At 64.9% G+C, this 56,132-nt stretch carries 57 protein-coding genes and 2 pseudogenes (1 of these 59 running past the window's edge); 16 read left to right on the forward strand and 43 right to left on the reverse strand.

Annotated elements, in window-relative coordinates; translation table 11 throughout:
• Positions 1-79: 79 nt before the first annotated feature.
• The 16 genes from BV95_RS11850 to BV95_RS11925 all read right to left on the reverse strand — a co-directional run bounded on the left by BV95_RS11850 (position 80) and on the right by BV95_RS11925 (position 14,777).
• Positions 80-430 (reverse strand): AbiEi antitoxin N-terminal domain-containing protein, encoded by a 351-nt coding sequence (locus tag BV95_RS11850; protein WP_234703169.1) that lies wholly within the window; start codon positions 428-430, stop codon positions 80-82.
• 471 nt (positions 431-901) lie between these two features.
• Positions 902-1,138: a helix-turn-helix domain-containing protein gene (locus tag BV95_RS24870; RefSeq protein ID WP_051749738.1), complete on the reverse strand. Its 237-nt coding sequence runs from the start codon at positions 1,136-1,138 to the stop codon at positions 902-904.
• 25 nt (positions 1,139-1,163) lie between these two features.
• Positions 1,164-1,811 carry a hypothetical protein gene (locus tag BV95_RS11860; protein ID WP_051749739.1) on the reverse strand — a complete coding sequence of 216 codons (648 nt, stop codon included), beginning with the start codon at positions 1,809-1,811 and terminating at the stop codon, positions 1,164-1,166.
• The gene (locus BV95_RS11865) at positions 1,808-2,029 is read right to left on the reverse strand and encodes a DUF2274 domain-containing protein (protein WP_037451877.1); all 222 of its coding nucleotides are present in this window, start codon (positions 2,027-2,029) and stop codon (positions 1,808-1,810) included. Before BV95_RS11865 ends, BV95_RS11860 begins: the two co-directional genes overlap by 4 nt.
• A gap of 9 nt (positions 2,030-2,038) precedes the next feature.
• A complete protein-coding gene (locus tag BV95_RS11870; protein ID WP_037451879.1) occupies positions 2,039-3,253 on the reverse strand; it encodes a TraB/TrbI/VirB10 family type IV secretion system protein in 1,215 nt (404 codons plus the stop codon).
• Positions 3,250-4,107 carry a P-type conjugative transfer protein TrbG gene (gene trbG, locus BV95_RS11875; RefSeq protein WP_037451881.1) on the reverse strand — a complete coding sequence of 286 codons (858 nt, stop codon included), beginning with the start codon at positions 4,105-4,107 and terminating at the stop codon, positions 3,250-3,252. The genes BV95_RS11870 and trbG overlap by 4 nt, the downstream gene beginning before the upstream one ends.
• Positions 4,104-4,904, reverse strand: coding sequence for a conjugal transfer protein TrbF (trbF, locus tag BV95_RS11880; protein ID WP_037451882.1), 801 nt, complete (start codon positions 4,902-4,904; stop codon positions 4,104-4,106). Before trbF ends, trbG begins: the two co-directional genes overlap by 4 nt.
• Positions 4,904-6,193 (reverse strand): P-type conjugative transfer protein TrbL, encoded by a 1,290-nt coding sequence (gene trbL, locus BV95_RS11885; protein ID WP_037451885.1) that lies wholly within the window; start codon positions 6,191-6,193, stop codon positions 4,904-4,906. The genes trbF and trbL overlap by 1 nt, the downstream gene beginning before the upstream one ends.
• Before the next feature lie 107 nt (positions 6,194-6,300).
• A complete protein-coding gene (gene trbJ / locus BV95_RS11890; protein WP_037451887.1) occupies positions 6,301-7,047 on the reverse strand; it encodes a P-type conjugative transfer protein TrbJ in 747 nt (248 codons plus the stop codon).
• A 6-nt stretch (positions 7,048-7,053) separates the two neighbouring features.
• On the reverse strand, positions 7,054-9,492 hold the full coding sequence (gene trbE / locus BV95_RS11895) for a conjugal transfer protein TrbE (RefSeq protein ID WP_037451888.1): 2,439 nt from the start codon (positions 9,490-9,492) through the stop codon (positions 7,054-7,056).
• Positions 9,486-9,746 carry a VirB3 family type IV secretion system protein gene (locus BV95_RS11900; RefSeq protein WP_037451891.1) on the reverse strand — a complete coding sequence of 87 codons (261 nt, stop codon included), beginning with the start codon at positions 9,744-9,746 and terminating at the stop codon, positions 9,486-9,488. The genes trbE and BV95_RS11900 overlap by 7 nt, the downstream gene beginning before the upstream one ends.
• Positions 9,743-10,078 (reverse strand): TrbC/VirB2 family type IV secretion system protein, encoded by a 336-nt coding sequence (locus BV95_RS11905; RefSeq protein ID WP_037451894.1) that lies wholly within the window; start codon positions 10,076-10,078, stop codon positions 9,743-9,745. The genes BV95_RS11900 and BV95_RS11905 overlap by 4 nt, the downstream gene beginning before the upstream one ends.
• Before the next feature lies 1 nt (position 10,079).
• A complete protein-coding gene (trbB, locus tag BV95_RS11910; protein ID WP_051749740.1) occupies positions 10,080-11,081 on the reverse strand; it encodes a P-type conjugative transfer ATPase TrbB in 1,002 nt (333 codons plus the stop codon).
• Positions 11,078-11,482, reverse strand: a complete 405-nt coding sequence (locus tag BV95_RS11915; RefSeq protein ID WP_037451897.1) for a ribbon-helix-helix domain-containing protein — start codon at positions 11,480-11,482, stop codon at positions 11,078-11,080. Before BV95_RS11915 ends, trbB begins: the two co-directional genes overlap by 4 nt.
• A 7-nt stretch (positions 11,483-11,489) precedes the next feature.
• A complete protein-coding gene (locus BV95_RS11920; RefSeq protein WP_037451900.1) occupies positions 11,490-13,514 on the reverse strand; it encodes a conjugal transfer protein TraG in 2,025 nt (674 codons plus the stop codon).
• Positions 13,515-13,856: 342 nt separating this feature from the next.
• Positions 13,857-14,777 (reverse strand): HEPN domain-containing protein, encoded by a 921-nt coding sequence (locus BV95_RS11925; protein ID WP_037451903.1) that lies wholly within the window; start codon positions 14,775-14,777, stop codon positions 13,857-13,859.
• A gap of 222 nt (positions 14,778-14,999) precedes the next feature.
• Between BV95_RS11925 and BV95_RS11930 the strand changes: the two genes are divergently transcribed.
• A complete protein-coding gene (locus BV95_RS11930; protein WP_037451906.1) occupies positions 15,000-16,187 on the forward strand; it encodes a Fic family protein in 1,188 nt (395 codons plus the stop codon).
• Positions 16,188-16,289: 102 nt separating this feature from the next.
• Here BV95_RS11930 and BV95_RS11935 read toward each other — a convergent pair whose 3' ends face one another.
• The 17 genes from BV95_RS11935 to BV95_RS12010 all read right to left on the reverse strand — a co-directional run bounded on the left by BV95_RS11935 (position 16,290) and on the right by BV95_RS12010 (position 37,172).
• Positions 16,290-17,933 carry a hypothetical protein gene (locus tag BV95_RS11935; RefSeq protein WP_037451908.1) on the reverse strand — a complete coding sequence of 548 codons (1,644 nt, stop codon included), beginning with the start codon at positions 17,931-17,933 and terminating at the stop codon, positions 16,290-16,292.
• Positions 17,933-19,681, reverse strand: a complete 1,749-nt coding sequence (locus BV95_RS11940; RefSeq protein ID WP_162179745.1) for a class I SAM-dependent methyltransferase — start codon at positions 19,679-19,681, stop codon at positions 17,933-17,935. The genes BV95_RS11935 and BV95_RS11940 overlap by 1 nt, the downstream gene beginning before the upstream one ends.
• Before the next feature lie 99 nt (positions 19,682-19,780).
• Positions 19,781-20,362: a hypothetical protein gene (locus BV95_RS11945; RefSeq protein WP_202901560.1), complete on the reverse strand. Its 582-nt coding sequence runs from the start codon at positions 20,360-20,362 to the stop codon at positions 19,781-19,783.
• Positions 20,362-20,817 (reverse strand): very short patch repair endonuclease, encoded by a 456-nt coding sequence (locus BV95_RS23050; RefSeq protein ID WP_081873362.1) that lies wholly within the window; start codon positions 20,815-20,817, stop codon positions 20,362-20,364. Before BV95_RS23050 ends, BV95_RS11945 begins: the two co-directional genes overlap by 1 nt.
• A gap of 40 nt (positions 20,818-20,857) precedes the next feature.
• Positions 20,858-21,394, reverse strand: coding sequence for a hypothetical protein (locus tag BV95_RS11950; RefSeq protein ID WP_202901561.1), 537 nt, complete (start codon positions 21,392-21,394; stop codon positions 20,858-20,860).
• Complete coding sequence (locus tag BV95_RS11955) at positions 21,391-22,881, reverse strand: DNA cytosine methyltransferase (RefSeq protein WP_037451911.1); 1,491 nt, start codon at positions 22,879-22,881, stop codon at positions 21,391-21,393. Before BV95_RS11955 ends, BV95_RS11950 begins: the two co-directional genes overlap by 4 nt.
• Positions 22,882-22,885: 4 nt before the next feature.
• Positions 22,886-23,074, reverse strand: coding sequence for a ribbon-helix-helix domain-containing protein (locus BV95_RS11960; RefSeq protein WP_037451912.1), 189 nt, complete (start codon positions 23,072-23,074; stop codon positions 22,886-22,888).
• Positions 23,075-23,164: 90 nt separating this feature from the next.
• Positions 23,165-24,907 (reverse strand): nuclease-related domain-containing DEAD/DEAH box helicase, encoded by a 1,743-nt coding sequence (locus BV95_RS11965; protein ID WP_037451915.1) that lies wholly within the window; start codon positions 24,905-24,907, stop codon positions 23,165-23,167.
• Positions 24,895-26,787 (reverse strand): DUF1998 domain-containing protein, encoded by a 1,893-nt coding sequence (gene drmB / locus BV95_RS11970; RefSeq protein ID WP_037451918.1) that lies wholly within the window; start codon positions 26,785-26,787, stop codon positions 24,895-24,897. Before drmB ends, BV95_RS11965 begins: the two co-directional genes overlap by 13 nt.
• Before the next feature lie 2 nt (positions 26,788-26,789).
• Positions 26,790-30,002: a helicase gene (locus tag BV95_RS11975; RefSeq protein WP_037451921.1), complete on the reverse strand. Its 3,213-nt coding sequence runs from the start codon at positions 30,000-30,002 to the stop codon at positions 26,790-26,792.
• Positions 29,999-31,951: a UvrD-helicase domain-containing protein gene (locus tag BV95_RS11980; RefSeq protein WP_037451924.1), complete on the reverse strand. Its 1,953-nt coding sequence runs from the start codon at positions 31,949-31,951 to the stop codon at positions 29,999-30,001. The genes BV95_RS11975 and BV95_RS11980 overlap by 4 nt, the downstream gene beginning before the upstream one ends.
• Positions 31,952-32,228: 277 nt before the next feature.
• A complete protein-coding gene (gene rlxS, locus BV95_RS11985; protein WP_037451926.1) occupies positions 32,229-34,217 on the reverse strand; it encodes a relaxase/mobilization nuclease RlxS in 1,989 nt (662 codons plus the stop codon).
• Between the two features lie 342 nt (positions 34,218-34,559).
• The gene (locus tag BV95_RS11990; protein WP_037451929.1) at positions 34,560-34,919 is read right to left on the reverse strand and encodes a hypothetical protein; all 360 of its coding nucleotides are present in this window, start codon (positions 34,917-34,919) and stop codon (positions 34,560-34,562) included.
• 318 nt (positions 34,920-35,237) lie between these two features.
• A complete protein-coding gene (locus BV95_RS11995; RefSeq protein WP_037451932.1) occupies positions 35,238-35,882 on the reverse strand; it encodes a lytic transglycosylase domain-containing protein in 645 nt (214 codons plus the stop codon).
• Entirely contained in the window at positions 35,870-36,454 is a 585-nt protein-coding gene (locus BV95_RS12000) for a S26 family signal peptidase (protein WP_037451935.1), read from the reverse strand. Before BV95_RS12000 ends, BV95_RS11995 begins: the two co-directional genes overlap by 13 nt.
• Positions 36,447-36,671 (reverse strand): helix-turn-helix transcriptional regulator, encoded by a 225-nt coding sequence (locus tag BV95_RS12005; protein ID WP_037452028.1) that lies wholly within the window; start codon positions 36,669-36,671, stop codon positions 36,447-36,449. The genes BV95_RS12000 and BV95_RS12005 overlap by 8 nt, the downstream gene beginning before the upstream one ends.
• A gap of 180 nt (positions 36,672-36,851) precedes the next feature.
• Entirely contained in the window at positions 36,852-37,172 is a 321-nt protein-coding gene (locus tag BV95_RS12010) for a DUF736 domain-containing protein (protein ID WP_037451937.1), read from the reverse strand.
• 240 nt (positions 37,173-37,412) lie between these two features.
• On the opposite strand from BV95_RS12010, the gene BV95_RS12020 reads away from it, so the two are divergent.
• Positions 37,413-38,030: a thermonuclease family protein gene (locus tag BV95_RS12020; protein WP_234703170.1), complete on the forward strand. Its 618-nt coding sequence runs from the start codon at positions 37,413-37,415 to the stop codon at positions 38,028-38,030.
• 55 nt (positions 38,031-38,085) lie between these two features.
• On the opposite strand, the gene BV95_RS12025 is transcribed toward BV95_RS12020, so the two are convergent.
• The 4 genes from BV95_RS12025 to BV95_RS12040 form a co-directional block, all read right to left on the reverse strand.
• Entirely contained in the window at positions 38,086-38,529 is a 444-nt protein-coding gene (locus BV95_RS12025; RefSeq protein ID WP_037451945.1) for a hypothetical protein, read from the reverse strand.
• A 114-nt stretch (positions 38,530-38,643) separates the two neighbouring features.
• A complete protein-coding gene (locus BV95_RS12030) occupies positions 38,644-40,497 on the reverse strand; it encodes a ParB/RepB/Spo0J family partition protein (protein ID WP_037451948.1) in 1,854 nt (617 codons plus the stop codon).
• An 83-nt stretch (positions 40,498-40,580) separates the two neighbouring features.
• Entirely contained in the window at positions 40,581-40,988 is a 408-nt protein-coding gene (locus BV95_RS12035) for a DUF2958 domain-containing protein (RefSeq protein WP_037451951.1), read from the reverse strand.
• Complete coding sequence (locus BV95_RS12040; protein WP_037451953.1) at positions 40,985-42,022, reverse strand: ArdC family protein; 1,038 nt, start codon at positions 42,020-42,022, stop codon at positions 40,985-40,987. Before BV95_RS12040 ends, BV95_RS12035 begins: the two co-directional genes overlap by 4 nt.
• Before the next feature lie 356 nt (positions 42,023-42,378).
• Between BV95_RS12040 and BV95_RS12045 the strand changes: the two genes are divergently transcribed.
• Positions 42,379-42,978: a hypothetical protein gene (locus tag BV95_RS12045; protein ID WP_051749743.1), complete on the forward strand. Its 600-nt coding sequence runs from the start codon at positions 42,379-42,381 to the stop codon at positions 42,976-42,978.
• Positions 42,979-43,007: 29 nt separating this feature from the next.
• Positions 43,008-44,147 (forward strand): phospholipase D family protein, encoded by a 1,140-nt coding sequence (locus BV95_RS12050; protein WP_162179746.1) that lies wholly within the window; start codon positions 43,008-43,010, stop codon positions 44,145-44,147.
• A 162-nt stretch (positions 44,148-44,309) separates the two neighbouring features.
• Here BV95_RS12050 and BV95_RS22740 read toward each other — a convergent pair whose 3' ends face one another.
• On the reverse strand, positions 44,310-44,816 hold the full coding sequence (locus BV95_RS22740) for a DNA -binding domain-containing protein (protein WP_051749744.1): 507 nt from the start codon (positions 44,814-44,816) through the stop codon (positions 44,310-44,312).
• Between the two features lie 94 nt (positions 44,817-44,910).
• Positions 44,911-45,108: pseudogene (locus tag BV95_RS24935) on the reverse strand (transcriptional regulator domain-containing protein); the annotation flags it as partial.
• 239 nt (positions 45,109-45,347) lie between these two features.
• Here BV95_RS24935 and BV95_RS12060 point away from each other — a divergent pair.
• From BV95_RS12060 to BV95_RS24940, 4 genes and pseudogenes are all read left to right on the forward strand, one after another.
• Positions 45,348-46,115: a LuxR family transcriptional regulator gene (locus tag BV95_RS12060; RefSeq protein WP_234703171.1), complete on the forward strand. Its 768-nt coding sequence runs from the start codon at positions 45,348-45,350 to the stop codon at positions 46,113-46,115.
• Positions 46,116-46,171: 56 nt separating this feature from the next.
• Positions 46,172-46,786: an acyl-homoserine-lactone synthase gene (locus BV95_RS12065; protein ID WP_037451959.1), complete on the forward strand. Its 615-nt coding sequence runs from the start codon at positions 46,172-46,174 to the stop codon at positions 46,784-46,786.
• An 18-nt stretch (positions 46,787-46,804) separates the two neighbouring features.
• Positions 46,805-47,698, forward strand: a complete 894-nt coding sequence (locus tag BV95_RS12070) for a phytanoyl-CoA dioxygenase family protein (protein ID WP_037451962.1) — start codon at positions 46,805-46,807, stop codon at positions 47,696-47,698.
• A pseudogene (locus tag BV95_RS24940) lies at positions 47,695-47,886 on the forward strand (GntR family transcriptional regulator); the annotation flags it as partial. The gene BV95_RS12070 and the pseudogene BV95_RS24940, both read left to right, overlap by 4 nt.
• A gap of 72 nt (positions 47,887-47,958) precedes the next feature.
• On the opposite strand, the gene BV95_RS12075 reads toward BV95_RS24940, so the two are convergent.
• Genes BV95_RS12075 through BV95_RS12085 form a run of 3 tightly spaced genes read right to left on the reverse strand, consistent with a single transcriptional unit; the run spans position 47,959 to position 50,713 of the window.
• Entirely contained in the window at positions 47,959-49,830 is a 1,872-nt protein-coding gene (locus BV95_RS12075; protein WP_051749745.1) for an exonuclease domain-containing protein, read from the reverse strand.
• Positions 49,831-49,847: 17 nt separating this feature from the next.
• Entirely contained in the window at positions 49,848-50,369 is a 522-nt protein-coding gene (locus BV95_RS12080) for an ImmA/IrrE family metallo-endopeptidase (protein ID WP_037451965.1), read from the reverse strand.
• On the reverse strand, positions 50,366-50,713 hold the full coding sequence (locus BV95_RS12085) for a helix-turn-helix transcriptional regulator (protein WP_202901562.1): 348 nt from the start codon (positions 50,711-50,713) through the stop codon (positions 50,366-50,368). The genes BV95_RS12080 and BV95_RS12085 overlap by 4 nt, the downstream gene beginning before the upstream one ends.
• A gap of 168 nt (positions 50,714-50,881) precedes the next feature.
• Here BV95_RS12085 and BV95_RS12090 point away from each other — a divergent pair, with 168 nt between their 5' ends.
• From BV95_RS12090 to BV95_RS12120, 8 genes are all read left to right on the forward strand, one after another.
• On the forward strand, positions 50,882-51,142 hold the full coding sequence (locus tag BV95_RS12090; protein WP_037452044.1) for a hypothetical protein: 261 nt from the start codon (positions 50,882-50,884) through the stop codon (positions 51,140-51,142).
• A gap of 16 nt (positions 51,143-51,158) precedes the next feature.
• A complete protein-coding gene (locus BV95_RS12095; protein WP_037451967.1) occupies positions 51,159-51,347 on the forward strand; it encodes a hypothetical protein in 189 nt (62 codons plus the stop codon).
• Between the two features lie 32 nt (positions 51,348-51,379).
• Positions 51,380-51,652 carry a DUF3892 domain-containing protein gene (locus tag BV95_RS12100; RefSeq protein WP_037451969.1) on the forward strand — a complete coding sequence of 91 codons (273 nt, stop codon included), beginning with the start codon at positions 51,380-51,382 and terminating at the stop codon, positions 51,650-51,652.
• Positions 51,653-51,673: 21 nt separating this feature from the next.
• Positions 51,674-51,979, forward strand: a complete 306-nt coding sequence (locus tag BV95_RS12105) for a 4-fold beta flower protein (RefSeq protein WP_037451971.1) — start codon at positions 51,674-51,676, stop codon at positions 51,977-51,979.
• A 40-nt stretch (positions 51,980-52,019) separates the two neighbouring features.
• A complete protein-coding gene (locus tag BV95_RS12110; protein WP_037451974.1) occupies positions 52,020-52,511 on the forward strand; it encodes a protein-tyrosine phosphatase family protein in 492 nt (163 codons plus the stop codon).
• Between the two features lie 247 nt (positions 52,512-52,758).
• On the forward strand, positions 52,759-52,890 hold the full coding sequence (locus tag BV95_RS23570; protein WP_156028649.1) for a benenodin family lasso peptide: 132 nt from the start codon (positions 52,759-52,761) through the stop codon (positions 52,888-52,890).
• Positions 52,891-52,939: 49 nt separating this feature from the next.
• The gene (locus BV95_RS12115) at positions 52,940-53,629 is read left to right on the forward strand and encodes a lasso peptide biosynthesis B2 protein (RefSeq protein WP_037451977.1); all 690 of its coding nucleotides are present in this window, start codon (positions 52,940-52,942) and stop codon (positions 53,627-53,629) included.
• Complete coding sequence (locus BV95_RS12120; RefSeq protein ID WP_156028650.1) at positions 53,626-55,380, forward strand: asparagine synthase-related protein; 1,755 nt, start codon at positions 53,626-53,628, stop codon at positions 55,378-55,380. The genes BV95_RS12115 and BV95_RS12120 overlap by 4 nt, the downstream gene beginning before the upstream one ends.
• On the opposite strand, the gene BV95_RS12125 is transcribed toward BV95_RS12120, so the two are convergent.
• Positions 55,296-56,132, reverse strand: the 3' portion of a protein-coding gene (locus BV95_RS12125) for an Atxe2 family lasso peptide isopeptidase (RefSeq protein WP_051749747.1). It continues 1,272 nt past the right edge of the window; the window shows 837 of its 2,109 coding nt (coding positions 1,273-2,109); its start codon lies off the right edge, out of view — the gene reads right to left on this strand; the stop codon is at positions 55,296-55,298. The two genes, BV95_RS12120 and BV95_RS12125, sit on opposite strands and share 85 nt — an antisense overlap.

The following is a 56,132-nucleotide window of genomic DNA, read 5'->3' on the forward strand; positions in this document are numbered from 1 at the left end:
GTCCTCTCACCCCTTTCAGTTTCGAAACTGGTTTCGACATTGTCACTCATCGTCACCTCGCAAATGCAAGGATCACCATCTACCAGATCGCCAAATCATGAAAATGTGGGGGATTTTTACCGCTTACGTTGAGCGGCGAAAGCAGACAGGCCCGCGTGGCAGTGAACCGCACATAATGGTTGTTGCCCCACATCTCGAGCGCGGTCAGCGCCCCCACACGGACAGGCAACCGCAACTGGGATTGCAGGCCGTGCAGCGCGCCCTGCCAGGTCACCGTCTCCTTCGGGCGCTTGAAGGCGCCTCGGCCGAGCGACATTAGCCAGCGTGATGACGTGTAATTCTGAAGATCCTGCGGCGTTATGCCGAGGGTCTTGAGATAGGCAGTGGTCGCGACGCTGCGGGGCTCCCAAGCATCGAGCAGAGACCTCAATTTCTCTGACCGTAATGAGCTCACAGTATATTTATGGAATAATTTTCAATGCCATCAAGCGAAAATTCGCCCCCGCCTTTTGCCGGTCGGGTTCCGCATCATCCGGCTTTGACGAGAAGGCGTTTCACGCGTTCTCCCGAATGAGTGTGCCGAACGCGTGACTGCTCATATTCCCGAACGGGAAGATTGGCTTGGAAATGGGCTGATGAGGGCAGAAAAATTCCCGATCGGGAAGATATGAAAGGTCGCTCGTTTGACGACTGCCTTGTGACGAACCCTTGGGATGTTCTGGTTCTCTCGGAAGATCTGTCACGTGATCGCCAGCCCCGCTGCCCTGGCGCCTGCCATCACGTATCGTGCTGTGTCGCAATGAATGCGCCGGAATCTACTCCATTTCCGATCTCGATCACCGGATGCACCGCGAGTGTCGCATCCAGACAAAAACAAGCAGCCGTTCGTCGGCGTGCTTCATCAATCTCCGATAAGTCGCTTCAGGCAGCGATATGGGATGAACGTCGACCGCCCGATCTTGACCGTTTCGATCTCACCGGACTTGATCAATTCGTAAAGCGTCGATCGGCCGATGCCGGTGAGTTTCACTGCCATGGAGACCCGCACGCTGATCGGCTCGGTCGGCAATGCCTGCTGGGCAGCGAGCGCCTCCCGCGTCGCCTGCCGCCGCTCATCTATGGTTGAGCCCCTCGTCATGATCTCGGCCGTGAGCAGATGGCAATCATCGCAGGATCCTTCGCGCCAGCCAGCCCTCGACGTCACCCTGCCGCCGGGCAAGGTCGAGTGGCGGCAGAGCGGATGCGAAGCGCGAGACGCCCGACCCATCGAAACTGTCGATGTCGGCCGCCGCGCACAGGCTGATGCGGCGCGCACTGTTGACCCGTCCGACATGGCAGATCGCACCGTGCGCGTGCGCAACGCGCGCCCACTGGGTCATGGTCGCCAGCTTCCAGCGCGTGTCGCCGCCGACGAAAACCCCTTCTTGCGGGCCTAGCAGACTGCGAACATGCCCGGGCTTCATGCCGTTCTGGACTGCGATCAGGAAGGTCGCGCCAGACAGTGTGCGACGACGCCGAAGCCGGTCGAGCCAACCACGCGAGAATTGCAGAGAGGCGAGACCGCCCATGACGATGTCGGGCACCACGATCCAGTCGGCATCCGCTCCAAGCCGCGCAACGGCCCTCTCGAACGCGGCGACATGAAAGGGCTCGCCACGCTGGAACGAGGTCCACGCGCCGTTGTCGAGCGCATAGCGGAATCCTTCAGTGCGAAGGACACCGCGTGCCGATACCATCAGCCGCCATCCGGCGGCACGCAAGGCGTCCAGATTGCGGCGTGTCCCGGTGCGGGAAGCGTAGGCGATCATCATCGCACCGGGACACGCCGCGAGCGCAGGAAGGCCCGGTCGCTTTCGAGGAATGCGGCCAGCATTGCTGGAATGAGTTCTGCAATCGGCTCTTCGCGCCCATAGGATTCTGCATAGAGCGCGGCATAGTCCTGCAGCATCTGATGCAGGTCTGGCGTGACGGTGATGGACAGCTTGATCGACGTCCTGTCCGGCAGCTTGGGAAGCTTGAGTTCCGGCATGTGTTCCTCCTAACCGCGCCACGGTGCGAGTATGAGATCGCGGTGCACAATCAGCCGTACCGGCGCGCCAGGCCGGATCGTGATGGTCGGCTGTATCTGCAGATTGCGGGACGTGATTTGATCGCCGGCGCGCGACACATTCTGCTGGGTGGATTCCCGGATCGCCTGGACGAGGTCGCTTTCGCCGGAGAAGGTCAGGTTCGCGCCCACGCCAAGCAATGTCGAAATCGCGACGCCCTTGAGCAGCGTCCAGGTGTGGAAATCCACTTTATCCGCGAGACCCGCATAGCCCGCCGGGTCGGTCGCCGGTACATTGTCGAGCCGGACCGAGCTGCCGTCCGGTAGGATGATTCGCTGCCAGACAATCAGCGCGCGCCGCTGGCCGAAGGCCACCACGCTGTCGTAGCTGCCGATCAGCCGCGCACCTTGCGGGATGAGCAGGATCCTGCCCGTCGCGCTGTCGAACACACGCTCGGTCACCTGGGCGATGATAAGACCGGGCAGGTCGGACCTGAGGCCCGTGATCAGGCTCGCGGCTATGAGGCTGCCGGCCGACAGCATGTTGGGCGATGCCGGCGGGGTGAGCCGGCCGGCATTGACGTCGCCGCCATTGTCGCGCGCAGCGACGAAGTCGGCTTTGCGCTGCTGTGCATTGGGGTCGCGATCGGGATCGATGGCAAGCCTCGCAGTGTCGGCTGCCGCTGGGGGCGAGGTTTGGGGCGCTTCCGCGTTGACAGCGGGACCGGCACGGTTGCCGGACTGCACCAGTAGACCTGATTCCCGAGCCACCCTCAGCTCCGCGGCTCGGCGATCACGTTCGGTAGCCGCGGCCTGATCGGCGCGAGCAGCGTCCCCTCCGGTAGTTTCCGTCGCCATTGCCCGCTGGTGGTCGAGGATTGGCCGGCCCAGATCGCCCGGCAGGGCGGGACCGAGTTTCGGCACGTCAGCATAGCTGCCGGGAAGCGCACCCAGCGTATCGGCGGGCGGCTTGGCGGCAATCGTCTGGTCGTCGGCCTGGCCCGCCAAATGCAGCGCTGCGGGCCGCAACGCGATCCAGGCGGTCGCGACCAGACCGGCAGACCCGAGCGCCGCGATTCCAACGATCGCACCTCGCTTGAACCTGATCGCCCGGACCGGCTGGGCGCGCAGCGCGAGCGTTTCCGGGTCCACCTTGGCCTGTGCGGCGCGGACGTCGGTCTCCGGCCGATCTTCCTCGCCACTCATGATCCCCTCCGCGCGCGTGCACCGTCCGCCACCCGGCTGATGCGGACGATCTGCTGGTGCTTCGTGCCGAGGCGAAGTTCGGCGATGTCGAAGATGCGGTCGACCACATAGAACCGGCCCTTCACCCGATAGTTGACGAGTTGGGCCTCGCCTTTGCGGTCCAGCAGGAAGATCGGCGGCGCCTCGCCGACAGCAAGCGTGGCGGGAAATTCGATGAAGGTCTGCCGCCCGTCGTCGAATGCGCGCAGCGGTCGCCAGACGGGCCTGTCGCCCGACACGGCGTAGTTGAAATGAAGCTGCTCGACCGCGATCCCGGCGGCGACCGGTGCCGCCGCTTCGGCCGCAGCAGCGGCGCGCTTCAAGGCGATCAGTGCATCCTGCGGATAGGTCCATGACAGCGCGGCCATCGCCGTTCGGGGGATGCTGGTCAGCGCGATGTGATAGCTGCGCCGGTCGGTGGTGATCACGAGGTTGGTGGCGAGGCCGGCGCTGAACGGCTTGACCAGCACATGCGTCCGCTTTTCGGTGCCCGATCCGCTGGTGGTATCGCCGATCACCCAGCGCACCGTGTCGCCGCTCGCCACGGCCACGAGCGTCTCGCCTGGCTGGAGCGCAATGTCCGTCACCCGCTCGGGCGCGGTGATGACATGGTAGATCGCGCCATCCGCGAAGGGATAGACCTGCACGGCATTCAGGAACCCCTGCGCGGCCGGCTCCATCGTCGCCAGTCGGTTGGCGGTCGCGACGGTCGCCTGGTGCGCGGTGCCATTGGACTGGGACGACGCCCAAACAGGTTGCGCGGCGAGGGAAAGGCAGGGTGCAAGCAGCATTGGCGCTGCAAGGGAGCGGATCATGGCTGTGTCTCCGGTTTGACGGTGGGTTGGGCAGCGAGGTTCGGATCGAGCGGCGAACCAAGCGGGAGATTGCTCGGACGTGATGGCATCCGCGGCGCGGCGGTTGTCGCCGGGGCCTCGAGTTCGCGGCTCCAGTCGATGGCATCGACGTAGATCCCAAGAGGGTTTCTGCGGAGCGTGTCGGCCGAAACCGGGGGTTTCGTGACGATGGTCAGGATGCCGGTCCAGTGGGCCGATCCCGCCTCGCTGCCGCGCTCGTGGGCGGTTTCGGTCCATTTAACCTGGAATGATCGGTCGGAGGCGCGAACGACGCTGGTCACCTGGACCGAGACCGTCCGTTCGCCGATCCGGGTGAAGGGATCGGCAGCGCGGGCATAGTCGTCGAGGAAGCGAGCGCCGCGATCCGTCACGAAGCCATAGGCCGACAGCCAGTCGCGGCGCATCAGCACCGGATCGAGCGAGATGCCGCGAACATTTTCGATGAACTTCGCCAGATGCCAAGCAACCTGCGGATCGGTGGGTTTGTATCCCGCTTCCGCTTCGGTCACTGCCCGGGCTTCACCGAGGCGATCGACCTCGACGACATAGGGTGTGACCCGGCTCTGGAGCGACTGCCAGATGAGCGCTCCCGACATGGCGCAGGTGAGCGTCAGCGTGCCGAACGCCATTAGCCGCCAGTTGCGGGCCTGGACGCGGGCCGATCCGATGCGCTCGTCCCAGAGCTGGCCGGCGCGTTGATACGGGGTTTCGGGCTGTGGTGTCCGTCCATAGCGCTGAACGGCGCGCTTGAAGATCATCAGTCGTCCCTTTCCTTGATGTCGGGAGTGGCGGAGGCGCCGCCGCGGTCGCCCTGCTGGAGCGTGTGCAATGCGATTTGGCGGTGGTGGCGAGCGTTCTGCTGGGCGCGCATCGACCGAGCCCAGGTGGGCGCTCCGTCGGCAGCTTCGCCGGCGCTATTGGCGGACAAGCCCGACGTTCGATTGAGTGCGGACCAGGCCGCGTTACGGCCTCGATCGGCGGCAGCGCCCAGGCCGAGGGTACTTTCCATCTTCTGTGCCGCAGCGCCCTTGGCTGCGGCAGCCATGCCGCCGATGCTCGAGCCGCCAGTCTCGCGGCCGAGCTGCGCTGCGGTCGACGCAGCCGATCCCATCGACGTGCCGGCACGGATTGCGCCCAATGCACTGCCGCCGATCGCGCGCGCAGCGCCCATCGTGGCGCCGCCCGCGAGCATGGTGACGCCTGCCGCGCCAACGGCCGTACCGAGCGCGGCGCCAGCGCCGAGCTGGGGCGCACCTGCAACTAGACCCGATGCGATGCCCGGACCGAAAATCCCGAGGCCGAACAGCGAGAGCGCCCCGAGCGCCAGGCTCATCGCGGCGCCGAGATCGGGCTCCTGCCCCTGCATCGAGGTCGTGAACTCGGCGAAGAAATTGGAGCCGATGCCGACGATGACGGCGAGCACCATCACCTTGATCCCCGACGAGACGACATTACCGAGCACGCGTTCGGCCAGGAAGCTCGTCCGGTTCCACAGCGCGAACGGCACGAGGATGAAGCCGGCCAGCGAGGTCAATTTGAACTCGATGATCGTGACGAACATCTGCACGGCAAGGATGAAGAAGGCGAGGATGACGATCGCCCATGCGAACAGCAGCACCACGATCGTCAGGAAATTCTCGAAGAAGCTGACGAACCCCATCATGCTCGACGCCTGTTCGAGCAGCGGCCAGGCGGCGGAGAAGCCGGTCGAGGCGACCCGGCCGGGCCTCAGCAGATCATCTGCCGACAGGGTTCCGCCGCCGGCGGTGAGTCCGGCCTGCGTGAACGACTTGAAGATGATGTCGGCGAGCGTCGAGAAGCTGTTCAGGATGAACGCGAACGCCCCGATATAGAGGATCTTCCTGAGGAAGCGGCCGATGACATTGTCATCACCGCCCATCGCCCAGAACAGGCCGGCGAGCGTGATGTCGATGCCGATCAGCGTTGTCGTCAGGAAGTGGACGTCGCCGCCCAGCAGCCCGAACCCGCTGTCGATGTAGCGGATGAAGGCCTGCATGAACCGGTCGATGACGCTGAGGTCGTTCACATGATTCTTCCGACAGGAGGGGTGCCGCGGGGCGCGCTGGGGAGCTACGCGTGCCCCGCGGCGACGGCGGCGGGAGGCGATGCCGCCGCCGCCTGGCCGGCGTCCGACTACTGGGGCGTGTAGGCGGTGCCGGTACCGAGAAACTTCTTCGTGGCGGCGCGTCCTTCGGCCTCGGCCTGCGCGCGGCGGGCCGCTTCCGTGGCCTCGGCGCGATATTGGGCAGCCATCAGGTTCTGGATCTGGAGTTGCTGCTTGGCCGTTAGCGCCAGGAGCTGATTGGTTGCCTGCTGCGCCTGGAGCGCCCCTTCCGCACCCTGGCTCTTCGCAACGATTTCGCCCAGCGTGCCGGCGTCGGCCTGGACGTTGGCGACGACCTGGGACTGGACGCCCATGGTCTGCCGGAAGGCCGCCTTTGCGGCATCGAGCCGGGTCGCCGCATCGATCACGCGCTGGTTGGTGGTCAGCGCCTGGTTGAAGTCATTGGGGAACAGGCGGCCGAATTGTTGGTCAAGGCCGTCGATCCGGAAATCGATTCCCTGGGCCTGTGCCATCAGCCGGTCGATCGCCTGCAGGTTCTGCGTAAGCTGCTGGAGCTGTGGGAAGTCGATACGCGTGAGGTTCTTCGCCTGGTTGATCAGCATCTGGGCTTCGTTCTGGAGCGACTGGATCTGGTTGTTTATCTGGGTCAACGTCCGCGCGGCGGTGAGCAAGTTCTGGCTATAGTTGCTCGGATCGAACACGGTGAACTGCGCGTGGGCGGGCGTGCTCGGCACGACCAACGCACCGGCGAGCGGGCTGAGGGCGCCCAAGCCCAGCACGGTCGCGACCAGATGTTTACGGGTGGGGACAGGCATCACACTTTACTCCTTGGCTTGGGGGACGGGAAAATCGGCGAGGAGGTTGGCGGCCCAGTCGAGGCCGGCTCCATCGAGGAAGCGGGATGCGAAATCCTCGGCGCCGTGCTCGGCCAGCAGCGCGTCGATGCGCGCCTGCGTCGCCGGATAGGAGGCACCGCATAGCGCCAGCGCAATCGGACCCAGGCCCAGTTCGAACAGGCGGTTGCCGCGTGCGGATTGCAGATAATAATGCCGCTTGGGGGTGGCGCGACTGACCAGCTCGATCTGGCGGTCGTTGAGGCCGAACCGCTCGTAGGCAGCACGGGACTGGGGTTCGATGGCCCGGTCGTTGGGGAGCAGGATGCGTTGCGGGCAGCTTTCGATGATGGCCGGTGCAATGCTGCTGTCGGCGATATCGGCGAGACTTTGCGTCGCGAACAGCACCGCGACGTTCTTCTTGCGGAGCGTCTTCAGCCATTCGCGGATGCGCGCGGCAAAGAGCGGATGGTCGAGGAATATCCAGGCCTCGTCGAGCACCAGCAGGGTCGGCCGGCCGTCGAAGCGTTCCTCAAGCCGATGGAAGAGGTAGGTCAGCACCGGGGCGACCACTCCGGATTGCCCCATCAGCGCCTCGGTCTCGAAGCACTGGACGTCGGCCAGCGCGAGATTCTGCTCGGCTGCGTCGAGGAGGCGGCCATAGGCTCCGTCGAGCGTATAGGCCGTCAGCGCGGTACGGAGCGCGTTCGACTGGAGCAGCATGGCGAGTCCAGTCAGCGTGCGCTCCTGGGGTGGTGCCGAGGCGAGGCTGCCGAGCGCCGACCACACGGCGTCCTTGACCTCGGGCGTGACCGTGACCTTCTCGTGCGCCAGCAGCGCCGCGATCCATTCCGCCGCCCAGCTACGTTCGCTTGGCAAATCGATCTGGCGCAGTGGCTGGAACGCGAGGGTTTCGCCGCTGTCTACGCCGAGCCCGAGGGCATGGTGTGCGCCGCCCATCGCCAGAACTGCCGCGCGCGCCGAGAAGCCCTTGTCGAAGACATAGACCTGGCCTCTCGCGTAGCGCCGGAACTGCAGCGCGATCAGGGCGAGCAGTACCGACTTGCCGGCGCCGGTCGGACCGACGACGAGCATGTGCCCGACATCGCCGACATGGGTCGAGAAGCGGAATGGCGTCGACCCGCTGGTCTGGGCATGGAATAGCGGCGGCCCGGCCAGATGGCGGTTGCCCGCCGGCCCTGCCCAGACTGAGGACAGCGGCATGAGATGGGCAAGGTTGAGGGTATGGACCAGCGGCTGGCGGACATTGGCGTAGGCCTGGCCCGGCAGCGAGGACAGCCAGGCCTCGACCGCGTTCAGGCTTTCGCGCACGCAGGTGAAGCCGAGGCCGTTGACGATCCGCTCGACCGCGCGGACCTTGTCTTCCACCCGCGCTCGATCGGCATCGGCGACGGTGATTGTGGTGGTCAGATAGCCGAAGGCAACATGATCGCCGCCGAGCGCCTGCAGCGCCAGGTCGGCATCGACCACCTTGTTGTCCGCGTCGGTATCGAGGAGCTGGACCGGCTGGTTGTACATCACCTCGCGCAGCAGCGCGGTGATCGACTTGCGTTTGTTGAACCATTGCCGCCTGATCTTTGTCAGCGCCTTGGTCGCATCGGTCTTGTCGAGCGCGATGAAGCGGGTGACCCAGCGATAGCCGAAATCCTGATGGTTGAGCGTATCGAGGACTCCGGGCCGGCTCAGGTTGGGGAATCCCAGCACCGTCAGCGTGCGAAGGTGGACATGCCCGAGCCGGGGTTCGAGGCCGCCGACCAGAGCTGTGTCGGCGAGCAACGCATCCAGATAGATCGGCGTCTCGGGCACGGCGACCAGGTGGCGGCGGTCGGAAACCGTCGCATGGAGATAGGTTAGCGTTTCCGCGTCGCCCAGCGCATGCACTTCCGGCATGAAGCCGGAGAGAAGATCGAGCACGCGATCGGTTTCGGCGATGAAGCCGGCTAGGCTCGCATGCCAGTCGCGGCCTTGCGCGTCGTCAGGCCGTTCGACCAGTGTTCGTCCGGCAGCGTCGCTGGAGTCGGCGGGCGGCAGCCATGCCAGCGTGCCATGATAGATGCTCTCGAAATGCTGGCCCTCGGCTTCGAACGCGGCACGCCTTTCCTGGTCGACCAGCCAGGATGCGGCGTCGGGAAAGACGCTCTCCGGATAGCCCAGCGCCTCGCGCCGCTCGGCCTCGAAGAACAGCGCCCAGCCCGTACCGAGCCGCTTGAGCACGTTATTGGCGCGCGCGCAGGCCGAGACGAGTTCGGCTTCGGTCGCGCTCTCCAGGTCGGGACCGCGGAAGGCGAAGCTGCGTTGGAAGCTGCCGTCCTTGTTGAGGACGACGCCCGGCGCGACCAGCGCCGCCCAGGGCAGGTGATCGGCGAGCCGGTCGGCGCGCGGCCGATATTCGGCGAGGCTCAGCACGCCAGATATCCCTTCTGGCGCAGGTGGCGGAGCAGCACGGGCGCGAAATCGGGATCGCGGCGCGCGGCGAACACCGCGACGCTGTGACCCACCGCCCATAGCGCGATCCCGACCAGCCACTGCTGGAGGCCCAGGCCGACCGCCGCCGCAATCGTGCCGTTGACGATCGCAATGCCGCGCGGCGCGCCGCCGAGCAGGATCGGCGATCCCAGGCTGGCGTGGATCGGCGCCTCGAAGCCCTCGATGTGGCTCATGCGACGAGCGCTCCGCCGCCAAAGCTGAAGAAGGACAGGAAGAAGCTCGAGGCGGCGAAGGCGATCGAGAGGCCGAAGATGATCTGGATCAGCCGCCGAAACCCGCCGGCCGTCTCGCCGAAGGCCAGCGTCAGCCCGGTCACGATGATGATGATCACCGCGACGATCTTGGCGACCGGTCCCTGCACCGATTCCAGCACCTGCTGGAGCGGCTGTTCCCACGGCATGCCGGAACCGCTGGCCTGGGCGGTGCCGGTCAGGGTGAGCGAAAGGCCGAGCATCAGCCCGGTCAGGAAAAAGCGGTCGCGGTTGGGAATGCGAAATGTGCGCATGTCAGTCTCCTTCGAAGTCGGTGGTCAGGGTTGGGGAGAGATCGACGACGGCGTAGGCGCCATCGGGGTCGAGGCCCGCGACGCGGGCAATCGTCTCGATGCGCCGTGCTGTGCCGCGGCCGGCGATGAAGACGATCATGTCGATCGCCTCGGCGACCAGGCGGCGCGGCACGGTGATCACGGCTTCCTGGATGAGCTGCTCGATCCGGTAGAGCGCGGAAGACGCGCTGTTGGCGTGGACGGTCGCGATCCCGCCGGGATGGCCGGTGTTCCAGGCCTTCAGCATGTCGAGCGCCTCGCCGCCGCGAACCTCTCCGACGATGATGCGGTCGGGCCGAAGACGAAGGGTCGAGCGCACCAGGTCGCCCATCGTGACGGCGCCCGCCCTCGTCCTGAGTGCGACCGTGTCGCGGGCGGGCGACTGCAGCTCGCGGGTATCCTCGATCAGAATGACCCGCTCATCGAGATGCGCCATCTCGGCGAGCAGCGCATTGGCAAGCGTCGTCTTGCCCGAACTGGTCCCGCCGGCGATCAGTATGTTCCGCCGATCGACCACCGCGAGGGAGAGCAGGCGCGCGGTTTCCGCCGGCATGATGCCGTCGGCTACATAGTCCATGAGCGTGTAGACGCGTGCCGCCGGCTTGCGGATCGAGAAACACGGCGCGGTCGAGACCGGCGGAAGAATGCCTTCGAAGCGTTCGCCCGCACCTTGCCCATGCGGCGGCAGCTCGGCCGAGACGATCGGGCGCTCGCCATGAACCTCGGCACGGGCGTGCGACGCCACCAGCCGGATGATCCGCTCGACCTGGGGTGCATCGAGTTTCACGTCGGTATCGACCCGGCCTTCGCCGAGGATATCGACGCGGAGCGCCCCGTCGGGATTGACAATGATCTCAATGACGCGCGGATCGGAGAGCGCGGCAGCGATCGCCGGCCCCATCGCGGTACGCAGCATGGCGCGGCGGCGATCCGCGGAAACGGTATCGGGTCCGGTCGGCATCATGGCCTGCCTCCCTTCGTTTCGGGCGTCGCCAGCGTGCGCGTGCCTCCGGCGATCTGGCGGCCGACCTGGGCGACGAAGGATTCGAACCGGTCGCGCCCGATGGCACGGCCTGCGGCATCGGCCTCGGGCAGCGGCGCCGTCACCATCAGCTGGTAGCGGACGAACAGCGACAGGCTTTCCAGCAGGACGTCGATGTCGCGCCGTGCGCCGTCGAGTTCGCGCGACAGCCTGTCGAGGCGAACCTTGAGGAGATCGTCGACTTCCCTGGTCCCGCGTCGCGCCAGCCAGTCCTTCAGCGCGTCGTTGACCAGCCGGCTCTTGTTGCTGCGGTTGCCGGCTGCGAGCGCCTCGAGTGCATCGCCGAGCTCGCGGTCGATATAGAGGTTCTGGCGAATCTTCATCGCCGCCTCACAGCCCGGGCAGGAGGTCGCGGTGGGCGCCCTCGTTGATTGCATAGCCACGGGCAACGGCGCTCAGGCCCTGCGCCTGGTCCATGGCGCGCTTGTCAGCGGCGACATCGTCGTCGTCCGGCACAAGCTGCGGATCGCGCGTTTCGGCGGCGTCGGTTGCCCTTGAAACCTGCTCGGGAAGGCCGGGATGGCGCTGCTGCTGCATGCCGCCATCGTCCTCGCCACCCGCGGCATCCTCGGCCTGATGCAGCCGGGCATCGATGCCGCGCACCCGGTCAGACCAGTCGTCGCTTCGCAGCTTCGGGCAATCGGCATAGGGGCCGTGCGCCAGCATCGGCGGCGGCGCCACGCGCGCGACGAAGTTGCGGTCGCGGAAATAGCGCAGTTTGCGCGCGCGGATCGGCGCGAGCCCGGATACGAGCACGAGTTCCTCGTCGGGCGAAAGCTGCATGACCTCGCCCGGCGTCAGGAGCTGGCGGGCGGTTTCCTGGCGGCTGACCATGACGTGCGCGAGCCAAGGCGCGAGCCGGTGGCCGGCATAGTTGCGCATGGCGCGCTGCTCGGTTGCGGTGCCGAGCGCGTCGGAAATGCGCTTGGCAGTGCGCTCATCGTTGGTCGCAAAGGCGACGCGGACATGACAGTTGTCGAGAATGGCGTTGTGCTCGCCATAGGCCTTCTCGATCTGGTTGAGGCTTTGGGCGATCAGGAAGGCGCGGATGCCGTAGCCGGCCATGAAGGCGAGGCTCGTCTCGAAGAAATCGAGGCGGCCCAGTGCCGGGAACTCGTCGAGCATCATCAGGAGCTGATGCCGGCGCGCGGAAGTGCCGGGCTGGTCCAGCCGCTCGGTCAGGCGACGGCCGATCTGGTTGAGCACGAGGCGGATCAGCGGCTTGGTGCGGCTGATGTCCGAGGGCGGGATGACGAGATAGAGCGACAGCGGCCGGTCGGCCTCGATCAGGTCGGCGATGCGCCAGTCGCACCGCGATGTGACCTCGGCGACGGTCGGATCGCGATAAAGGCCGAGGAAGGACATGGCGGTGGACAACACGCCCGAGCGCTCGTTCTCGCTCTTGTTGAGCAGTTCGCGTGCGGCGGAGGCGACGACCGGGTGGACCTTGGGATTCTTGTCATCGCCGAGATGATTGGTTGTCATCATCCGGCGGAGCGTGGCGACGAAGCTGCGCTGCGGATCGGAGAGGAAGGTGGCGACCCGCGCGAGCGTCTTTTCTTCCTCGGCATAAAGGATGTGGAGGATCGCGCCGACCAGCAGCGAATGGCTGGTCTTTTCCCAATGGTTGCGGCGTTCGAGCGCGCCCTCGGGATCGACCAGGATATCCGCAATGTTCTGGACATCGCGCACCTCGTCGATGCCGCGTCGAACCTCGAGCAGCGGATTGTAATGCGCCGACGCGGCGTCGGTCGGGTTGAAAAGCAGGCAGTGCGAGAACCGCGCGCGCCATCCGGCGGTCAGCGTCCAGTTCTCGCCCTTGATGTCGTGAATGACCGCCGAGCCCGTCCAGGAGAGCAAGGTCGGGACGACGAGGCCCACGCCCTTGCCCGAACGGGTCGGCGCGAACGCCATAACATGCTCGGGGCCATCATGGCGCAGATAGCGGCCGCCAAGTGTGCCCAGCATGACGCCGGCGTCGCGATGCAGTCCGGCGCGCTCAATCTCGCGGCGGCTTGCCCAGCGAGCGGAACCGTAAGTGGTGACGTTGCTGGACTGGCGGGCGCGCCACAGCGAGCCGAAGATTGCCGCGGCGCAGCCGACGAAGCCGCTGGCGCCTGCGAACATGCCCGCCCTATCGAAGACATGCGGGGCATAGGCGTCGTAATGATACCACCATGGGAACAGCGCCCAGGGATGGTAGATCGGCACGCCGTCGAGCCGGAACCATGGCGACCCCAGTTCGGGCTGATAGGCCAGCATTGCCGCCGCCCATTGCGTCGCGGCCCAGACGCCCGCGATCACGATCGCGAAGACGACAAGGATCTGGCCAATGAGCAATTTGGTGGGTGTCACGTCGAGGCTCCCGCCCGCCGGACAGGACCGGCTCGGGCGGATTCAGACTCGGTGACAGGCTCGAAAAACGGAACGGCGCTGATGGGCGCTGAAAGGTTCAGGCCGGCTCGTTTCGGCTAACGCGTCACGCCGATAGCCATCTGGCAGGCCTGTTTTCCCGTCCGAAAGCGTGACGATGCGAGGTTGATCGGCCGCACTTTGGTCAAGGGTGAGATCGATTTTCGGTGACCGACGTGCGTGAGACCCGCAACGCTCTATACATATCAATCTGGTCGCTGGTGCCGCTTCAAGCTTCCGCATTGATGCGTTGCCGGCTTCGGTATCCAACGCGGGCTTCTCTGCTTACAAGCCGGCGTCGCTCCGAAGCATTTCAAGGCGTTCGCGCGAGACGGTCTCGACGATGTCGCGAAGAGCCCGAACTGATCGAGACAAGGCGTCCAGATCGTCATTGCTGATCTCGTAACTCGCCGAATAGCGGGCTTCGACGTAGGCGCGTTTGAGTAGTTCGAAGCGGCGGCGGTCTATCCGTGTGGTGCGCGGCCAGGCTTCGATCAGCTGCGGTTTGCTGTCCTCGGCGAGCGAACGGAGAAACTTGATGTTGTGCGAACGCGGGAAATACAGAGTGCGGACGAGTAGGTAGCAGATGTAGGCCCGTTCTGTCGCTTGATGGAGCGAGAACGCCGCCTCCTTGCGCCAGCCAAGGTCGTCGACGCCTTTCAGTGCCTGCTCTTGCGCTGTCGTTAATGCCCTATCGGTGCTGGGCAACCATTCGGCTAGATACTTGCCTGCCATCTCATAGGCGTCGGCGGCTGTTAACGGCTTGGGCGTTGCGAGCGCGCTGCCCGGCAACTCATAGAGCACGATCCCGTCGCGGGCGATGTCGGTCCAGAAATACTCGCCTCGGCTCAGCGCCTGATTCACCTCGTCCAGGGTGTGGACGATGATATTCACCGGCCGCGTGATCGCAGTGTCGTGCAGGATCTTGTCCTCGGCGACATACCAGTAATCGGCCACGTCAGTGAGATCCGGATGGCTGACGATGACGAGCAGATCGAAATCCGACTGATAACCGCTTGCCGGCTCGTCCACCCAGTCGGTCCGCGCATAACTACCGAACAGGATGATTTTGAGGATGCGCCCGTTCTTCTTCCACGGCTGGTTCGCGCGCGAGATAGCATCGGCAAACTCGCCCATGAGCGTTTGCTTCACCCGATGCAGTTCGCCTTGCTGAACCGAGGGTAGATGATCGACGTCACTTCGCACGGGAGCGATTCTCGCTAGAGACCATGCACTTGGCAAGGCTTGACCACCTCAACGGGTACGCCGATGATCGCATGTCACGCACGAACGGCATCCCGTGCATGTCTCGCATGATCGCACATCCCTGGCCCGCCTCCCTTATTTAAGCCCGCTTATCTTAGCTCATCTACTAATTAAGTGAAGTGCTGATTGCTTAAATAAGGCGTGCTGTGCATATTGGCCTGCATGGTCGATCCAGAATCGAATCCGCGGCTCGGTCGCTTCGTGGAGACTCCCGTCGCCGGCGAGGTGGTAAGGGCATTCGTACCGCCCCCGCTACCGCCGGCACCGCCTATCGACGTGCTGGCGTTGCTCGACCGGCTCAGCCTCGCGGAGCGCGCCTTGGGTCGCCTCGACGGCATCACTATGCTGCTGCCACGCCAGGAACTCTTCCTTTACATGTACGTGAGGAAAGAAGCGGTGCTTTCGTCCCAGATCGAGGGCACGCAATCGACGCTCACGGACCTGCTTCGCTTCGAAACCGAGGCGCAGGCCGGCCAGCTGATCGACGACATCCGCGAGGTATCGAACTACGTCGATGCCATGATGTATGGTCTTGAGCGGCTGGAGGAGATGCCGCTCTCGCTTCGCCTCATCCGCGAGATGCACGAGCGCCTGCTGCAAAGCGGTCGAGGCGGCACCAAAAGCCCCGGCGAATTTCGCCGATCGCAGAACTGGATCGGCGGCACCCGTCCCGGCAACGCGTTGTTCATCCCGCCTCCGATCACGGAACTCGATGGCTGTCTCGATGCTCTCGAGCGGTTCATGCACGAGGAGGAATCCCGGCTGCCGGCGCTCATCAAGGCGGGTCTACTCCACGTCCAGTTCGAGACGATCCATCCTTTCCTCGACGGAAACGGGCGCATCGGCAGGTTGCTGGTGACGTTGTACCTGTGCGTCAACGGCGTGCTGCGCAAGCCGTTGCTTTATCTCAGCCTATATTTGAAAACGCACCGGAATGACTATTATCGGCTACTGCAGGAGGTCCGCGAGCGCGGCGCGTGGGAAGCCTGGCTCGACTTTTTCCTCGCCGGCGTAGCCGACACCGCCAACCAAGCCTTCGACGCTGCCACCCGCATCGTCGATCTGTTCAAGGAGGACCGCGAACGCATCACGGCCAAAAGCGATCGGCCCGGTTCTGCATTGCGGGTCCATGACCTTTTCCAGCAGAACCCGTTTCTCACTGCAAACCATCTGGTAGAACGAACGGGACTGTCGGCGCCGACGGTAAACGCGGCGCTCGCAGACCTCGAACGCCTTGGCATAGTCGATGAGATCACGGGCAAACGACGTGGACGGGTATTTGGATATCGCCGATATCTTGCAATCCTCAGCGAAGGTACGGAACCGTTGCAATCGCGAGCCGTGGAGTGACGTCTAGTCAGACCACCCGAGCGGATTCGGATAGCAGATGTCGGAGTCCGGAGATGCTTGACCCGCTTCCAAGCTTATGAGGAATGGCGAAACTCACGGAGTTCACCTTTGCCGGGCAGTACGAACCTCGACGGTCATGCCGGGAATCTCGATGATCGATGTGTCGTCAGGATTATCCCGACTTAGTTTGCGCCCTCGGCCCGGGGCAATCGCAGCAACGAACCCATCGCAGGCGGGGTCGTTCATTTCTTCGGTCAATGCATGCCAACTTGTCCACGACGCGCGAGTGTCATATCGTGTCTCCCCAGCGAACTGGCTGGAATGCCGCGCCATGACCAAGAGTTGGGGCGCAGAGTCGGCGGCTTCGCCCCAACCGTAGGTTCTCGAAATCTCCGCGCAGGTGCGACCATCGATCCAGTTGTGGACCTTGTCGACCCACTCGTTGCCCTTCGTCAGCAGGTTCTCCCTACGACTGTCGCGCTCTGCTAGGTTGAAGCCGTAAACATCGTACCATTTCATCTGCACGAACACGACAACGCCGGTCTGGCGATCCAGGACTACTGCGTCGGCGTCGGTCAGGGTCGATTTGTCTTTTCGACGCAGCTTAAGTCCCTTTTCGAGCACTTTGTACCGGGGCTCAGGCAGAAGCCGTCGCAGATCCTCACGAAAGACATTTTCGCGACCATCGACAATTCTGTCCCAGTCGCCGCGATAAGTGCGGCGAAGAAAATCGAGCAACCCGGCATGCGGATTCATCAGGCCGCCGAACATTGGTAGGAGAACGAAATGCTCCCCAGCGTCGATATAATACGGAAGCGGAATTTCGTGCCGCTCTTCGCTGGAGGCCGCGCCTTCCGCATCCAGCGTCAGCCCTGCCATCAACTGCTGCGCGCGTAGGTGATCATTGCCACGTTCGACCAGCACTTCGACGATATCGTCGCGTCGAGCGTAGATCGTCAGCAGATCGCGCATGTTCAGGTTGGGTTTGCGCTGGCGTAGTCGGCCAGCCGCGTCGATGTGGTGCAGTACCGTGCCATAGGCAGCGGTCGAAGCCTCGCTCCAATCGCTGAATGCACGTCCTCCAATCATGCCGCTCGCCGGTAGGGCTTCGGCTTCAACCACGCCGGCGGCCTGAATCCGCGCCTGCGCCCGGTAATGATCAACGAGGAACTGGTCGTTGTCATAGGCTATGAACCAACCCATGTGCGTCCGGCCGTAGCGGGTAAGCTTGCGCCGCACTTCCGGAAGCTCGGCCGCCAAAGTTGGCCATTGAGTTCGCATTGCCGCAGAGGCCCGGCCAACGGCAGCATGTTGCGCCTCAAGCTCTGCACACTCCTCGGTATCGGAGATCACTTCAATCAGGATTCGATCTTCGCTGACAATCCTCGCGGTCGCCATCCCGTAGCGCTCCATGGCGGCTAAGCGGATCGCAATTGAGAAACGGCCGCAGTCAAGAAGATGCTTATCGAAGGCCGGGGCCAATTGTGGATTGCTCCGAAACCAGGGGATTGGACCGGGTAGGTTGCGGACGGCCTCGAGAAGTGGGCGCAGTGCGGTCGCGGCACCGCGAAGCCGTATGCCGGGCTCCCCGTCGATGGGACTCCCAGCGAAGTGATGAATGTAAGCGGCGATATCAAGCGCCCGCACAAGCGAGATCAACATCTCGCGCTCGTAGCCCCGCCAGCTCTCCCGCACGCCAGTGACATAGCGATCACGCTGGACGATCAACCGCTTTTCGGCGGTCATCACGGTGTATGGATCGAAACGGCTGATGGTGAACCTGCACCAAGCCACTCCGGAACCCGCTGATCCTGGCGAAGACGCAGGCGCCGCCATTCCAGCGCGGCGAACACTTGTCCGGGATCGCCGGGATCAGCAACAGGTAGCGCCGCCGCCGTTTCGCGCGAGAAACGCCCGCTAAGCGCAGGATCTGACAGCCACGCTTTGTCCCACCAATCAAGAATCCGGTCGCGGGCGTCGAGCAACAGGCCTGCCGACGGCAGCCGGTCACGTTTCTGATGCTGGTTTATCCGCCGATCGCTCGGCATGAGATTCCACAGATCGCCGCAAGGCCAGGCGGTCCAGGGCAGGCAATGATCAATGTCCAGTCGCGCAAGTCCAAGCCTGCTACCTGACCAGACGCATCGGACTTCGACCGCGCCCGCGAACAACCTCTCCGCTGCCATACGGCCGAGGGTCGTGTCGCGGATCGGCTCCTCCCACGCGAGCGCCGCCTCTGCTTGGCCTATTGGCGACGGACAACCCATTCGCTCGCCATAATTCCGAATGAGACGCGTCCATTCGGCGATCAGGACGGGCTCAATCCAGGCACCGAGACGTGCCATCGCTCGCCAGACATGACCGGGAACACGAAGATGTCCCCAGGTGGACAAGATAGCGATGTCGAGCTGCAGCAGGTCGGCAGCGCGGCCTGCGCGGGCCTTCACCGCGCCGAACACGCGATGGTCAGAATTCGGAAAGCGGATGAAATTAGCCGGCATCGTCGCTATCGTCGCCGCCGCTTCGCCGATCGCGGCGTGTACGCTTCGAGCTCGGTCGCCGGAGAACGTCGCGCCGACCCGTAGCTCCTGGGGCACGAACGTCTGTTCGAGCAGCGCCCGGAAGCCGGTCTTGGCGAAACCCAATCCGTCGGGACCGCTATTTCGCGGCGCCTGTGGTAGCCCCGCGCGCACTAGCGGCAGATACATTCGCACCCAGAACAGAGCGACCAGACCCAGCGGAATGTCGATCGCATCGGTATCGTCGGCGGCCGGCACCGCGGTCGCCGGTGCGTGCTCGGCGATCCGCGCGACCGCGCGCAGCAGGGCAAGCTTGTAAGTCGACGACTTGTCATCAGCGAGGATGATGCCGCGGATCAGCGGCAAAGCGCCGGCCCCATCGTCCGGCATGCGAAGTGCGACCATTGTCCAACGAACATCGCTCCGCGCCATTACGTCGTCCTTATCGACCACGCGCAGCACTTCGACGCCATTGACCCGGGCCAGCCCTTCGACCTCGTTGAGAGAGACTGGATGCATCGGCCGATCAGCCGGTGCAGGACCGTGCCGCAGGGTCATCAGCATTAGACCGCCGGGCTTGAGCAACGTGATGAGCTTTCGAAAGGCACGAGCGCGATCGGCCGGCGCGACATGCTGCCAGACTGCGGACACCAGGATCAGGTCGAAGCCCAGGGCCATCCCGTGCACGGAAACGAGTCCCGGCATCCGGTCGTCAAGCCAGCGGATGCCGGGGGCCGGATGGCGCCGCTGCCCTTCCACGCGCATGCCGGCGGCCGGCTCGACCGCAACCACTTCATAGCCCTGGGTCACCAGCCATGCTGCGTCCCGGCCCGAGCCTGCGCCGACATCGAGCGCCAGCGGGCTGTTGCCCCTCGGCGCGATCAGCTCGCTCATTCCCGCATAGGATTCGAGCAGTCCGATCCGGTCATAGCGGTCCGCAAGCTCGGCTGCCTGCGCATCATAGACCGCGATCACATCGTCGCTCCTCACGCTCGGCCGCCGCATAAGCGCCTCACATCCTGATGGAAGAAAACACCACTCCGCCCGAGCGGGGTGGAGCACGTGTGTATGCAGTCAGGCGCCATTCGGGCGGTAGGCAGTCGCGCGGGCCAGGGTCTTTGCCGCGAGGCCCAGATACCAAGCATTCATGCGGCTGTCCCAGCTGCGGCACTCGCAGAAGGTCTTCCAGTCGAACTCGTAAATGGCTTCGAGAGACCATTCGCGATCGACCTTCACGACAAGGAGAAATTCAAAAAGCTGCTTCTCACGGTCTACAGAATCCGGATAGATCGTTCCGGTCTTCTTGGCATTCAGCACGCCCTTGATGGAATATCGCTCACCTCTGCGCGACAGCGCATCGACATTGGTCGTCCCGGTTGGCGCCAGCTGGAGATTGGGGCGCCCGGCCGTCCCGTTGAAAAAGCCGATTGCAAGCTGCTCTGCAATCTGGCCCACCGTAACGGCCAGATTGCGCCGCTTCATCTCGACGTCGAGCGCGGCGCGCAGGCGGATCAGATCGGCATCGGCCATCGCGGACAGATCGGGCGTGACAGCCAGAGTATTGCCGGCGTCGAGTGCCGCCAGCCTGTTTAACTGCTCATCGGATTGCTTTGCCGGACGGCGGGATCGCCTGCCCTTACCCTCATCATCCCCCATCACCTTTCTCCTCTGATCTCAATCAGCAGCTCCGACCCCGCAATGAAATCCACAAGCCGATCAAGTAGGATCTCAGTAGAAAGCCGCCGGGCGCCCCGCAGAGCGCATTCCCATACAACACCAACCCTCCATCCGAGACCGCCAAGTGCCGTGACTGCAGTCGCGTCGCGCAGTCTGTTTGCTGTGATCTTCTGGCGCCAGAAATCTGGACGGGTCGCCGGCATTCTGAACAGCGGGCAGTCATGACCGTGCCAGAAGCAGCCATGAATGAAGAGCACAGTCTTCCTCGATGGCAGGACAATATCCGGACGGCCGGGCAGATCTCGACGGTGCAGCCGGAAACGCAGCCCCCGCGCATGGAGGCCGCGGCGGATTATCATCTCGGGTTTTGTATCCCGACCTCTCACACGGCTCATGTTCAGCCGGCGGAGTTCCGGAGTGAGGACGTCAGCCATATTCAACCCGATACCATCTGGCGCGAGACGTCGCTCGGCCTCAGGTTCCTGCCTTCAGCGCCACCCCGGCCGGTACGGACGGAAAAAGCGCCGCTAGTCCTGCAAACGCTGGCGAGCGTTCCTGATAGATAGCGACGCTCTGATGTAGCTTGTCCTTAACGATTGCCACCACGCCGGCATGCATCACGCTTTGCGCTCGTCGCCCGACGAACGTTAGCATCACCGGTCGCGTAGCATCGTTCTGCTCGACCGAGCGGAGCAGCATGAAGTCCTTGCTGTCCAGTTCCGCAAATTCCTGACCGATGAGCTGGTGACCGCCAAGACGCCAGTTCTTCCCGACCTTGCCGATATTACGCGGCTCGCGATTGCTCACGGTTCCGAAGACGCAGATGCAGTCCATGTCGATCCCGCCCGCAACGAACAGCTCCGGACTGAGCAGTTGCTTCGCGACCGGTGTGGTCAAGGCGATAGCCCGCTGTTTGCTGGTGGCGCTTTTCCGATGCTCCTTGAACAGCCCGAGGTCGGAGTCGGTCAGCGAGCGGACGACGATGATCTCGCGGCGGCGGGGTGCCATCAAGCGCCCGCTCCGGTAGCCGTGCGGACGCGAGGCACCTGGGCACCACACTCCAGCAGTTGCTCCTTCAGCTTCAGCGCAACGGCTTTCGCCAGCAGCGGCGGAACCGCGTTGCCAATCTGTCGGAAAGCCGGGTTCATCGTGCCGGCGAGACGGAAGCCATCGGGGAAAGACTGAAGACGCGCAGCGTCACGCACGGAAATAGGGCGCGCCTGAGCGCTATCATAGTGGATATGGCTGTAGCCGTCCTTGCCGAGATGCGCGAGAAGCGTGCGTGCTGGCCTATCGGCCTCCATCTTCCGCCATTTGTTGGGGAATTTGCCGGGATCGTAAGGCGGCACGATCGACGCTTTAAGTTTATTCCATTCTTCGGTGCCTTCATCGAGAGGCACCTCCAGGCGCTCGAGCGCCTCCGCGAACCGCGCCAGGGCATAACGATGCGCCTCGGGATACTGGTCGCCAGGGTTGAGCCCTGCGAACAGCTCGTAGTCGCGGGGAAGATAGCGGATCACATGGTCATAGATTGCGGGACCGCCCTCGAAGCCCGGCCACTCCCGCATCGCCTTCGCATAGGCGGTCTGGCGGTCCTGGCCCGTATAGGGCTGCGGGATATTGAAACGACGGGTGCCCCGCCGGAGGAGACCCGCCTTGAGCAGGGCGCGTGCGTCGATCGTCGGAAGATCGCTGATTGCCTGCCGTGCCGTTACCGCCGGAGGAAGCGCATCTGTTGCCTCCGGCGCAGCACGATACAGGGCATCTCCCTCGCGATCCGCTGCAAGCGCGATCTTGAGCGCAACTGCACGTGATCCTGAGTAGCCGGCCGGAAGGTCGATCCAGTGGCTCGGTGCCGGGAACAGGACGTCGTTCACCAGTTCTCGCCGGATTGCGATCAGGATCATCCGCTCGCGCATCTGCGGCACGCCATAAAACGCGGCATTGAGCAGCGAATAGGCACAGACATAGCCTCGAGCGGTCAGGATCTCGCTGATCTCGGCCGCAAGATTGTGACCGCCATGGTTGAGCATGTCGGGGACATTCTCGATGACCACGGCAAGTGGCGCGCACGTCTCCACATAGTGGAGATATTCAATGTATAGTTGAGCGCGCGCATCGTGCCGGAATGCCTCGGGGTGCTCCGCGATCTCACGCAGCTTCGATCGCCCGACCCGCGCGAATGCCTGGCAGGGCGGACCGCCGACGATGACGTCGAACGCCGAGACCGCCTCACCCAGCCCAAGCTCTCCGGTCAGTTGCTCCGGACTGGTAAGGGTGATGTCCCGCGCAACGGAATGTCGGGTTTCGCCTTTGTGAAAGTTCAATCCGTGCGAGCGCGCGGCATCGGCATCGAATTCCACAGCGGCGGCGATCTCATAACCTGCGGCATGAAAGCCGAGTGAGAGTCCGCCACAGCCTGAGAACAGATCAAGGACGCGTAATCGGCCGCCGTTCCGCAGCCGTTGGATCTTTTGCTGAATGGCGCGTTCGTCCATCGCCTCAGCCCTTTCCCATCCGCAGCGGCAGCTCGGTCTGGCCTTCATTCTCGGAAAGGAAGCGAATCACGGCCTGACGGACGATCCAGGAAGTGGATACGTCATTTGCGGCGGCCAGCGCCTGCAACTGAAAATACTGGGATTCAGGCAGCAGGACCGACGTTCTGACTGACTTTCCACGACCGGACACCATGCGACCGCCTCCTCAGCTGGCTGCATGTTGTACCAGAACGCATAGCGCTGCACCACCCATATGCATTCTGCATATTTTCTGTCAACATCCTTAGCCGGGTCGCGTCTGCAACCGGGCTCCGAACGCGCGTGCCTGTCGGTCATAAGCCTTACGAACGGTGCCCGGTATCAGTGTGTAGAGGAGGCAGCGGGCCCGTGAGAGTCCGGCATAGTGCAGCATCGACCACTGCTCCTCGCCGATCTCGTCCATATCGAGGGCCACGACCACCATCCGCTCCAGACCCTTGAACCCGTGCATCGTCGAGAACAGCAGCGATCCGGCTTTATCCGGCACACCCGCGGCTGCATCAACCAACTGATGACCGGCGATCTCTTTCAGCCCGGCGATCAGGGCGTTTTCCCGGCGACGGGTCGAGAGAATGACGATGTCCTGAGATCGCACGTCGCCGATAATGAGACACCGGATCAGCTCCTCGAGCTTCTCCCGCGCATCCTGCTCATTGACATAGGTGATGAGCTCGCACTCTAGGCCCTCGGCTGCGCCTGCGACCGGCAGATCTATGCCCGACACGATCGAGGTCTGAACCGCAACCTGCCTCGTGGTCCGGCAATTCTCAAACAGATCGTCGAACGCCGGATAGGCATCGCTCAGCCGGAGCTCGACCTGCTCCTCGACATCGGACCCGTACAGATTCTGCAACGGATCAATGAACAGATGCCAGCAGCCCTGGCGCAGTCCGCCTGCAACGAGCAGGTCGATCACGTCAAGATGCTCCGGCGTAAGCAGATCCTGCGCTTCATCGACGATGACGACATCCCAAGGTGTATGCTCGGCCTCGCACAGCGCATCCGCCGCAAGCTCTGGAAAGCGCTTCGGGAAGAATGCGGGATCTTCGGGATTGAGCGCATCCAGTTGCGGCAGCAGACCGGCGGCGGTGATGATCTCCCGATACAGCGCATGCGCGTGTCGGATCTCGATGCCGCCGGCCTTCGGATCTTTCGCAATCGACGCCCGCACATGCGCGGCAAGCAACTGGTTGAAACACAGAAATAGGACACGGCTTCCATGCCCCGCGTGGTGCAGCGCCCGGTCAAGTGCCAGCACCGACTTGCCGGTGCCGGCAGCCCCCCGGACCACCGTCCGGGGATTGGCCGCCATCCGGCGCGATATCCGGATCTGCTCATTGGTTAGCTGGAGCAGCTGGGATTCCACACCCGTCAGCCAACCGCCAATGCTGAGCGCCGTGTCGAGATCGGGTCGGAGAATCTGCCGGGCCTTCCGGATGAGCTCCGGTGTCAGCCCCTGATAGGTCCGGCCATGCTTGCGTTCGCCGGCCTCGCGCCAGTAGCGCTCGAGATGGCTGACATAGTGGCCGAAGGGCTGTCGGAAATGTCGCTTGTCGAGCAGAACCTCCGGCAGAAACTCAGCACCGGGCACGGTGAAGGGCGTGAACGGCATGACCACGCCATAGCCGAACAGCGTATTACGGAACTCAGGCGACGCTGCCTGCAGCTGCTCGCGCACGGCCATCATCGCCGATTTGGCTTGAGTCCAGGGATCTTCCTTCTTGGAATAGCTCTGGAAATCCGGCCCGCCGAACGTCCACACCCCGTCGGTGCAGGAGACCTTGCCGCCTTTTACCTCGATTGCAAAAATGCCGGCAGTGCTCAGGATGACGATATCGGCTTCGCCCCAGATCTTGGTCTCATGGTTCGGAAGGCCCAGCGAATGCAGTGCGACCCATCCGGCGGGTAGCTCGCGCCCGATCCGCTCATAGACGAGGCGCTCGCCATTGGGGCACTTCTTCGGCGCCTCGGGAATCAGGATTGCCATGACGGCTCCCCGGCATCCGCGAAATAGCCGGCGAACCGGCTTTCCGCGTCCCCCACCATCATTGCTCTGTCGAGTTCGCGGTTGAACTTCTCACAGGCCGTCTCGGGGAGAAGCAGGCAGCAGTGGCAAGCTGCGCCGCTGATGCGCTCGCCTGATTGCCGCGGATCGGTCTCGAGACAGACCGGGTCGCTGCCGCACCAGCCTGCCGACCGGAGGGTGCTCAGGATGATCGGCGTGAGCAGCTCAGGGTCGGCCAGCCGCACAAGCCCACCCAGGCTTCCCTCAGAATCTGGGGAGCCCGTATATATGAGTACGCCGTTCATGGCAGGGTTGGTGTCATCGGGCTCGGCGACGTAAAGGCGCTCGCGCAGAGCCGCTGCCGAGTAGCCGCATTCGATCGAGATCTGACGGATGAGCGCGTGCGCGAACGAATGCACCAGCAGCAGACGGGGTGTTACCTGATAGTCGCGCGTATAGCCGCGCTTCTGCGCCATCGCCGCGCTGTTAGCCTCGAGTATTGCCACCCGATCATTCAATCCGGGATTGGCCTCGATCCAGTCGTTAATCGTCTGGGTGCGAAAGCGCATGAAGATTCCTTCACCCCTTATCTCTGCCGCCGGTCGCCAGTTCTTGGGCGTCTTCGAAAGCGGCGAGACCGCACCGTCACGGATCGCCTCACTTACCTTCTCTGCACTGACGGGATAAGGCTCGATGCGGGAGAAGCCCGCGAGCGCCCGTACTTCGCGCAGACGCGAGGCAGCGCCGATCAGGTCAAACCAGCCGGTAAGCTCCGGCGGCGGTTCAATGATCATGTTACGGAACTGCGGAACGACGCCCGCCAGGACAGGATCATCCCGATCTTCCGAGAGTGCGGCATATTCCTCAGCCCGCGCCATCCGCTCTGTGAGCTGGTCGAAACCGGTCTCCAGTGCTTTGAGATTCCGCCAGGCGATCAGCAACGGCTCGGCGCTGATGCCATACTGTTCCGCCAGACCAGCCATCACTTGAGGCAGCGTCGCGGCAGGCACGGCCTCGAGCATCATCCGGACCTCCTGCACGATCTGCGTCGCGGCCTCGGAAGCAGGGGGTATGGAGAGTGCCGAACAGACGACGGGGAAATGGACGTTGGAGGCACCCCGCTGGAGCATCCGTACCTGCTCCGTACAGCCGCTCTCGCGATCCCACAGCCATGGACGGAAACCGGGGCAGGACGAGCTGCTGAGGGCCTCAGAACTGAAGGCCGCACCCAGCGACTGTCTGGTTGGGTTCTGCCCCGTCCGGCATGACCGGCACTCGACATAGAGTTCCGCGAGCGATGCTGATCGTCCGAGCGAGCCGAGATAAAGTGAGGGGTTGGGACACACCCCCTCAGCACGGTCGCGGTGCGCCCACCACTCCCACGGAAAATCGCTGATATGCCCGTGACGGCAGGCGACCACAAAACGAACGGGAGCCGTATAGACGGTACCGCCATGGGCGAGGCAGGTCAGCCGTCCGCCGTCCGGGGCGAGTTCAAAAGGCGCGCCCTGACGACCGATGCGGTGGCAGCGCGGACATTCGTGCCACTCCGGGAAACGCACGGCAGGCGCAGTCGTCTTCGCGACCACACTTCTCGATCCGGGCACTGACTCGGACACGGGGCCCAGGCGGAAATGCGTCACGCCGAGCATGGCTTCGAGTCTCGGCTCGCCGATCGTCAGCGACGGTAGGCGGGTGACACCCTCAAGATCGTCCAGTCCCATCGGCATGAACGATCCCTTTTCGAGGTCTATGATCGCGCCGATGCCGTAAGTGGAGATGAGCTGAGAACGGCGGACGCTGCCGAGCGGCTCGATCGCCGGCTGCGCCCCGCCGGTGGGTTGGGCAGGTCTTCTCGCCATGATCAGCTCCCCCTCAGCTTGAGGCTGAAGGCGGTCGACGGCTCCACCTCACGCATCGAGTTCGGGGTCGGCCAAGCCAGACGCGTTCCCCGGCCACCTTCCTCGGCGGACGTCATCAGATGCGGAAGCGTCCGGCCGTAGGGGGCCTTCTTCTCCCAGTAGACGAGCCGGCGGCCGCCGCTGCGAGCGTCCTGGCTACGCTGCGCCCATTCACGCACGATCGCTTCAAGATCTGCCGCCGTGGCAGCGCCCTCGATCTGGTCCGACGCGGATGCGGCTCGCGCGCGGATAGCCTCGATGACCGCACGAACCTCCTCGTCGTCGGCATGGAAATCCGCCGCCGCGCCATCCTCATCCATGTCATCGACGAGGTGCCGCACGGCAGCCGCGAGCACGGCGTGAAGCGCCTTGTCACGGGCGCGCGGCGCCCAGGGCGTCACACTGGTCGCCTCGACGCTCCGGTAAAGCGCCGCATGATAACCCGGGAAATGCTCGAAATGCGACACATCCCTCGGCCTGCCGAAGTTGTAAAGCGTCACCACCAGGCCGTGCAGACCGCGACCGACGCGGCTGCTCGCCTGGATGTATTCCGCAGTCGATTTTGGCTGGCCGTTCACCACCATCAGTCCGAGCCGTGATACGTCAACGCCGACCGAGATCATGTTGGATGCGAGTACGCTGTCCTCGGGAAGTTCGACGTAAGGGTCGTCATCCGCGATGAGCGGGACAGCAAGGGCGTTCAGCTTGGCTGGCAACTCGCGCGAGGGCACGCGGCTACTCAGTTCGACCGGCTCGCGCTGCAGCGGCCGCATCGATCCTCCGGCCCCGGTAAGTCGGGCTGCAATGAACTCCATCTGGCGCGGAACGTCATCCTGCAGCAGGACATAAGCGCCACCCAGCTCGCGCAGGCTGTTGAAGTAGAGCACGCAGGTCCAGAACGGATCGAGCACCGCCTCGGCCGAACCCTGGGCACGAAGATATTCAGGCACCTGCAGCAATGCCGCGGCGGCGGCCTGAAGCGCGAACTTCGGGCTTCGGCCTGCCGAGCAGACGCCGAGATAGAGCCGGTCCGGCTCGTTCCCTTCCTCCCGCACGGCGAAGAAAGAGTCTCCAGCCTCAAAGCCCGACGGCGGAAACTGGAGCACGGATCGGTCGAACAGCGCGCGAACCTGGCGCGCTGCCTGCCCGATCGTTGCCGTGGACCCTATCACCTTCGGGCGGATCCCATCGGTGGTGCAGAGCATGTCGATAACGGTTTCATAAAGACCCGCCACCGAACCTAGCGGCCCCGAAATCAGGTGCAGCTCGTCCTGGATTATAAGGCCGGGCCGTAGCCCCGCGTCCAGCCCGAACAGCGCTCTGATGTCCCTTCGCCTCGGAAGCTGTGCGAATTTGTCGACCGTGCCGATCACGAGCGACGGGGGTGCTGCGTAAATGAAGTCATCTACGGTGAGGACCGGCAGACACCGGCCGGCGGTCTCACATGCCTGGTTGGAGCAGCGTATATCTATTCCGTTCCCGCCTTCCGCGAACCTGTAGGCGGAAGGCGGAAGGTCCGTCGCGCAGACCGGGCATACCAGCAGTTGCCGGGGCGTGGACCGCGGATTCTGGCCACCATGCTCTTCCGCCAACGCGCTGCGCGCTTCCTCGATCCGGTTCGGGGTCGCCTCGCCACCAACATAGAGACCTAGCGAAATCACGGCGGTGCCAAGATCGTCGCGCTCCAGCCGGATCGCCTCACACGCGCAAATCAGCGACGCGGCACGCTGGAACTGCTGGACCGTCAGCAGCCTCAGCGTGTAGCGCATAAGCACATCGACGCCACCGTCGGCCCGCCGGTCCGCATCCGTTAGGCGACGATGGAATACCTCGAATGCGGTGAGAGCAAGGTAAGCTTCGGTCTTGCCGCCGCCCGTCGGAAACCACAGCAGATCCACGCATTCACGGTCCCCTTCGGGGTCATCAGGACTGGCGAGATCAGGCAGGACGAGGAGAATATAAGCGAGCTGGAAGGGCCGCCAGCGGAGCGGTCCCTTGCGGTCGCCCTTAATGTCGTAACGCGACTGCCGGTCCATCGCCGCGTTGGCGAGATTGAATGCCGACCAAGCCTGATCGGAAGTCTCTAGAACCTGAATTCCGCGTTCGATGCGTCCGGCCGCCTCGGCACAGCGATCGCGATTTCGAAGCGCGGCTTGGTGCAATTCACCTTCAAATCTATCGAGCCGTTCATGAAGGGCTGTCGCGATCCAGTTCCGATAGCCCGCCGCGAAATCCTTGAGAGCCGCTGTCACCTCCGCGCGCATGTCGCCTTGCGCGAGCCAAGCCGCATCAAGCGCGTGCGGATGGCGCTCGCGGAAGCCATCCAGGAGCGGATGACCGTTCGGACTCATGCCCCGCACCACGGCATTCGGAAGCCAGGTCGTCCGCACCTCTTCAGCACGGCGGCTGTCGCCGCTCGTCCAGTCAACGGAGACACCATGCCCGACCGCGAACTCCACAGCGTCCCGGTATAGAAGTGCCGCGGACTGGGCATCCTCATCTCCGCCGACCAGCGGCAGCACCGGCCGAGGCCGGATCGCGCCCTGCGCCTCCTTGCCAGGAGTCCGGACGATCAGCTCGGTCTGGAACAGGCATAGTTCATCGCGATAACGATCGTCGGCCTCCAGCGCCTTGTTTATCAGCGTGATGGTCAGGATCTGTTGCTCGCTATCAATCCTGCGGCGAACGTGAAGCTGCACCTCGGGGTCAGTAATTTCCTCGCCAGCCGCGTTGAGAAAATCGCTCGTGCGCCACGTGGCCGCAGGCCCCGGCGGAATAATCAGATGATAGTCGAGCGCGTTCCGCTGCCAGAGACGCGCAGGCCTTGCGCCTGGGCGCGGCGCTTCACCCTCGACGGCGTAGTAGCGGGCCGTGGTGCCGAAACTGACTTCGATTGCGATCGCGAGATCGACCGCGAAGGTCAGGCCGAACGAGCAGGGCCTGATCGCGCGGTAACCGGGGACACCATCGTCCGCATCACCATCGTCTCCGCTCTGCGCCCCTTCGCTTTCATCGTCCTCGATCGCGTCGAGCGCTTCGCCCTCGGGCCAGAGAATCCCCGTAAGATATGTATCGACGGGGGCGGACGCGAGCCTTTCGTCATCGGTCAGCGGGCCGAGCAGCAACGCGGAGGCATGATGAATGATGTCCGCACGGGCAGTCTGGATGTCGGTCATTTCGCGGGTCGCTTCACGGTCTTGAAATCTCCAGTGCCGAACAGACCGACCCCGAGCCACAGACGGCTGCTCCTATCGGGCTCTTCAAGCGCGCATTCTGCATCCGACGTGAGCGTCCCGACGGCGGAAATGCGTAGGTTGAATATGCGCCATGGCAGTTTGAAACCGCGATCATGCAGGACATGCAGCAGATCGTAGGTAAGCTGCGATTTCGTTCGTCCGAGCAGCCGACCGGGCTCGCGGTCATCCTGAAGATGGATGGTCCAATGGACCTTGCCTTCCACATTCTTCTGACAGAGCATCACTTTGTGGCCTTCAAGCGTTCGCGCATTCTCGAGCAGGAACGCCTGCAGATCATCCACTCCCGCTTTGCCGCCGTGCAACGTAGGATCAACGAAACCAACCGGATCGACATCGCCCGGCTGCCCCATTTCCAGATTGAGCCATCCGTTGCGCCAGTGACAGAGGCGCGATCGCCCGCCCGTGAACTTCCAGTCCCGCGGCGCTGGATAGAGCTCATCGCCGCCCGATCTGCGAAGCGCGCGCGCCGCGCGGGTCACGCCGACATAGCCGACGCTGGCTTCTTCTCCAGGAGCATCCGGCACCGGCACGTCGTCGTCCGCTGACCTGTCGAGCAGCGTGACGATGTCGAACTCCATGCCTTTGCTTTGGTGAACTGTGGTTACGATCAGCGCATCGTCGACGAGTGGCTGGTCATCCGGAAAGGAATCCGGCCAAGCGAGCCGGGCACGCAGCTCGGCCAGATCGAGTGAAGTGCCATCTGCCGGAGCCCCGCTCGCCTGCATCAGACGCGCCCATGCAACTTCGCAGGCGGGGAGCTCAAGGCGTTTCCGCATCTCGTCATCCCAGATCGACGCGAGGCGCTCGTAGATCCGGTCGAACTGCATACGCGGCATGGTAGGCGCCCGCGCGGGCCGCAGCAGGCCGGCGATCCAGGCTGGCGGTAGGCTGGCATAATTCGCAGCCCGGATCCTCACCGGCGCCTCCGGGCCTTTCACTCCGGGGCCCATGATGTTCTGGAGGACGCGGACGGCCTCTCCGTTGGTCCGGGTAAGAACGGCCTTGCTCCCCGATTCCGATCCGAGCCCGTCAAGGCTTCCGCTCTGTTCCGGTAGCTCAGCGATGACCGTCCGGATCAGTTTCAGCTTTTCCTCATCCGGAAGGCTGCCAAGAAGAACCGAGCGAAGCTGCGCTGACAGAGCCGCGAGAGGCTCGGTGGCACGATGGTTGACCTGTAGACTGTGGATCCGCAGTTCGCCGTGATAGAGCTTCTGAACCTTGTCCCAGTACTGGCGGGGCGTCATCGCGCCCTTGTCGGCAGCGAAGCCGTAGATTGCCTGCGCCGGATCACCGAGGATCGTGAAACCGCAGCCCGATTGTCCGGGCGGGGCCATGAGATCAAGTAGCGCCAGCACCAGCTCGCCTCGTACTCCCGGCAAATCCTGAAATTCATCGACGATCAGGTGACGGCGATCGCCGATCAACTGCCGGACCACCTCGCGTGCCGGCCCGGTTATCGCGTTCGTCACCGCGGCGATGTTTTCGTCGTGAGCCCGCCTCAGAAGCTCAGACGGATCATTGCCGAGCAGGCGCAGAATTCTGAAGGCCCAGGAATCGAAAGTCCGGACCGACACGTACCGAAGCTCCTCCACGATATGCGCATCGGCAGCGGCAACCACGGTCAGGCGTCGTGTGAGCGTCCTCACCGCGCTTCGCGAGAAGGAGAGGACTAACACCTGTCCGGGCGACAGATCCCTTCGAATCAGACCGGCAAGCCGCAATGCTGACATCTGCGTCTTGCCGGTACCGGGGCCTGCCTCGACCAGCATCCGGACCTCCGGCCCAGCACTAAGAATGGCATTGCGCTCAGGCGTGTCGTCGGCTTGAGACTGTGCTTTTATTGCCTGTTCCGTGGCAGGTGTGTTCATTCCCAAGTTCACTGGCACCCCCGTGGCTGGCTCTCACCGCATGCGACGTAGTCGGGCGAGGCCACCGCTCTCGCGGCAGCGTGTGCTGGTGAATTAGGAAAAAGCTCTACAAACTCGAGCCAGACAGACGATAGATACACTTTCAGCCCCCAACTTCGAAGCTACTGAATTTGCACGGCAAGGCAAGTCACGCGAGGCACTGTACTCGAATCATTTGGGCGAAGAGTTCATGTTCTCAGGTTAAGATTAAAATGGCAGTCGTGAACGGTGCGTCCCATCACGAAATCCCCGGCCCACCACGTCCCCTGCCAATCGACCAGCTGATGCCGTCGCCACGCATCAATCCCGCGACCGATTTGCCGACCTGCTTCTCGAGCACCGGGCGCCACGGCACGAGCGTGAAATCCCGGGATCGCTCGATAAGCGCGAAGCGCCCGCTGACGAGGTCGACCGACCGCCGATAGACGCCCTCTACCTTCGTGCCCTCGGTGGCTTCCCGGAACGGCATCTTGAGTTCCTCCGAGAGCTGCCCTGCGACCCGCAGCAGTTCTCGCCGCTGGAGCGCCGTGATCATGCCGCTCGGAAACGTCGTGCCGCTGCCCGTCTCTTCGGCAAATCCCTGCGCCACCAGCCACTGCCGCCGGCGTGCCTGGGCGTCGCGCAGATCATGCCCGAACCCGGCATCGCGGACGGACTCGGGCCCCCCCGCCATCAGCTCCCGATCGATCCAGGTCGCGGCGTCGGCCTCGACCAGCCGATCGAGCGGCTGCGCCGACAGCGTGGTGATCGCCACTGGACGGTCGCGCAGCCGCGCTGCCTCATAGGCCGCCACGCGTTCGAGATGATCAGGCGCGATGATCCAGCGACCCGACGGCTCGCGCTCGACGATGCCCGCCGTCCGCCGCATTGCCTCGAGCCGGCGAACATGGGTTTCGGCAAAGGCTTGGGTCGCGGTCGGATCGTGGCGCAGATGGGCATCCACATCGTAGCGACCGTCATTGGCTGCAGCGATCTTGGCGACAGTGCGATCGAGTTCTCGAATCTCGGGCCGGATCGGCTCGATGCGCACGACGGAGGCATGGGTCAAAACCGCATCGGTCTCCGCACCCTTGCCGATCCCGACGTAATGGCTGCGCCCATCGACGCCATCGACGATCAGGTACTGGCGATCGGCATGTTCGTCGGCGAGCCCGCGCACCAGCACCCGGCCGACAAGTGGGCGGGCATCGGGCGCGGCGGGATCGTAGATCGCCTGGTCGGCCGCAGCGCGTTCGACCGCGGCGCGGGAAAATTTGCGCTGCATCGTGCGGATGATGTCGCCGCGCTCTCCCAGCGCGCGCAGCGTATCGGCAAGGTCGGGCGCGAGCCGGAAGCGGCCGGCGCCGAGAGGTTCGGCGAGGCCAAGGCGGGCCAGCTTCGCCAGCCGGCCGGCGCGCAGCGTCTGATCGAAAGTATCGCGGCCGTGGCTCGCCACCACCTGGTCGGCGTCCGCGCCCTTGAGCAAGGCCCGGTCGATCGAGGTCAGGCGCTCCTGCTCCACTTCGGCGCGCAACCCCTGCTGGATTTCACGGTGAGTACGCGGGCCGAGATCGAGATCGACCAGCTCGGCGGCGCGTTCGCGGATGCCGGTCGTCATATAGTCGCGGGCGATGATCAGATCGGCGCCGCGCTCGTCCTTGCCGCGCACGACGATATGGGTGTGCGGGTGGCCGGTGTTGAAGTGGTCGACCGCGACCCAGTCGAGCCTGGTCCCGAGATCCTCTTCGAGCCGGTTCATCAGCCGCCGGGTCAGGGGTTTGAGATCGTCATATTGATCGCCGTCTTCCGGCGATACGATGAAGCGGAACTGGTGACGATCGCCTGCCCCGCGCTCGCCGAACGCCTTGCCGTCGACGGCATCGATATCGCGGCCGTAGAGTGCACCCCGCGTTCCATCGCGCGTGGTGCCGTCGCGCTGTAGATAGCGCAGGTGCGCGGCGGCAGCCGATGCCCCCTTGCCGGCAAGCTTGACGATGCTCGCCTTGACGATGACGCGGCGCCGGCTCGCAGCGCTATGGTCGCCGCGGCTGGCGAGCACGCGGCCGACGCCCGCGCCGCGACCGCTTCGACTGCCTGTGAAGCTGCCCCTGGCAAGGTTCGGTCCTGCCGCGCCGCTCCGGGCAAGATTGGCGGCCGCGAGCACGCGGCCGAGATAGCGCCGGGCGCGCTTGCCGCCCTGCTGGCGCTGGCGCCCGAGGCGCGGCTTGAAGCTGTCGTCGTCGGCCATGATGCTGTTTCCCGGGGGCGTGGAAGGGCCAGCATGGCGCCAGCCGGAACACATGAAAACCGGTGCCGCCGAACATGGCGGAAATCCGCCGATCTCACGCGTAACGGCACTGGCGCGAGGAAGGCAGTGCCGTCTGTAGGCCCAAAAAACGATGTGCAGACAAAGGCTTATGGAACGCCAGTGCCATAGCTTTATCTTGCCTTACGCCGTCCTCCCGTCTGACCTGCTCCTGTCGCTCATTTCCGCCATCCTGTAGCCCGCCCATTTCGCCTGAGCCGAGGCAAAAAGAGCCGGGACACGATGCCTGTCCGGCACCCTGTCCCGGCGTTTCCGATGCCTCGATCAATGCGTCGCCGCGAAGGCTTTGCGTGCCTGGCGTTCGCTCCGGAAGCTGCGCCGCCCCATCAATCCATGCGCGTTCCCATCGCCATCGACGATGCTCACCGCGACGAACCAGCGGCCATCCAGCTGCCCGACGATCGCCACCCGATCGAGCTCGAAATCCTCTTCGTCGTTGTTCTCATACGCCCCGAGCCATCGCTCCGACACTCGCGCATCCCACAGGAAATCGCTTTCCTCGGCCTCTAGGAACCGCTGCGCCAGCGCCTCGCCAGCGCCCCGTCCGAACTCGATTTCGAGCCCAGCCACCAGCGTTGCCACCACGCGGTCCGATACGATGCCGACAGGTTGAAACATGGTCATGATCGCCTCCTTCGCTTGAAGTCCCCATCATCGAGGACAGACCTCCCGGGACGGGTGGCGGAGCGGCTGTCAGGGCCGCGGAGGCGCAGCCGGAGCGCCGCGCGAGCGGCGGCGGAGGAACCGATTTTGTTGCGCCGAAACGAACAAAAGCGCGTGCGAAGCACGCTCCATATCGCGGCAAAATTGGAGGGGCCGCCGGCCTTGTACAGCCGCTTCGCCGCCCGTCATGCTGGGCCTTGCCGAGACGAGCCCCTCCAACGTCTGCTGGTCGCAATGCCCTCGCGGTCGGCGCCCTTCAACGCTGCCGCATATGCTGAATCAACGGGGTGCGCGGACCGCGAACAGGGTGTCTGGTGGCTCGCCCGGCGCGCGCGATAGTGATGGATCGCTGGATTTCGCGCTGGTCCGAAGCGTGACGAACAATGGCGGTGGCAGCTGCTGCGCAGGGGATTGCGACGGACCTGGAGCCATGCCCGACACCTGCGCGAGATAGGCGCGCGTCTCGGCCGGCAGCGCACGGCCCGACGCGAGATATGCTGCATAGCGGCCGGGACCGGCATTATAGGCACCGAACAGCCCGGGATAACCGAAGCGGTCATACATCGCGCGCAGATAGGCGGTGCCCGCCAGGATATTGTCGCGCGGCTCATGCGGATTGTACCCGAGGCCGTGCGCCGCGCGCATCGCCGTCCAGGTCGCCGGCATCAGTTGCATCAGCCCCATCGCACCCGCCCGGCTCGTGATCGGCCGTCCGCCAAGCACGGTCATGCCGCCGCTTTCGGCGCGGATCACCCGCTCGATCCACGCCACCGGCACGCCGAACCGTGCGGACGCCTCGGCGATCTCGGCGCGCCAGCGCTGCACGAGATCGGCGCCTGATGAAGCGACTCTGGGCGGACCGGCCGCGGCGGGAGTCGCGACGAGCAGCGCGGCGGCGAGCGCGAACGTCCTTAGCGCAGCCACAGCGGGGTCGCCCTGCCGATGACATCCTGCCGCGATGTCGGCCCGAAATAGCGCCCGTCGAACGAATCCGGGGTCTCGGTCATGAGCAGGAAGACCATGCCTGGGGCCAGCCGGATGCAGCCTTGCCAGGCAGGCAGCGGGCGACCCGCCGCGTCGGCATTGCGGCGCACCGCAACCGTCGTGCCGTTCACCAGCACGATGCGATCCACCGCGCACACCATGTCGCCCGCGATGCCGGCGACGCGCTTCACCAGCGGCACGTTGCGGGGCAGATAATGGCGGCTCGCGGCCAGTTGCCGCGCTTCGGCCGGCGGCCAGGTGACCGCCATATCGCCGCGCTTGAGCGCCGCGCCGGGCGACACGGCGTAGAGGCCAATGGGCGCGCTGGCGCTCGCGTTCCAGACCAGCCGGGGCAGCGGCGGCAGCGCGATCGTGAGGCCGAGGCAGGCGATGCCGACGCCGAGCAGCGCGGCGCGACGGCGCAGCCGTAGGCGGCGTAGATGGGCCGCGCGCCGGACCTCGAACCAGGCGAACAGCGGCAGCGGGCGGTCCCGGAAAGGAGGCTCAACCATGGTCGCCTCCGCGTGCGCGCGCCGCCGACCAAGCCTCGATATCGTCGATATGGTAGCGCCAGGTACGGCCATGCAGGCGGCATTTCGGCCCCTTGCCGGTCTGGCGCAGGCGCTTGAGCGTCGAATAGGCGAGGCCGAGATGAAAGGCCGCCTGCTTGGCGGTGAGGAAGGGGCAGGTCTCGCGCGCGGCCTGTGCGCGTGTCGCGGTATCGTCCATCGGATCGGTCCATCTGCGTCGGCGCATCGTGCGCCGCTGATGAGCCCGGATTGGATCGATCCGGCCGTCTTCGGCAGGGTCGCAAATCGACCCATGCGATTCCGACCCCCTTTGGTTGGCATTGGTGTTGCGGGCCGACGGCAATGCCCCGCGCCCTTGCGGGGGCGCGGGGCGGTTCGCTCAGTCGGCAGGATTCCAGATGATCGCGAAGGCGTCATCGTCGTCCTGGCCCGCAGCGCGGCCGAGATTGGCGTAGAGCCGGCGCGGCCCGAATTCGGGGGCGGCGAGAGACAGCGACACATAGTCCTTGCCGCTCATTTCGCCGCGCCGGACCCATCCGGCCCCGACCTCGACGTCGGCCGCCGACACGCGATAGTCGGGCTGGGTGTCGCCGGACTTGCGGGTGTTGGGAATGATCTCGATGTCGGTGCGGATCGAGAGCGTCTTGAGCTGGCCCTTGAAGCCGTTTCCGTCGCGGGTGACATAACCGATGGCTGGCATTGTTCGTCTCCTGAAAAGTCGCCCCGAACCGTTTCCGGGCGATGGGCGGACCGGAGGGACGGTCACGGCAGGCCCGCGAACCGGCCAGCCGGAGCGGCAGCGGAGGACCGGAGCCGAAGACTTATTTGAAGCGCAGCGACCGCGAGGAGCCCGCCTTGGCGGGCGGGGAAATAAGCTGCGCGGCGATGGTTTCGCGGGACTGCGGCCGTCCCAGGTCATGCGCCCGAGGAGCCGGAAACGGTGCGGGGAGATGGCAGCGACAGCGACGACCATGCCGCCGGTGCATCCGGCGGGAGGGAACAGGCAAGGACAGTGCGGACGCCCCACCGCGCCATCGGATCGACGTCCAGGGCGCGCACGGCAATGCGGCCGATATTGCCGCCTGCGCGGCCGATGACGACAGGACAGGGTTCGGGTCTGGTGCGAAAGGCGATAGAAGCCAGCGCCATGTCGACCATTGTCCTCCGCCTGGCCGCGAGCTGCGCCGCGCTCCTGCTGATCGCCGCCGCGCCGCCCGACAAAGGGCGCGTCAGCCATGTGATCGACGGCGACACCTTCCGCCTGGAGAGCGGCGAACGCATCCGGATCGCCGGGATCGACGCGCCCGAGACACAGGCGGGAGAGGCCAGATGCAGGGCGGAAATCGTCCTCGGCCGGGCCGCGACCGTGCGTGCCCGGGCGCTGCTCGACGGCCGGACCGTCACGATCCTGCGGGTCGGGCGCAGCTACAATCGAACGGTCGCGCGGGTGATGCTGGCCGGTCGCGATGTCGGGTCCGAACTGGTGGCGACCGGCGCCGCGCGCTGGTGGCCGCGCTGGCAGCGAAAGCCCGACTGGTGCGGGCGCGCGCGCAGTTGAGACAGGAAATCGCCGCGCCTCGGCCCGCGTCAGCAGGCCGGGGCGCGGCCGATATTCAGGGCAGCAGCCGCAGCGGCGGCACGGCGAAATCGCCTGCCGCGAAGTGGGCGAGGATCGCCTCGTAGCTGCCGAGGCGTTCGGCGGTGCAGCGGCCGATCAGGAGATAGTCATCCTCGTCGGCGGCATAGGACTGCACCTCGCCCGCGCCGGTGAACACGGTGCGCTCGGCGTCCCACTGGCCGGAATAGCCGCCCGACCAGCGGGCGAACGACAGGCGATGTTCGACGCACCAGCTTTCGAGGCGCTCGAACCGACCCCAAGCCACTTCATGCGCCATGAGTTCGAGTGGCGCGCCCTCGCGAAACATCGCGAGCGTGAAGGTTTCGCCGTCCCATTCGGTGGACAGTCCCTCCGCCTGAACGAGTGCGGCGAGATCGGGCAGGAGGGATCGCGGCAGGGTGCCGCCGATGGTGATGCTGGCGGATACGCGGTCGGCCATGATGGTCTCCTTTCCCGCGTGGCCGACGCCGGACGGCGGAGGCCACGCGGCCGAAATTTCGGGGGTTGGAAAGATGCGGGCGACGGGGTTTCGTACCCTGCCGCCCGCACGGGATCAGGCGGCGAGCCGGTCGGCTCCGCTCTCATCGTCGGGGTCCGGCAGGGTCATCGCCGCGCCGGGCGCGCTCGGATCGGGTTCGTCGTCGCTCGGGCTGCGCCGCTCGATCTCACGCGCGGCCTGCGCCTTGGCATGGGCCGCGACGGTGCCGACACCGCCGCGCGCGGTATAGGCGGCGGGCGGGAACGTCATCCAGCGCGGCACCCAATTCTCGCGCCGGTCGCGCCCGCCCGTGCCGTCGAGATGATCGCGCACGATGCGTTTCAGGGTCTTGGTCTTTTCACCGGCATTGGCGCTGGCGACAGTTTCGCCCGCCACTTCGGCGACGATGCGGATCAGCACTTCGCGGTCGCGGATCAGCTCGAAAAAGGCGTCGTCGGCCTGCCAGCAGCGGGCCATATCGACGCCGATCTCCATGCCCACCGCTTCGACGGCGGCGCTGCCCGACGCCAGCGTTTCGCCCATGACGATGACCAGCACGTCCATCACGACCGTGTCGGGCAGGTCGAGCAGGCGCTGGAAGATGCCGACGATGCCGTAGTCGTCGCCGTTTCCGCCGGTCACGGTCGGTTCCTCGGCGGAGAAGCCGAGAACCGCCAGCACGGCGCGGCGGCGCTCGTCGAAATCGGCCTCGGCCTTGCTGTTGTCGAGGCTGTCGCGCACCTCGTCGTTGCGGGTGGATTGCGGCTCGGCCTTGACGGTCCAGAGGTGCGAGCCGCCGATGGCATGGGCCACCATCAAGCGCAGCGCAATGGCCGGATGGCCGGTCAGCGCGGCGCGCACGGCGGCGTGGCGATGCAGGTCGACATAGGTTTGCATGGTCGATGTCACCTCGGGTCGGGCGGGCTTGTGGCCGGTTACGCCACCATTCTCCGAACTCTCGGCCTTGGCGAGGCGCGCCGCTTCCTTGCGGCTGACATAGCCCTCGTGGATCGTGACTTCGCCGCTTGCGCGCAGGTCGATATAGACGCGCCCGCCCTTGCGCTTGCCCGCCTTCTCATATTCCCATGTCGAGAAATGATCGGACGGCGGCACGATGATCGCGTCGGCCCAGCCCTGCTCGACATAGGCCGCGCGGCGCGCCTCGATCGCCTCGTTCTGCGCGGTCCAGAAGGCATCGGCGTCGGCGAAATAGCGGTCGTCGCCGAACAGGTCGGCGATGGTCGCAAGCCCGCTCGCCTCCACGTCGAACAGCGCATGTTTCACCGGAATCGACTGCCCGCCGAACAGCCACGCCTTCAATTGGTGGCCGGTCGGCACATAGCTGTCCTCATCCTCGGCCAACGCCAGCCATGCCTTTTGCTGGCTCTTGGAGGCGAGGGTCAGGTGACGCACCGTCGCGCGGTCGATCTGCTCCTTGCGGTAAAGATCGCGGATGCGCGGCAGCAGGTTGCCAAGCGCCAGCACGCGGCGGATGGTGAGGTCGGGCAGTCCGAAGGTGGCGGCGATATCCTCCACCTTGCGGCCCTCGCGGACGAGGCGGGTGAAGTTTTCCCACTGCGTCACCTCGTCGGGGTCGAGCCGCGCCATGTTCTCGATCATCGACGCCTCGATGGCGTCGGCGTCGTCGCCATCGTCAAGAATGGCGCAGGGCAGCATGGCCGCATCGGGGTCGGCGTCGCCGCCCGCGCGCCGTTCGTCGGCGACGATCCTTGCGGCATGGAAGCGACGGCTTCCGGCGACGATCTCATAGCCATCAGGCGCGCAGTTCGGGCGGACGATGACCGGCTGGATGACGCCACGGCTGCGCACGGTCGGCAGGATGTCGGACACGTCCGGGGCCTTTTTGCCGTAGCGCATGTTGGCCTTGCTCACGACCAGCTTGTCGAGCGGGATAAAATCGAGTTTCATCGGTCTACTCCTTGTGAGTGCCGGTCCGTCGATCTTTCCGGGTGGGCGGACCGGCTTACAAAGCGGCGAAAACGCGCCGCGCGTCATCCGCCAGAAGGCGGAAGATCGGAGCCTTCGCCGCCTTCGCGGGCGGCACGGTGGAGAAGGGTTTCGGCACAGAGGATCGAACCGGCGCGGCGCGCGGTGTCGGCCCAGACCGACAGGCTGATGCTCGTCGAAAAGCCGATGTCACGCTCGATGCCGAGGCCGAACGACAGGCGGATGCTCGCCAGTTCGGACAGGCTGAAACAGCCAAGCTCGGGACAGCCGAACCCAAGGTCGGCCAGCCCGAACAGGGTGTCGCCATCGTCGTAGAGTTCGGTCGCAAGCCATGTCGCCGCGCCCAGCGGGTTGAAGAATTTGACGACCGGCGCGGGATCATGATCGCCCTCGGCGGAGCGGTCGGCATTCACGCGCAGCGTGGCGTGAAGCTCGGAGGTGAGCAAGATCATGCCGCCCTCCGTTCGCCGGTGTTGCTTTGGGCTGCCTCGGCTTGGGCTACGGCGTGTCGCGCCAACAGCCAGTCGGCGGCCTTGCTGGCGGCACTGGCGGCGCGGAAGATCGCGCGGTTATCCTCGCGCAGCACGTCCAGCCAACTTCCAAGGTAATCGGCGTGGCGGACGGTCGGGACGATGCCGAGGGCCGCGCAGAGAAAGGCCGAACCCATTTCGGCAATCAGTTCCTCGCGGGCATAATCCTTCGATCCAAAGCTGTTGACGAGGTTTCGGTTCAGCCGCGACTTGTGGCCGCTGCCGTGACAAAGTTCGTGCAGGCAGGTCCGGTAATAGTTGATCTGCTCGAAGAAGGCCGGTTGCGGCGGCACCTGCACATAATCCTGCGCGGGCACATAAAAGGCGCGGTTGCCGCCGACGCGGAATTCGATGCCGCTTGCCGCGATCACCTGCTCGGCGACGGGCACGATCTGGCGTTCGGGCAGCGGCGCGGGTTCGGGCGCGAGGCCGGGGCGCAGCCCTTCGCACTGCGCGACGTTGAACACGGTGAAGCGCTTCAAGAAGGGGATGGTGCGGGCCTCGCCGCCCTCGTCGCGGGCGCGGGCCTTCTCGGCTTCGGGGGTGAAGCGGTCGGCATAGACGACGGTGGTGCCGCGCTCGCCCTTGCGGACGCAGCCGCCCGCCTCAAGCGCCTGCTTGAAGGTCAGCCAAGCCTGCGACTGAAAGCCCTGCTCGATCACCGCGCCCCACAGGATCAGCACATTGACCCCCGAATAGCGGCGCGCCGTGAGCGCGTTGCGCGGCAGGCCGGGGCTGACCGCGCTGCCATCGCCATCGGGACGGCCCCAAGGCTGAACCCACGGAAAGCGGCCCGCCTCAAGCTCGCCGATAATCCGTGCCGTCACCTCGTCATAAAGGTTCGTGCGGGCGGCTTCGGCTTCTGTCCGGGCCTTGGCCGGGTTTGGCGTTCCGGCGCTGGACGCCGAGGATTTCCGGCCCTTGCCGCGCGCGCGGACGGTTGGGGAGACACGCATCGTTCACCTCCTGCACCGCCCCAAAAACCACCATGGCCTCCCCGGAAAGCGGGGGTGGGCGGCAGGATGCGAACCGGAGAGGCCTGCTTGAGCGGCGCCGGCACCCGAAGGGCCGCAACGGAAGTGAAGGAGCCGGGCGCAGCCCGGCTTGCCGGGGACGCGAGCGGGCCTAGCAGGGAGCGCCGCCCACTCCCGCGCCACCGGGAGAGGCCCACAGACAGCGCCGCCGCGCGTCAAGCGCGGCGACCGCAATTCGCTTCGCATCAACGAAGTGACCGCGAAGTCCTCATTATGATGATGACTTGACGGTCGCTCGAACTATCGTGGTCGATTGGCGGCGTTTTGGGGGGACGGAAATGTCGAAGCGGCACGTATTCGAGGAACTGCTCAATACCGAGTTCCGATGGCCCACCGCAGGGGATATGCCGTTCGTCGAGGCGACCAAGCAGGCCGACAATGCCGTCATCGCGGAAGACGATTTCACCCGCCTCGTCCTGATGACGGAGGGATATAAGAGCGCCGCGGACCTGGCGGTCGCCCATGCCGCAAGCAACCGGTTCGATCGCGACCTGCTCGTGTTCCCGATCCTTTTCAATTACCGGCAGTTCATCGAGCTCTCGCTCAAATATCATCTCGCGACCCATGGCCGTGCGGTCGGTATCGACGCGAATTGGAAGACGCACGATCTTGCCGTCCTGTGGACGAGCTTCCGGGAGATGCTCGAGCGGTACGGGACGACGGACCCGGACGAAGCCGATCCGGTCGTGGAATCGGTCGTGCTCGAATTCGCCAAGATCGACCCCGGATCCTATTCCAACCGCTATCCGGTCGATCGCCAAGGCAATGCGTTGCCGATTGCCTACGGCGCCATGCACCTGGAGAATCTGGCGGATGTGATGAAGGCCGTTGCCGGCTATTTCACCGGCTGCGACGGCTATCTGAGCGACATGCGCTGATGCCGGAAAGAACGGAGCCTTCCTTCCGCTTGATCAGCCGGGACTGGGACGCCGAGATCCTCGCCGCCCGTCGCGCCGCAGCCGGTTCGCTGCGGATCATCTGCCCCTTCATCAAGAAGAACGCCCTATCGCGCCTGCTGGGTGGAGCCGTTGGTGACATCGAGATCATCACCCGCTTCGATCTGAACTGCTTCAACCAGGGCGTATCCGATCTGGCCGCGCTGAGGCTGGCGGTCGAGGCTGGCGGCCGGGTCCGTGGCATCAAGCATCTTCACTCCAAGCTCTATCTGTTCGGCGACCGCAGCGCGATCGCCACGAGCGCGAACGTCACGGATGCCGCTTTCCGACGAAATCACGAATTCGGCTTTCTCGCGTATGATCCCGAAGTCGTCGCTTCGTGCGGAACCTATTTCCGTGATCTATGGAAGCGTGCCGGAGCCGATCTCTCGCTTGCGCAGCTCACCCGTTGGGAAAAGCAGCTGACGGCCCATCAACGGAAGGGCTGTGGTCCTGCCGGTGGCAGCGAGCTTCCCGACTATGGGGCTGACGTCGATGTCGGAAGTCCCTTCCTCCCGCTGTCCACCGCCGCCGATCCGGACAACCAGGCTTTCGTCAAATTCTTCGGAACAGCGGCCAATCGCGCCGGACGCGATCTTTCGATCGCTAACATGATTGCCGAGAACGGCTGTAACTGGGCCTGCACATATCCGGAATCGAAGCCGCCGCGGCAGGTGGAGGACGCAGACGTGATCTACATGGCGCGCATGGTCGCCGACGATATGCTGATCTTCGGCAAGGCGATCGGGCGCCGTCATCGTGACGACGAGGACATGGCGTCGAAGGCCGAGATCAAGGCGCGACCCTGGAAGGCAGACTGGCCGCGTTATGTCCGGGTCCATGACGGGCGCTTCATCGACGGCGCGCTCGATTGCGGCATCTCCTTCCACGAAATGATGCGAGCGCTGGGACCGGACAGCTTCGCATCGACGCAGCGCAACCTGCGTGACGGCAGCGGCAACACCAATCCGTTCGAGTCCTACAATCGCAAGGCGCACATGATGCTGACCGCGCGGTCTCGCGCCTGGATTGACGAGCGGCTGGAAGCGGCGCTGCTGTTGCACGGCGAAGTCGATCTTCGGCCTTCGCGATTCCGGCCGCCCCGCGCGTGAGTTTGAAGCGCAGCTCGCCATGCTCTTTGCGCCAGCGATCGTTACCGCCAGGCCGAGACCCGGCGGGCGCCAAACTCCACTCCTCAATGCGTGACGGCCACCGATCCGTCTAGGTGGCCCACGACTTCAATGTCGGAAGACTATCGACGACCGATCGGCCGGTCAGGACTTTCGTCGCATCAGCTGCCGGTATCCACCGCGCGCCATGTCACGCGCCTCGCGCACCAGTCGCCGAACGCGCGAGCGCAGCGAATCCGAGGCACCGCTCCATTCGTGCGCCGTGCGTTCCTCGCCGAATAGCATCGCGCCGATCTCCCGCTGGCTCGCACCTTCCCCGAGCGCGTCGTGCACGCGCAGCAGCTCGATCCCACGGTCGATCCGAGAGTCGCGGGGAAACAGCGATCGCGCGAACCGGCGATGCCGGCACAGGTCGAGCAGGCGGCGAAGCGGTAGCAGCCGGGTTTCGGCCAAGGCCAGTCCGCGCAGCCGATAATGGAGCAGGACGGCGTCCTGCCCGGCCAGGCGTCCCTCCTCGATGTCGAGCCGGATGTGATGCCAGCCGTCGGACAGCACCGCATGCTCGTACCCAGCGGGATCGATGGCGATCGCCAGCCAGGGTGCGATTCCCGCGATATGGATGCTGTCGGGATCGGCCGGATCGGCGGGCAAGGCGACGACACCGATCGTCCCGGGGTCGAGATCGGCATGCCAGATGATCCGCGCCTCCGGGGCCGGGAGGCCGGGATGTTCCGCGAAAGTGCAGCCCCCAGGGCACGGGGGCGCCGGCGCTGCGGGTCGCGGTGCTGGCGCGTGTGTACCAGCCGACATAGCCGGGATCGCGGCGCAGCCATTCCCACATCAGCCCCGCGCGATCGATGCCGCGCAAGGCAGCATAGGGCGCCGGGTCGCGCCAGCCGGACCCCGGGCCGGGGGATCCTTGCCCATTCACGCGCGGTCCCATCTCCGGCGAGTCGTTGCACCCCCGGCATCCCCGGCGCAACGATCCGGCGCATCGCCGTCGCCGCTCGCCGAAAGGCAGGTTTTGTGTTGCAACGCATCATGATACGTCAGTTTCATGACATTGCTCGCCGGGTGACGGCTTGAGGAACCGCCGCCCGGCCCAAGGGACCGGGAAAGGGCGACCCGGGGATTTTCGGTGGCTTGAGGCACCGCCCGGGGCCGCGACGCTGCCCTATGGGCATGCACAACATGGCGACGCAGTTCATGCGCGTCGTCGAGGCCGTGGCGAATGCAGACGATCTCGCCGCCGCGATGACGGCGGTGACGGAGCAGCTCGGCTTCCAGTATTTCGCGCTGACGCACCATGTCGACATCATCGCGGCGAGTGGCAGCGCCATTCGCCTCCACAATTATCCGGCGCGCTGGGCCGACTATTATGATCGCAATGCGCTCGGCGTCTCCGATCCCGTCCACCGCGCCAGCCATATGACCAGCGTCGGCTTTCCCTGGTCGCGGATGTCCGACCTGATCCCGATGACCCGCGAGGACCACCGCGTGCTGGCGATGGGCCGCGACCAGGGCATCGGCGACGGATTCACCGTGCCGGCGCATGTACCCGGGGAGGCGCGCGGCTCCTGTTCGTTCGCCAACGAGGCGGGCCGGCCGATGCCGAACGAGATGCTGCCGCTGGCGCAACTCGCGGGGATGTTCGCCTTCGAGGGCGCGCGGCGGCTCTGGGCGATGCGCGGAGGCCTTCAGATGCCGCCGCGGCCGGTCCTCACCGACCGCCAGCGCGACTGCGTGCTCTGGGTCGCGCGTGGCAAGAGCGACTGGGAGATCAGCCTCATCCTGGGCGTCGGCGAGGAGACGGTCGCCCGTCATATCAAGCAGGCCTGCGAGCGCTACGGCGTGAACAAGCGGACATATCTGGTGATCCTGACGCTCTTCGACGGAACGCTGACCTTCTCGGATATCTTTCGTCGCCGATATTACCCTTTTCCGGAATAGCGGGCTGACCCGCAGCAGGGTGACCCTTGGCCGATCACGGTCAAGGAGGCAGTCCCATGCTGCATGTTGTTCAATCCGCCGCGCGCCCGGAATCGGACGCGGTTCTTCGCGCAATGTTCGAGGCGCGCAAATCCGTCTTTGTCGACCTGCTCAAATGGGACGTTCCCGTCCTCGACGGCCGCTATGAGGTCGACCAGTTCGACGATGTCCACGCCGCCTATCTGATCCTCGCCGAGCCGGACGGCGCCCATCTCGGATCCGCTCGGCTGTTGCCGACGATGCGGCCGCATATCCTCGACAGCTTCTATGCAGAACTGTGCGAGGAGGCTCCGCCGCAAAGCCCCGACACTTTCGAGATCACCCGCTTCTGCCTCGATCGTCGGCTGAGCGCGCGTGAGCGCCGCCAGGTGCGCGACACGCTGGTGACCGCACTGGCCGACCATGCACTGGCGACGGGCATCACTGCCTATAGCGCGATCGCGGAGATGGGCTGGTGCCAGCAGATCCTCGCCTTTGGCTGGCGCTGCATGCCGCTCGGCCTTCCCAAGGTCATCGACGGCACGATGCTCGCGGCGCTTCGCATCGAGATCACGCCGGAGACCCCGGCGCTGCTCGCTGCCGGACGCATCACCGCGTCGGCCTTGCGCATCGACCAGCGCGTCGCGGCCTGATGGAGCGGGAGAAGCACGATGACCGATACCCTCGATCTTTCTGGCGACCTCGCCGGCGCGGTCGCGCGCCGCACTGCCGAGCTCGCCGCACAGGGCTATTGCATCGTCGACGATGCGCTGCCGCCTGCCATCGTCCGGGCGCTCGACGACGACCTCGCCGATCAGTTCACGCGCACGCCGTTCGGGCAAGGTGGATTCTACGGCACGACGACCAAGCGGTTCGGCCGGCTGCTCGTCCGATCGCGCCACGCCGCGGCTCTGGTCCAACATCGCCTCGTCCTTGGCATCGTCGAGGCGGTGCTGTCGCCCTGGTGCGACCATATCCAGCTCAACACGACGCAGGCGATCGCGGTCCATCCCGGCGCGCCCGCCCAGCTGCCGCACCGCGACCAGGACATGTGGCGCGGGCCGGTCGGCGAGATCGAATATCTCGTCAACGTGATGTGGCCGCTTACGCCCTTCACCCGCGACAATGGCGCGACGCTCGTATGGCCGCGCAGCCACGGTGCAAGGGCGCTCGACGCCGAACCCGAAGAACTGCCGTTCGCGGCCGGGATGGCGCCGGGCGCGGCGCTGGTCTTCCTCGGCTCGACCCTGCATGGCGCCGGCGCCAACCGCACCGGGGCCGTGCGGCGCGGGCTGGTCGTCGGCTATTCGCTCGGCTGGCTCAAACCCTACGAGAACCAGTGGCTCGCCTATCCGCCGACGGTCGCGCGACATTTCCCACCGGAGCTGGCGGCGCTGGTCGGCTATCGCCAGCACCGTCCCAATCTCGGCAACTATGAAGGCCAGTGCCCCTCGGTCCTGCTCGGCGACGATGCCGATCGGCCACTGGGCGCGATCGACGCGCTCCGCCCCGACCAGCAGGCCATGGTCGATGCCCATCTGGAAGCGCGGCGAGCCGCCTCATGAACTCGGGGGCGACCGCCGAACGCGTCCATGAGGTGCTGAAGCGCCGGATCATGGGCCGCGAATTCCGGCCGGGCGACCGGCTCGACCCGGCGGTGCTGGCCGCGCCGCTGGCGTCGAGCGTGACGCCGGTCCGCGACGCGCTCCACCTGCTGACCGGGGAAGGCCTGGTCGAGACCCGCACGAGCGGCGGTTTCCACGTCCCCGCCCTCGACGAGCCGGGGCTGAAGGATCTTTACGGCTGGTTCGCCGAACTGCTCGGGCTAGCCATCCGCGCCTGGCCACGCCCAGCCGCGATCGCCATGCCAGCGACCGACGCGGAGGATCGCCCGATCGCCGATCGCGCGGATCAGATTTTTCTCGCGATTGCCCGACGGTCGGCAAATGGCGAGCATGCCCGCGCCGTCGATCAGTTGAACGCACGACTGCATGCCGCCCGTACCGTCGAACCCCATGTGCTCGACAAGGCCGAAGAGGAGCTGGCTGCCGTGACGTCGGCTGCGGCGGCTGGGGAGCGCGATACACTCCGACGCCTCAGCGCATCCTATCATCGCCGCCGGCGCCGTGCCGCCGCCGACATTGTGCGAGCGGTCTACCGGGACTGATCGGGTGAACGCCCGCCGCAGTCTGCCGCCGCAGAGCGGCATTATGGTCCATATATGGCTGAAACCGGCATGATCGCTTCCGAACGCAGAGAATGCCGGTGGCCAATCAGAGCTGCGTTGGGGATCCACCATCCTGAAGCTCGATTTTCTATGTGGCCAGAGCCTGCAGCAGCATCGGTAGCGGCGCAGCATTTCGGCCTGAAGTGGCGTAGCTGTCGGCTCATGCTCGTCGCATTCGGCCAAGGCTTTCGCGATCGTCCCCCACTTGCACTCGCCTTCAAAAAGAAGGCGCTCGCGAACATGCGTGCGCACGGATTCTTGCAGTTCGGGCGGAAGCAAGGCCGGGCTTTCCGCGTAGATGATCCGTGCGCCAAGCAGCGCGAAACGGCTTTCCGTGAATTGTGACAGCAAGAGATGGCGGTCCGGCCAGGGCGCGGCATGAAACCGGTCCATGAGCCGTTCGTCAGGCGTCGATGCAAAAGCGCCATAGATCATCTGCTCGACATGCTCGGGCTCGTCATACTGGATCTTCGAGCTTTCGTAGGCATCGAGGAGGCGCGCGAGGAAGGAGGTGTCGGCGAGCACGGCAGCCGCTCGACGCGCGATTTCCGCTTCGGACAGGCCACCGAGCGACCAGGCCGGTGCGTCGTCGATCGATCGCAACGTTGGCGCCGCGTTGATCTTGACCTTGCGAAGAGGCTTGGGCTTGCCCGTGATGCAAGCCATCAAGGCATGATCGGGCATCGCGGCGAATGCCACCGGATCATGGCTCAAGTCGAAGCACAGGTGCTTGGTCGATTGCTCGCGATCGACACCGACGCAGATTATGGGAAAATGTTTCTGCCCGCCAAAGCTGTAGAGTTCACTCAGCAGGACAGGATCGCCGTCCAGGAGAAAGGCTTCGGTCGCCGCCTTTTGCGAGAAGCGAATGAAGTTGGACCATTCGGCCGACGCGCTGTCGGCGATAATCCGGCACAAGTGGATGACGGCCTCGACGTCGGCCATCGCATCATGGGCATTGCTGTGATCAAAGCCGTTGGCCGGAGCGAGCTGGTCGAGCTTGAAGTTTGGCCTGCCGTTGGCCTTCGATGGAATGACCAGGCAGTCAGGCTCGAACTGGGCGACCGTCTTGACGAGCATCATCGCGTCCGCGCGCGCGTTCCCCTCGCGCTGCGTCAGATAGGGATTGTGCAGGGTCTGATATTGCGCCTGCCGCAGCAATTCCTCGTCAAATGCCAGGCTGTTGTAGCCGACAAAAATCGCGGGCGACCATTCGAGCATTTTGGCGCGAATGGCCCTGACCATCGCATAGTGGGTCGGCAGGCTGGGATCGGTCGCCTGCTCGATGGAAACGCCGGTTACGAGCATCGCGCCCGGCGACATGATCACATGCGGCAACAAGCGGCAGCGGATCTCGAACCGGTCAATCTCTTCGAGATTTTCGTCCGTCTTTATCGCGGCAAATTGCAGAATCTGGTCGAAGCGCGTGTCGGTTCCGGTGGTCTCGGTATCATAGAAGATGAATGCCACCGGAGCCCCCCGCTCGCTCAGCTCAAGGCGAGCAACCTGAATTGCAGTGCCGACAGGCTTACCTTGAAGCGCTTGGCAAGCATCTGCAACTGTTCAACATCATCCAAATCGAACCCAGTTGTATCGATAAGCGGGGCGAGCAGCATTGTTGGCATCAGCAGTTCCGAGGCAAATGTATTTGCCTCGATTTCCATGCGATTTGTTCCCTGCGATGCCTCTGTATCGCGGAGCAGGATCGCGAAACCCTTGTCGACATGCGCGGTGCCGTTAATTTCCTGCTGATGAAGGACATGATGGCCAAGCTCATGCGCCATCGTGAAGCGTTGCCGGTTGGGATGGTGCAGCGCATTGACGCCAACTATGCCTACGCCGTCCTTGATCAGCGCCATGCCGGACAGTTCCTGGTCGAGCGGCGAAAATTGAACCCGTATCCCGCGTTTCTTGATGATCTTTTCCACGGGGACGGGAATCGATACGTCACCATATTCAGCCAGGATACGGCGTGCTTCTTCGCGGGCGTGTTGCTTGAAGGTTGTCATCGCGGAGCGTCGACCTTTTCAGGGCCCAGGGCGCTGCGGACCAATCTCTCCAGGTCCGACAATTGCACTTCGGAGAAGCCATCTGGATCGATGTTCAGCATGGAAACCGATGCCGGAGTGTCGGGTTTGGGCAGCGTGGCCGGCACCAGGTCCGTGATCGACTTGAGGGCGAGCACGCGCGCGATTGCGTAGACCTGGTGCAACAGCACCTTCTGGCGGCCTCGCTCGACGTTGGCGATCGACGCGCGCGACACGCCAATCCGGTCGGCAATCTCCTGCTGGGTGAGGCCCAGCGACGTGCGCCGGGCCGCCATTGCCCGCCCGAGCTGCGCGTAGATTGCCATGTCCTCCATGGGAAGCGGTGTGACAGGCTATCCTTCGCCCGTCAATGTCACAAACAATTGTTTGTGATAAGCACATCATAAAGTTGGCATGGTTGACATGCGCGAAAGGATTCGGGATATGGGTGGCACGGCACGCGGTTGATCGAGTCGCAGGCGAAAGGATTGGAAATGCAGTTGGAAGGTGCAGTGATCCGGGAGCAGGGCGTGACCTTTGCGGTCGTCGTGGTGAAGCGCCACGTGACCAGCAATCGCAGCGAAGCCTCGCGAGCGATCCAAGGCTTTGGGCGCTACTTTCCGGGAATGCCGATTGTCCTCATGTCCGAGGATGCCAGCGGGCAGGCCACCTATTTCGGTCGGCCCGACATCTCGAAGTTTCTCGCCGGCGTGCCACGGCACGCCATCCCCTGGAAGCGCTACACCTTCAACTGATCCGATAGGAGATTTTATGGCCAAGAATACGGGCAACAATTTTCGTCGCGGGGCGGTGACCGGCCGTACCCAATTCCAGCGCCCTGACGGCAATTACCAGAAGCGCGACGAACGCACGGGGCATTTCATGACCGTCAAGGACGACGGCAAGCCCTTCAAGGGCGTGGCGAAGGAGCCGGATGGCCGGGATGGCCCGAATTCCTGATCTCCATCATTTCATTTAGAAGGAATTTCCGAATGGCAGACGTAAGGGTTACCTGCATCAACAAGCAGCCGCGCAACGATCCGCACGAGGGCATCACCCACCTGGGCGGTGCGACCTGGCGCTGGACGCGCCAGGAGGTCATCAATTCCATCGAAGCCAAGACCAACACGTTCTTCACGCTCGTTGGCGGAAATCGCGCAGAGGTCGGCGTGGTGAACGGCGCGAACGGCAAGTACCTGCGCACCTATGCGGATGGAAAGTGGAACGACAATCTCCTGGCGCTCCCGGAATGTTCGAACGCATAGTTGCTGAGGTCGGGAGGTCGCATGGACTGGCTATGGACATGGGGCGGTGCCTGTTTCGGCTATCGCGATGACGACGATCTTTGGACCTATGACGGGCGCCATGTCGGCCGCTTCCATGGCGATGAGATCTATGGGCGCGATGGCCGCTATCTTGGCGAACTGAGAAACCAGAACCGGCTGATAACGCATCGTTCAAAGTCGGGATGGCGGAAGCCGGGTTTCGGTGCTTTCGGGTGTCGCGGCTCTTATGCGCGCTATGCCAGCTATGCGGGCTACGCAATGTACGCTGGATATGAAGACTTCCCCGCGCCGGAGACCTTCCGCTAGATCGCAAACAGGCGTGCGCGCGAGTGATGGATCAAAGAGCATGATTGAAATCGAAGGAAATTTGTTTGTCGGCGGCGAACTCGATGAGCAACAGGTGCGCGGCCAGCCGGGCTGGTTTTTCATTCATGCTTGCAAGGAACCCTATCACCGGCAGGCGTTGGGCTATGCGGGGCGAGCCGCCTCCAAGGATCATCCCGAATATCTGATTGCCCGACGCGAGGGGCGCTTGATCCTGAATTTGGTGGACGCTGCCGACGTCAACTACATTCCTGCCGACATCGTGGATGCAGCACTTCTCGCAATTCATGAGAATATCGGCGGCCATCGAATCCTGCTCCATTGCAATCAAGGGCAATCCCGATCCCCGACGATAGGCCTGCTCTACCTGCTTAAATTCACCGACCGGCTGAGGAGCTTGGACAGGGACGCCGCGATCGATGCATTCAGGTCGATCTATCCTCCTTACAATCCGGCGCGAGGCATGGCCGAATATGCGCGGATCAATTGGGATCGATATTGCCCAGGTGCCTGAACTGGCATTTGCGATAACGGCCTGCCAGCACCCGCTCCAATCGTATCGCCTGGACAAGATTCACTCTGGTTGCTTGCCGAGCGGCCGGCGGGAACGATCGGCGCGTGACCGACCGTTCTCGGCAACAGGTGGATATCCGCCCCCCAAACAAAGTCTGTATAGAATCCGTATAAAGTTCGGATAGCCGGGCGCGCTCCATAGAGTGGGCTTGCTGCATTTTCGCAGCATGTCAGAGGAGTGCACCATCATGGAACGCAACGACGAACGGCATGACGACCTGATCGACCTCGGCGCCGCCAGCACCGAGACCCAGGGCCGGCCCGGGCTTCAGCTCGAGTTCGGCGTGATCGCCCAGCCCATCGGCATCGAGGCCGAGTGATCCATCGGCGCGGGCGCGCCGCGCAGGCGGCGCGTCCGCTCCATTCGCCATGCAGCAGCGATACCGGATCACAGATGGAATCGGCTTCTGCCGGTTCGAGGGGCGCACGATCGTCCTCGACATCGCAGCCGACCGCTATTGGCAACTCGGCGAGGATGCAGGCCGCGCCCTGGAGGCCGTACGTACCGGCACGACGGGCGGCATCGACGAAGGGGCGTTGGAGCGGCTGGTGACGCTCGGCTTTGTCGTCCCAACCAGCGAGGAGCCGGCAGCCATGGCGGGAAGCCTTGCCGCATCAATGGGCGACGCCCTGTCGCGGCCATCAAGAAGCGCGCTGGAGCAGGCCAGCCGGACGGGCGCCGGCTGGACGACGGCCTGCGAGGTCGCCGTACTCGCGATCGCGGCCCGCGTGGCACTGCGCAGGCTCGCATTGAAGACCATCCTGGACCGGCTGGCAGTCCGGCGCAGACGGAAGGCACCGGCTCTTCCCGCCACCAATCTCGAAATGCTCGCGCGGTGCTTTTGGCAGTACCGGCGCCTGGTTCCCTTGCGGCCGCTATGCCTGCCGGATTCGATCGCGTTCCTCTGGTTCGCCATGCGCCGCGGCCATGCCCCGCGACTGGTGTTCGGCGTGGAGGCCTTCCCGTTCACCGCGCATTGCTGGGTGCAGGATGGCGACGTCGTCCTGACCGACGCGCTCGACCACGCCGGCCGCTTCACGCCGATCATGGTGCTGTGACAGGCGATAGCTACCTGGCGATCGTCGCGCCCGCAGCCGATCCAGGAGAGGAACGGCGGATGGCGGAGCGCGCGGCGGAAAGACTTTCGCTGATCCCTGCGTTCCAATGCGACGGCCTAGTCGTTCTCGTCGATACCGCGACGCGCCATCGCCGGTTCGGCGAAGCGGGTATCGCGATCGGCTCGACCATGGCCCGAAGTGGCGATGCCGACATTGCGGGCGGGGCCGATCAATGGGACGCATGCCGGTTCGCGGGCGCCTTCTGGGGCGATCATGTCGCCTTCTTCCGGCAGCACGGCAGCGGCGAGATCTCGGTCATTCGCGCGGCATCGGGTCGCCTTGCGGCATTCCGGATGACGGTCGGCGAAATTACGCTGGTCGCGTCGGAACCTGCCTTGCTGCTCGCGCTGACTGGCGCCGAGCCGCGTATCGACTGGCGCTTCGTCGCGCATCATCTTGCCTTCCCGCACCTGCGCTGCGGCGCGACCGGCCTCGCCGGCATCGACGAACTGTTCGCGGGCGACCGCACGATATTCGCCGGAACGGGCATGCGGCGTGAAGCGATCTGGAGTCCCTGGGACTTCGCGGCGGACGAGCGGCAGGTCGCGGACCTGGACGAAGCGCAGCATATGCTGCGAACCTCCGTCAACGAAGCGACCGCGGCGTTGGTGCGACCCTATCGCTCGGTCCTGCTGGAGCTGTCGGGCGGGCTGGATTCGTCGGTTCTCGCGGCGGCGCTCGCGGCCTGCGCCGCGCCTGCCACCGCGCTCAACCTCGTCACGACGCGCGCCGAAGGCGACGAGCGGGACTATGCACGCGCCACCGCGGCGGCCACGGGCCTCGTACTTGCCGAACACAATGTCGAGGCCGATGTCGACCTGACCCGCCCGGTGGCGTGCCGGTCGGCGCGGCCCGGCATTCCGCAGATCCTGGCGCCTGCCGACCGCCTGCTGGGCGACGCGGCGCGGGCGGACGGGGTGGAAGCCTTTGTCAGCGGGACCGGCGGCGACTGTGTGTTCTGCGCGCCGGGGTCGGCCGCGCCGGCCGCCGACGCGCTGCGCCTGTTCGGTCCCGGCCGCCGCTTCCTGCGCGCGGTACGTCACATTGCCGAAGTCCATGACACGAGCCTGTGGATCGCCGGCTCGATGGCGTGGCGACAGGCGCACCGGCCGCCGATCCACCGCGTCTGGCCGGGATCTGACGCCTTTCTCGCAAGGGACGTGCTGCCGCGCGAGCCCGATTTCCATCCCTGGCTGGTCGAGCCCGAAGACGCGCTGCCCGGAAGGCGCAGCCATGTGCGCGCGGTCGTTGCGGCCTTCGCCCATCTCGACGGCTATGCGCGGCACGCCGTCGCCCCATCGCTTTTTCCGCTGCTGAGCCAGCCGGTGATGGAGAGCTGCTTCAGGATTCCGACCTGGATGTGGATCGACGGCGGACGCGACCGGGCAATCGCGCGCCAGGCGTTCAGCGACGTGCTGCCGGCGAAAGTGATCGATCGCCGGTCGAAGGGCGGCATGGACGCCTATTGCCTGCGGAACTTCGAGGCCAACCGCGCGCGATTGGAGCCCTATCTGCTCGAGGGGCATCTTGCCGGGGCCGGCCTGCTCGACCGGCCTGCCGTCGCCGCCTATCTCCGCCAGCCGGTGGGATCGCGTGATCCGCGCTTCTATCGCCTGTTGCCGATTATCGATGCCGAGGCCTGGGCGCGCGGCTGGCTCGGCCCGGAGCTTGGGCCGGCCGGAGGTCCATAGGCCTGCCAGCGGCGGTACTGCGCCGCCTTGGCAGGATCGGGGTCGATCCAGCCCTGCAGCCAGTAGCGGAACCAGTCGAGGTTGCGCGCATTTGCCGCGAGCTGGTGGCGCGGCTGCCATTTGACATGCACCTCGTCGGGAAAGGCCCAGAGTTCGACCGGCTTGCCTGCCCGCTGGAGCCGCGCCAGCAGTTCGACATTGGGCCGATATTCCTGCTCGGGCAGCTGCATCAGGAGCGGCGCCTGGATCCGGTCGGCATTGAAGGCAGGCGACAGTTCGCGCCAGTCGCGACGGTCCTGGTCGGGATCGTCGATGCCCCAGCCCGATTTCAGCACTTCGGGGACTTCCCGACCCTTGACCGCGTTGAACCAGTAGTAGGTCGGGGTCAGCAGCACGTTCGCGATCGAGGTCGCCGCCAGCAGGCGGGAGTGCATCGCGATCCAGATCGTCGACTCGCCGCCAAAGCTGACCCCGCCCATGCCGACCTTCGTCCGGTCGATGATGCCGTCGTGGGCCAGCCGGTCGATCACTGCCGCGATGCCGGATTGGGCGATGCGGTAAGCGCCGACCTGGTCGCCGACCCCATCGGACGCGGGATAGCGGTTGATGCAGAGCGCGGCGATGCCGTGCCGGGCGAGTTCGCGCAGGGGGAATTCGTCGCCGAGGCCGCCGCGCAGATAGCCGCCGCACGAATAATAGGTGACGAACAGCGGTACCGGCCCCGTCACCCCATCCGGTCGCAGGAGCTGGCC

It is taken from the genome of Sphingobium chlorophenolicum, assembly GCF_000722875.1.
Lineage (GTDB): Bacteria > Pseudomonadota > Alphaproteobacteria > Sphingomonadales > Sphingomonadaceae > Sphingobium > Sphingobium chlorophenolicum.

What these genes read in the sequence shown, in the direction of transcription:
- BV95_RS24870 (WP_051749738.1), bottom strand. Translation starts at nt 1,138, where the DNA reads ATGACGAGGGGCTCAACCATAGATGAGCGGCGGCAGGCGACGCGGGAG.
- BV95_RS11860 (WP_051749739.1), bottom strand. Translation starts at nt 1,811, where the DNA reads ATGATGATCGCCTACGCTTCCCGCACCGGGACACGCCGCAATCTGGAC.
- BV95_RS11865 (WP_037451877.1), bottom strand. Translation starts at nt 2,029, where the DNA reads ATGCCGGAACTCAAGCTTCCCAAGCTGCCGGACAGGACGTCGATCAAG.
- BV95_RS11870 (WP_037451879.1), bottom strand. Translation starts at nt 3,253, where the DNA reads ATGAGTGGCGAGGAAGATCGGCCGGAGACCGACGTCCGCGCCGCACAG.
- trbG (WP_037451881.1), bottom strand. Translation starts at nt 4,107, where the DNA reads ATGATCCGCTCCCTTGCAGCGCCAATGCTGCTTGCACCCTGCCTTTCC.
- trbF (WP_037451882.1), bottom strand. Translation starts at nt 4,904, where the DNA reads ATGATCTTCAAGCGCGCCGTTCAGCGCTATGGACGGACACCACAGCCC.
- trbJ (WP_037451887.1), bottom strand. Translation starts at nt 7,047, where the DNA reads ATGCCTGTCCCCACCCGTAAACATCTGGTCGCGACCGTGCTGGGCTTG.
- BV95_RS11900 (WP_037451891.1), bottom strand. Translation starts at nt 9,746, where the DNA reads ATGAGCCACATCGAGGGCTTCGAGGCGCCGATCCACGCCAGCCTGGGA.
- BV95_RS11905 (WP_037451894.1), bottom strand. Translation starts at nt 10,078, where the DNA reads ATGCGCACATTTCGCATTCCCAACCGCGACCGCTTTTTCCTGACCGGG.
- trbB (WP_051749740.1), bottom strand. Translation starts at nt 11,081, where the DNA reads ATGATGCCGACCGGACCCGATACCGTTTCCGCGGATCGCCGCCGCGCC.
- BV95_RS11915 (WP_037451897.1), bottom strand. Translation starts at nt 11,482, where the DNA reads ATGAAGATTCGCCAGAACCTCTATATCGACCGCGAGCTCGGCGATGCA.
- BV95_RS11930 (WP_037451906.1), top strand. Translation starts at nt 15,000, where the DNA reads ATGGTCGATCCAGAATCGAATCCGCGGCTCGGTCGCTTCGTGGAGACT.
- BV95_RS11935 (WP_037451908.1), bottom strand. Translation starts at nt 17,933, where the DNA reads ATGACCGCCGAAAAGCGGTTGATCGTCCAGCGTGATCGCTATGTCACT.
- BV95_RS11945 (WP_202901560.1), bottom strand. Translation starts at nt 20,362, where the DNA reads ATGGGGGATGATGAGGGTAAGGGCAGGCGATCCCGCCGTCCGGCAAAG.
- BV95_RS23050 (WP_081873362.1), bottom strand. Translation starts at nt 20,817, where the DNA reads ATGGCTGACGTCCTCACTCCGGAACTCCGCCGGCTGAACATGAGCCGT.
- BV95_RS11955 (WP_037451911.1), bottom strand. Translation starts at nt 22,881, where the DNA reads ATGGACGAACGCGCCATTCAGCAAAAGATCCAACGGCTGCGGAACGGC.
- BV95_RS11960 (WP_037451912.1), bottom strand. Translation starts at nt 23,074, where the DNA reads ATGGTGTCCGGTCGTGGAAAGTCAGTCAGAACGTCGGTCCTGCTGCCT.
- BV95_RS11965 (WP_037451915.1), bottom strand. Translation starts at nt 24,907, where the DNA reads ATGGCAATCCTGATTCCCGAGGCGCCGAAGAAGTGCCCCAATGGCGAG.
- drmB (WP_037451918.1), bottom strand. Translation starts at nt 26,787, where the DNA reads ATGGCGAGAAGACCTGCCCAACCCACCGGCGGGGCGCAGCCGGCGATC.
- BV95_RS11975 (WP_037451921.1), bottom strand. Translation starts at nt 30,002, where the DNA reads ATGACCGACATCCAGACTGCCCGTGCGGACATCATTCATCATGCCTCC.
- BV95_RS11980 (WP_037451924.1), bottom strand. Translation starts at nt 31,951, where the DNA reads ATGAACACACCTGCCACGGAACAGGCAATAAAAGCACAGTCTCAAGCC.
- rlxS (WP_037451926.1), bottom strand. Translation starts at nt 34,217, where the DNA reads ATGGCCGACGACGACAGCTTCAAGCCGCGCCTCGGGCGCCAGCGCCAG.
- BV95_RS11990 (WP_037451929.1), bottom strand. Translation starts at nt 34,919, where the DNA reads ATGACCATGTTTCAACCTGTCGGCATCGTATCGGACCGCGTGGTGGCA.
- BV95_RS12000 (WP_037451935.1), bottom strand. Translation starts at nt 36,454, where the DNA reads ATGGTTGAGCCTCCTTTCCGGGACCGCCCGCTGCCGCTGTTCGCCTGG.
- BV95_RS12005 (WP_037452028.1), bottom strand. Translation starts at nt 36,671, where the DNA reads ATGGACGATACCGCGACACGCGCACAGGCCGCGCGCGAGACCTGCCCC.
- BV95_RS12010 (WP_037451937.1), bottom strand. Translation starts at nt 37,172, where the DNA reads ATGCCAGCCATCGGTTATGTCACCCGCGACGGAAACGGCTTCAAGGGC.
- BV95_RS12025 (WP_037451945.1), bottom strand. Translation starts at nt 38,529, where the DNA reads ATGGCCGACCGCGTATCCGCCAGCATCACCATCGGCGGCACCCTGCCG.
- BV95_RS12030 (WP_037451948.1), bottom strand. Translation starts at nt 40,497, where the DNA reads ATGAAACTCGATTTTATCCCGCTCGACAAGCTGGTCGTGAGCAAGGCC.
- BV95_RS12035 (WP_037451951.1), bottom strand. Translation starts at nt 40,988, where the DNA reads ATGATCTTGCTCACCTCCGAGCTTCACGCCACGCTGCGCGTGAATGCC.
- BV95_RS12040 (WP_037451953.1), bottom strand. Translation starts at nt 42,022, where the DNA reads ATGCGTGTCTCCCCAACCGTCCGCGCGCGCGGCAAGGGCCGGAAATCC.
- BV95_RS12045 (WP_051749743.1), top strand. Translation starts at nt 42,379, where the DNA reads ATGTCGAAGCGGCACGTATTCGAGGAACTGCTCAATACCGAGTTCCGA.
- BV95_RS12060 (WP_234703171.1), top strand. Translation starts at nt 45,348, where the DNA reads ATGCACAACATGGCGACGCAGTTCATGCGCGTCGTCGAGGCCGTGGCG.
- BV95_RS12065 (WP_037451959.1), top strand. Translation starts at nt 46,172, where the DNA reads ATGCTGCATGTTGTTCAATCCGCCGCGCGCCCGGAATCGGACGCGGTT.
- BV95_RS12070 (WP_037451962.1), top strand. Translation starts at nt 46,805, where the DNA reads ATGACCGATACCCTCGATCTTTCTGGCGACCTCGCCGGCGCGGTCGCG.
- BV95_RS12080 (WP_037451965.1), bottom strand. Translation starts at nt 50,369, where the DNA reads ATGACAACCTTCAAGCAACACGCCCGCGAAGAAGCACGCCGTATCCTG.
- BV95_RS12085 (WP_202901562.1), bottom strand. Translation starts at nt 50,713, where the DNA reads ATGGCAATCTACGCGCAGCTCGGGCGGGCAATGGCGGCCCGGCGCACG.
- BV95_RS12090 (WP_037452044.1), top strand. Translation starts at nt 50,882, where the DNA reads ATGCAGTTGGAAGGTGCAGTGATCCGGGAGCAGGGCGTGACCTTTGCG.
- BV95_RS12095 (WP_037451967.1), top strand. Translation starts at nt 51,159, where the DNA reads ATGGCCAAGAATACGGGCAACAATTTTCGTCGCGGGGCGGTGACCGGC.
- BV95_RS12100 (WP_037451969.1), top strand. Translation starts at nt 51,380, where the DNA reads ATGGCAGACGTAAGGGTTACCTGCATCAACAAGCAGCCGCGCAACGAT.
- BV95_RS12105 (WP_037451971.1), top strand. Translation starts at nt 51,674, where the DNA reads ATGGACTGGCTATGGACATGGGGCGGTGCCTGTTTCGGCTATCGCGAT.
- BV95_RS12110 (WP_037451974.1), top strand. Translation starts at nt 52,020, where the DNA reads ATGATTGAAATCGAAGGAAATTTGTTTGTCGGCGGCGAACTCGATGAG.
- BV95_RS23570 (WP_156028649.1), top strand. Translation starts at nt 52,759, where the DNA reads ATGGAACGCAACGACGAACGGCATGACGACCTGATCGACCTCGGCGCC.
- BV95_RS12115 (WP_037451977.1), top strand. Translation starts at nt 52,940, where the DNA reads ATGCAGCAGCGATACCGGATCACAGATGGAATCGGCTTCTGCCGGTTC.